The organism is Streptomyces albidicamelliae (assembly GCF_025642175.1).
GTDB classification, from domain to species: domain Bacteria; phylum Actinomycetota; class Actinomycetes; order Streptomycetales; family Streptomycetaceae; genus Streptomyces; species Streptomyces albidocamelliae.
Genome location: NZ_CP106795.1, coordinates 5,764,269 through 5,820,584, shown reverse-complemented (window position 1 = coordinate 5,820,584; position 56,316 = coordinate 5,764,269). Strand labels below are relative to the sequence as shown.

Genomic DNA, 56,316 nt, shown 5'->3' with positions numbered 1-56,316 from the left:
AGCACGTTGCTGATGACGACGTCACAGGTGTCGCGGACGGCCGCGGCCTTCAGGTGCAGTCCGTCGCGGGCGGTCTTGCCGAAGCCCGCCAGGAACTCGTCGCCGTACCGCTGGGAGTCGGACTCGACGCGGACGGTGAGTCCCGAGTCGCCGAGGCGGACGCGGTCGCCGGCGCGGGGGCCGTGGGTGGCGGCGTAGGCCCGCGGGTCGACATGGATCGCCCGGCTGACCTCGCGTCCCTTGGAGCGGCTCATCGCGTCTCGCCTCCTTCGCCCGTGGTTCGCGTGCCGTCCGTGGCCTCGGTGATTCCCAGGTATCCGCAGGCTGCGGCCCTGCGGAGGGCCTCCTGCCGCGCTCCGGGCGCGTCCAGCGGCCCGTCGACCAGCCCGGCGAAGCCGATCGCGATCCGCTCTCCGCCGATCGGGACGAGCCCGACCTCCCCGCTCTCCCCCGGCCCGAAGCGGACCGAGGACCCGGCGGGTACGGCGAGCCGCATGCCGTAGGCGGCGGCGCGGTCGAAGTCGAGGCGCGGGTTGGCCTCGAAGAAGTGGAAGTGGGAGGTGACGGAGACCGGCACGGTGGCGGTGTTGGTGACGCCGAGCCGGATCACCGGCTCGGGGTCGGCGTGCTGGGGGCCGGGCAGCAGGGCGCCCGGCGCGTCCTCGCCGAGGCCGCCGCCGATGGGGTCGGAGACCACCGCGAGGCGGGAGCCGTCGTCGAAGACGGCCTCGACCATCACCTCGGTGACGACGTCGGCGACACCCGGCAGCACGTCCTCGGGGCCGAGCACGGACCGGGCCGCCTCGATGGCCTCCGCGAGCCGTCTGCCGTCCCGGGCCGCCTCGCAGACGGTGTCCGCGATCAGCGCGGTCGCCTCCGGCACGTTCAGCCTCAGGCCACGTGCGCGGCGGGCCCGGGCCAGCTCGGCGGCTCCGAAGAGCAGCAGCCGGTCACGTTCCGTCGGGGTCAGTCTCACGACGCGGCACCTCCTTGCCTTCCACAGGTTAGAACATCACTCTAAACACAGAATTCATGAAACAGAAGCATTGACCGGCGACCGCAGTTCACGCCACATTGAACGTCGCTCAAACACCGCCCAGCTAGCCCGGACCCTCAGGCGGCCGTCGAAGGAGATGCAGCCATGCCGATCGAACAGCGCGGAGTCGACACCATCCCGGACGAGGAGCGGACCAGCGGTCCACGCGACCTCGTCTCGATCCTGCTCGGCTCCAACCTCTGCCTCGGGGTGATCATCTTCGGCTGGCTGCCCCCGTCCTTCGGGCTGGGCTGGTGGGCGTCGGTCGGGGCCATCGTCGCGGGCACGGTGGTCGGCACGCTGTTCACCGCACCGCTGGCGCTCGTCTCGCTGCGCACCGCGACCAACCTCTCCACCTCCTCCGGCGCCCAGTTCGGCGTGCGGGGCCGGCTGGTCGGCTCGGTGGTCGGTCTGCTGCTGGCCCTCGGCTACACCGCCCTGACGGTGTGGATCGGCGGCGACGTGATGCTCGGCGTGCTCGGCCGGCTGTTCGGGGTACCGGCGGACGGGCTGTCGTACGCCCTGGTGTACGCGGTGCTCGCCGGGGCCACCGTCGCGGGCGCCGTCTACGGCTACCGGGTGCTGCTGGCCATGTCCCGGGTGCTGGCCGTCGGCATGACCGCCCTGCTGGTCCTCGGCCTCCTCGCCTACGCCCCGCACTTCACGACGGCGGCGCTGCCGGACGCAGGCGGCTATCTGCTGGGCTCGTTCTGGCCGACCTGGCTGCTGGCCGCGGTGGCGGCGGGCCTGTCCGGGCCGATCGCCTTCATCACGCTGCTCGGCGACTACACCCGCTACATCTCCCCCGCCCGCCACTCCGGCCGCACGGTGCTGCGCTCCACCTGGCTCGGCCTGATCCTCGGGCTGCTGGTGCCGCAGCTGTTCGGCACCTTCACGGCGTACGCGGCGCACGCGGCCACCGACTACGCGGGCCCGCTGGTCGCCGCCTCCCCCGCCTGGTACCTGGTGCCGCTGCTGCTGTCCGCCTCGGCGGGCTCGGTCGGCAACGCGGGCCTGATGCTGTACTCCATGGGTCTGGACCTGGACGCCATCCTGCCGCGCGCCTCCCGGGCCCGTGCCACCTGCACGGTCGCCGTCGTCGCCACGGCCTGCGTCTTCGCCGGTCACTACGCCTGGGACGCGCAGTCGGCGATGACCTCCTTCGTGCTCCTGCTCACCGCCGTCGGCACGCCCTGGGCGGTCATCACCCTCATCGGCTTCGTCCGGTGCCGCGGCGTGTACGACGCCGACGCCCTCCAGGTCTTCAACCGCCGTGCCCGGGGCGGGGTCTACTGGTACCGGGCGGGCTGGAACGTCCGGGCCACCGTCTCCTGGGCGGCCGGCGCGCTGGTCGGCCTGCTGGCCGTCTCCCTGCCGTCGTACGAGGGACCGCTGCTGGCGCTGACCGGCGGGGTGGACTGCAGTTTCCTGCTGTCGGGGGCGGTCGGCGGGCTGGCGTACCTGCTGCTGGGCTCCGGCCGGGAACGGCCGAGGGCCGCCGCGGACGTCGAGGAGTCCGAGGCGGCCCTGAGCCGGTAGCGCCCCGAGAGGCGCGCGGGGAGCGGTCAGCCGATGCGGTGCATCCAGCCGTGCTTGTCCTCCGTCATGCCGCGCTGGACGCCGAGCAGCGCCTCGCGCAGCCGGAGGGTGACCGGGCCGGGCTCACCGTCGCCGTGGGTCCAGGCGTCGGTGCGGGTCTTGACGTGGCCGATCGGGGTGACCACGGCGGCGGTGCCGCAGGCGAAGACCTCGGTGAGGGCGCCGGACGCGGCGTCCGCCCGCCACTGCTCCAGGGTGACGACGCCCTCCTCGGCGGTGTAGCCGAGGTCCCGGGCGACCTGGAGCAGCGAGTCGCGGGTGATGCCCTCCAGGATGGAGCCGGTGAGGGACGGGGTGACGATCCGGTCGCCGTAGACGAAGGCGACGTTCATGCTGCCGCTCTCCTCGACCTTGGTGCGGGTGACCGCGTCGAGGTAGACGACCTGGTCGCAGCCGTGCGCGGCGGCCTCGGCCTGCGGAAGCAGGGAGGCCGCGTAGTTGCCGCCCGTCTTCGCGTCGCCGGTACCGCCGGGCACGGCGCGGACGTGGTCCTCGGAGACCCAGATGGTGACCGGCTTGACGCCGCCGGCGAAGTAGGCGCCGGACGGGGAGGCGATCAGCATGAACAGGTACTCGTTGGCCGGGTGCACGCCGAGCGCGGCCTCGGTGGCGAACATGAACGGGCGCAGGTAGAGCGCCTGCTCGCCGCCGTGCGCCGGGACCCAGTCGGCGTCCTGGCCGAGCAGCGCGTCCAGCGCCGCGATGAACAGCTCCTCGGGCAGCTCGGCCATGGCCATGCGGCGGGCGGAGTTGCGGAAGCGGCGGGCGTTGGCCTCGGGGCGGAACAGCGCGATCGAGCCGTCGGGCTGCCGGTACGCCTTCAGCCCCTCGAAGATCTCCTGGCCGTAGTGCAGCACGTGGGTGGAGGGGTCGAGGGAGATGGGGCCGTACGGGACGAGCTGCGCGTCGTGCCAGCCGCGGCCCTCGGTCCACTTGATCGTCACCATGTGGTCGGTGAAGTGGCGGCCGAATCCGGGGTTGGCCAGGATCGCCTCGCGCTCCGCGGCGGCCAGGGGGTTGGCGGACGGCTTGAGCTCGATCGTGGGCGTCGTCATGAGTGGTTGTCCTTCACCGGTTGTAGTGACGGGCCGCGCTCACGCCCATACTGCCAGTCGTCAGTGCTAGGACGTCCGAGCTTTCCCTCATACCGCGGCTCCGCGTTCGATTATCGCGCGGGGCACCACGGCCGACGGAGTCGGGGTGAAAGCGGCCCAGGGGTCGATGGTGGCACCCGGCGGGGACACGCGGAAGCCGCCGGGTGTGGTGACCCGGCGGCTTCTGGTGGTCGAGCGCCGGGTCAGCCGGCTACTCGGGCGGCGAGCGCGTCGCCGATCTGCGCGGTGCTGCGGGCACCGAGCGCGGCACGCTCGGTCAGGTCGGCGGTGACGGCCGCGTCGATGCGGTCGGCCTCGCCGTCGTGACCCAGGTGGCGCAGCAGCAGGGCGACGGACAGGACCGTGGCGGTCGGGTCGGCCTTGCCCTGGCCGGCGATGTCCGGGGCCGAGCCGTGGACCGGCTCGAACATGGAGGGGAACTCACGGCCGGGGTTGATGTTGCCGGAGGCGGCCACGCCGATGCCGCCGGAGACGGCCGCGGCGAGGTCGGTGATGATGTCGCCGAAGAGGTTGTCGGTGACGATCACGTCGAACCGCTCGGGCTGCGTGACCAGGTAGATGGTCGCCGCGTCGACGTGCATGTACTCGGTGGTGACGTCGGGGAACTCCGCGGCCACCCTGTTGAAGACGTTCGTCCACAGGTGACCGGCGAAGGTCAGCACGTTGTTCTTGTGGATCAGCGCGAGCTTCTTGCGCGGGCGGGCCTGGGCGCGGGCGAACGCGTCGCGGACGACACGCTCGACCCCGTACGCCGTGTTGACGGAGACCTCGGTGGCGACCTCGTGCTCGGTGCCCCGGCGGATGGTGCCGCCGTTGCCCGTGTACGGGCCCTCGGTGCCCTCGCGGACCACGACGAAGTCGATCTCCGGCTGGCCGGCCAGCGGGGTGGCGACACCCGGGAGGAGCTTCGACGGACGCAGGTTGACGTGGTGGTCGAAGGCGAAGCGGAGCTTGAGCAGGAAGCCGCGCTCCAGGACGCCGGACGGCACCGACGGGTCGCCGATCGCGCCGAGCAGGATCGCGTCGTGCTGCTTGAGCGCGGCGAGGTCGGCGTCGGTGAGCGTCTCACCGGTGGCGTGGTACCGCTTGGCGCCGAAGTCGTACTCCTTGGTCTCCAGCTTCACATCCTGCGGCAGGACGGCGGAGAGGACCTTCAGACCCTCGGCCACGACCTCCTGGCCGATGCCGTCACCGGGGATCACTGCGAGATTGATGCTGCGAGACATGCGGGCACCCTACTCCTCGTCCCAGGGGATGACATGCTCTGTCCGCCATGCGGACATCCGCCGTGTCCCGGTGTCGGCCGGTCGACTGCTGTTCACCCCGGCGTGGGACGGGTGTCGCGAGCCGGTGGAAGGTTCACCCGCATGGAGACCCCCGACGTCGGCATTCCGCGCCGCCTCGCCGAGCCGATGAGCATGGCCGAGCAGTACGAGTACCTGCGCGCCCGCGTGGTGGGCCGCCGCACCCTGGTGACGGCCGGGGCGGTGGCGGGCGGCCTGCTGACCGGCTGCTCCTCCCCCACCGCCGCCGACGCCAGGCCCGCCGCGGCGACGTCCCGGGCGCCCGGCTCGGCGGTCGTGCCGTTCGGCCGCCATCTGGCCTTCGGCGCCGACCCGCGGACGCGGATGCGGATCTCCTGGCAGGTGCCGGCCGCGGTACGGCGGCCGTACGTGCGGGTCGGGCTGCGGCCCGACGACCTGGGCCGGCGGATCGAGGCCGAGGTGCGCGCGCTGCACACGCCCGGGGTGCCGGGGGTGCGGCTCGCCCTGGAGCAGTACTACGTGCACGCGGCCCTGGACGGGCTCACACCCGGCACGACGTACTACTACGGGGTCGGCCACGACGGCCGGGACCCCGCGGCACCCGGCCACCGCGCGGCCCTGGCCTCCTTCCGCACGGCGCCGTCGAGCCCGGAGCGGTTCGTGTTCACGGCCTTCGGCGACCAGGGGGTGGGCCGGGCCGCGGATGCCAACGACGACCTGATGCTGCGCCAGAAGCCCGCCTTCCACCTGCACGCCGGCGACATCTGCTACGCGAACGTCAACGGCAGCGGCCGGCCGCAGGACGGGTACGACCCGGGCTTCTGGGACCTGTTCCTGAAGCAGAACGAGCCCGTCGCCCGATCCGTGCCGTGGATGGTGACGACCGGCAACCACGACATGGAGGCCTGGTACTCGCCGGACGGCTACGGCGGCCAGCTGGCCCGCTTCTCCCTGCCGGACAACGGCTTCGACCCGCACGGCACGCCCGGCGCCTACAGCTTCCGGTACGGAAACGTCGGCTTCGTGGCGCTGGACGCGAACGACGTGTCGTACGAGATCCCCGCCAACCTCGGGCACAGCGGCGGCCGGCAGACGGCCTGGCTGGACCGGACGCTGCGCGCGCTGCGCGCCACTGACGGCGTCGACTTCGTGGTCGTCTTCTTCCACCACTGCGCCTACTCGACCTCGCAGCACGCCTCCGACGGCGGGGTCCGCGCGCAGTGGCTGCCGCTGTTCGAGAGGCACCGGGTGGACCTGGTGATCAACGGGCACAACCACGTGTACGAGCGCACCGACGCGATCAGGGGCGGGAAAGTCGGCGGGACGGTGCCGGTCGGCGGCTCCACCGACCCGGCCCGCGACGGCATCGTGTACGTCACCGCGGGCGGCGGGGGCCGGGACCTGTACGCCTTCCCCTCCGGCGTCGAGGACAGCTACGAGGGGCACGTCACCCGGCACGAGGCGGTCGAGACCTTCCACTGGGCGAAGGGCAGGGACCGTGCGGCGGAGACGGTGGAGTGGTCGCGGGTCAGGTACACCGGCTTCTCGCTCCTCGCGGTGGAGGCACGGGCGGGCACGTCACCGCGGCTCCGCGTGTCGGCGCTGGCGCAGGACGGCCGGCGGATCGACCACTTCGAGGTGCGGCACGGCGGGTGAGGGCCGCGCCGCACCGAACGGGTGCGGCTCCCGGGATCGGGTCGCCGCCGGGCGCTGCCCGGCGGCCGGGCTCACGGGCCCGGTGCTCAGTGGCCGGTCTCGCCGCCGTTGTCGCGGCGGTCGAGGGCGCGCTGGAGCGCGGCGGCGGCGTTCTTGCGGTCGGAGTCGCTCGCGTGGGACACGTGGCGGACTCGGCGGCGGACGGTCGTCTCGGCCATGGAAATCGACTCCTTCGGCAAACGTGGAGTACGGCAAGGGGGGTTACGAGACGCCGGAGGGGGCGGGGAGCGCCGGCCGCAGGGGTTGCCTGCACAGGGCCACGGCTCACGACCGCCATTCGCTGGATCGAGCGAGACGTTCGGCTTCTTCCAAGCTAAGGGAGCCGGCCGAGTCTGTCTGCACAATTACTCGGACTTCCTACTATCTGAGACGGCGAACCTCATCACACCGCTCTGAGCTGCGCGTTCGTGCGTTCGAGGGAGGACCGGCCGAGGGACGGCGAGGGCCGCGGCCGGTCGGGCGGAGAAGGTGTGGACGCGGCCGGCCCACGGCCGCCGGCCGCGTGGGATGCGTTTCTAACTCTTAAAACACTCTTGACCGGTTAGCCAGTGGCGTGCTGGACTGCCGCCATGGCTACGCACCGGATCCACCACCGCACCGTCACCGTCCGCGGCCTCGACGTGTACTACCGCGAGGCCGGACCCGCCGACGCCCCCGTCCTGCTGCTCCTGCACGGCTTCCCGAGCAGCTCCCACATGTTCCGCGACCTGATCCCGCTGCTGGCCGACCGGTACCGGGTGATCGCCCCCGACCACATCGGCTTCGGCCGCTCCGCGACGCCGGACCCCGCCGAGTTCCGCTACACCTTCGACGAACTGGCCGGGATCACCGAGGAGTTCACCGACCTGCTCGGGCTGGAGCGCTACGCCCTCTACATCCAGGACTACGGCGCCCCCATCGGCCTGCGGCTCGCCCTCGCCCGCCCCGAGCGGGTCACCGCGATCGTCACGCAGAACGGCAACGCCTACGAGGAGGGGCTCGGCGCCGAGGCCTGGGCGCCGGTGCTGGCGCTGATCGAGAAGCGGACGCCGCAGACCGAGGCGCCGGTGCGGGAGATCTACTCCCCCGAGGGCATCAAGTGGCAGTACCTGCACGGGGTCCCGGACCCGACCCTGGTCAGCCCGGACGCCTACGAGCACGACACCGCCCGGATCGCGCGCCCCGGCCAGGCGGAGATCCAGCTCGACCTGATCTCCGACTACGGCGCCAACTTCGCGCTGTACCCGGCCTTCCACGCCTACTTCCGCGAGAGCCGGGTCCCGCTCCTCGCGGTGTGGGGCGCGCACGACGAGATCTTCGTGCCCGAGGGGGCACTCGCCTTCCGCCGGGACCTGCCGGAGGCGGAGATCCATCTGCTGCCGGCCGGCCACTTCGCGCTGGAGACGCACGCGGACCAGGTGGCCGCACTGATCCGGGACTTCCTCGCACGGACCCTCCGACATGGCAACGGGCCGGGAAGCCTGCTCGTGGCAGACCTCCCGGCCCGGGTTCGCGGGGCGGATCAGCCCATGTGCGGGTACCCGTAGTCGGTCGGTGCGACCAGGGTCTCCTTGATGGCGCGGGTCAGGGTCCAGCGCATCAGGTTCTGCGGGGCGCCGGCCTTGTCGTTGGTGCCGGAGGCCCGGCCGCCGCCGAAGGGCTGCTGGCCGACGACGGCGCCGGTCGACTTGTCGTTGATGTAGAAGTTGCCCGCGGCGTAGCGGAGCTTCTCCATCGTGTACGCGGCGGCCGCACGGTCGTTCGAGATGACCGAACCGGTGAGCGCGTAGTCCGAGACCGACTCCATCTGGGTCAGCATCTCGTCGTACTGGTCGTCCTCGTAGACGTACACGGCGAGGAACGGGCCGAAGTACTCGGTGGTGAAGACCTCGTTCTCCGGGTCGGTGCACTCGACGACGGTCGGTCGGACGAAGTAGCCGACCGAGTCGTCGTAGGTGCCGCCGGCCACGATCGTGCAGGTCGGGTCCTGCTTGGCGCGGTCGATCGCGGCCTTGTTCTTGGCGAACGAACGGTCGTCGATCACGGCGCCGATGAAGTTCGACAGGTCGGTGACGTCACCCATGGTGAGGTAGTCGACCTCGGCCGCGAACTCCTCCTTGAAGCCCGAGTTCCAGATGGAGGCCGGGATGTAGGCGCGGGAGGTGGCCGAGCACTTCTGGCCCTGGTACTCGAAGGCACCGCGGGTCAGGGCGGTCTTCAGCACGGCGCGGTCGGCGCTCGGGTGGGCGACCAGGAAGTCCTTGCCACCGGTCTCGCCGACCAGGCGCGGGTAGGAGCGGTACTTCTCGATGTTGTTGCCGACCGTCTTCCACAGGTGCTGGAAGGTCTTGGTCGAGCCGGTGAAGTGGATGCCCGCGAGGTCGCGGTGCTCCAGGGCGACCTTGGAGACCTCGATGCCGTCGCCGGTGACGAGGTTGATGACGCCCTTGGGCAGGCCCGCCTCCTCCAGCAGCTGCATGAGCAGGACGGCCGCGTGGGTCTGCGTCGGGGACGGCTTCCAGACCACGACGTTGCCCATCAGCGCCGGGGCGGTGGGCAGGTTGGCCGCGATCGCCGAGAAGTTGAACGGCGTGATCGCGTAGACGAAGCCCTCCAGCGGGCGGTGGTCCATGCGGTTCCACACGCCCGGGGAGTTCGCCGGGGGCTGCTCGGCCAGGATCTGGCGGGCGTAGTGGACGTTGAAGCGCCAGAAGTCCACCAGCTCGCAGGGGCTGTCGATCTCCGCCTGCTGGGCCGTCTTGGACTGGCCGAGCATGGTCGAGGCGGCGATGGTCTCGCGCCACGGACCGGACAGCAGCTCGGCGGCGCGCAGGATGATCGCCGCGCGGTCGTCGAAGGACAGGGCGCGCCAGGCCGGGGCGGCGGCGAGAGCCGCGTCGACGGCGTCCTGCGCGTCCTGCTGGGTGGCGTGGCGCAGGGTGCCGAGGACGGCCTTGTGGTTGTGCGGCTGGACCACCTGGAACGGCTCGCCGCCGCCCATGCGCTTCTCGCCGCCGATGGTCATCGGCAGATCGATCGGGTTCTCGGCCAGCTCCTTGAGCTTGGCCTCCAGGCGGGAGCGCTCGGGCGAACCGGGGGCGTAGCCGTGCACCGGCTCGTTGACGGGGGCGGGGACCTGGGTCACAGCGTCCATGAGATCCTTGACTCCTTGTACGTGAGCGGGTGTTCGGGCTCAGCCCTTGCTGACCATCGACCGGAGGAAGAAGCGCAGGTTCGCCGGCTTCTCCGCGAGACGGCGCATGAAATAGCCGTACCAGTCGGTGCCGTACGCCGTGTAGACGCGCATGCGGTGGCCCTCGGCGGCCAGCCGCAGGTGCTCGTCACTGCGGATGCCGTACAGCATCTGGAACTCGTACTCGTCGAGCTTACGACCGGCCTGGTGGGCCAGCTCCTGTCCGATGGCGATCAGGCGCGGGTCGTGGGACCCGATCATCGGGTAGCCCTCGCCCTCCATCAGCGTCCTCAGCACGCGCACGTAGGCCTTGTCGATCTCGTGCTTCTGCTGGTAGGCGACCTCGGCGGGCTCCTTGTAGGCGCCCTTCACCAGGCGCACGCGGCTGCCGGCCTCGGCCAGCCGGCGGGCGTCGGCCTCGGTGCGGAAGAGGTAGGCCTGGATGACACAGCCGGTCTGCGGGAAGTCCTTCCGCAGCTCCTCGTGGATGGCGAACATCGAGTCCAGGGTGGTGTGGTCCTCGGCGTCGAGCGTGACGGTGGTACCGATGGCGGCGGCGGCCTCGACGACCGGGCGGACGTTCGCGAGGGCCAGCTCGTGGCCGCCGTCCAGCGCCTGGCCGAACATCGACAGCTTCACGGACATCTCGACCCGCTCGCCCAGACCCAGCTGCTTGAGGTGGTCGATCAGCGCCAGGTAGGCGTCACGGGCGGCGGCGGCCTGCTCGGGGGTGGTGATGTCCTCGCCGACGACGTCCATCGTCAGCTCGAGGCCCTTGTCCGTCAGCTCCGCGATGATCGGGACGATGTCGTCCACGGTCTCACCGGGGATGAAGCGGTCGACGACCTGCTTGGTGACCGGGGCCGCCGAGATCAGGCGTCGCATCCGGTCGCTGCGCGACGCGGCGAGAATCACGGGACCCAGCACGGGGCACCTCCACAGACAAGCACCGAAACGGCCGCCACCCGACGTTTCGGGTACGGCACGGAGAACCACCGTGAAACCTAAGGATTCCTTTGATCCTCAGCCATCGACAGCTGTCACGCATCCGTGCACGGGATCTCAGACAGATGTATGAAGACGGCCGGGGAATGGGGGAGAATGCCCGGGTGAGCGCCGATTACAAGGGTGACTACCAGGAGCTCGTCGACGAGATCTCGGAGCTGCTGGGCGTGCCGGCGACCCTGGAGAACCGCGACTTCGAGCTGATCGCCTTCGGCGCCTACGACAGCGAGGACGAGCTCGACCCCGCCGCGCTGGACCCGGTCCGCACCCGCTCGATCCTGACCCGGCGCTCGACCGCGACCGTGCGCTCCTGGTTCGAGGGCTTCGGCATCACCCGCGCGACCGGGCCGGTGCGGATCCCGCCCGGACCGCAGGCCGGGGTGTACCGCGGCCGGATCTGCCTGCCGGTACGCCATCGGGGTGTCGTCCTCGGCTACGTCTGGCTGCTGGAGGCCGATCCGGGGCCGACCGACGCCCAGCTGGCCGCGGCCATGCAGGTGGCGGGCCGGATCGGCGCCCTGCTCGCGGACGAGGCGCAGGCCGGGGCCGGGCTGAGCCGGGAGCTGCGGGCGGTGCTCACCGCGGAGCGGGGCTGGCAGCGGGACATGGCGGTGGCCGAACTGCGCACCGCGCTCGGCCCGCGCGCGGACGGCCCGCACACGCTGGTCTGCCTCGCCCCCTGGCCGTCCGCCGACCCGGACGACGCCCCCTCGCCGCGCGCCGTCCCGCACGCCTCGGCCCTGTGCACACTGCCGTGGGGGGCGACGGGCCTGAGCCTCGCGGTGCTGGTGCGGCTGCGCTCCCCGGACGTGCCGACCCCCGCGCTGACGGCGGCCGCCCGGCTGCTGAAGGAGGCGGAGGGAGCGGGTGCCGCGAGAGCGTGGGGGCCGGGGCGCGTACGGCCGCCGCCGTGGCCGCGCGCCCCGGCGGGGCCGGTGGCGCCGCGGGCTTCGCCGCCGGGGTCGGTGAGCCCCGGACGGGGCTCGCCGAGCTGGGCACGGTCTGGCAGGAGGCGCTGTCCGCCGCTCGCGCCGCGCTGGCCGAGCCGCGGTTCGGGCCGGTCGCGGAGTGGGCGCGGATCGGGCCGTACCGGCTGCTGACCGCGTTGCCCCCGAGGCCGCGCACGACCCCGTGGTCGGCCCGCTGCTGGCCCCCGTCCACCGCGAGCTGGCCCGGACAGCCGAGGTCTTCCTCGACTGCGCGGGCCAGGCCGGCCGCGCGGCCGCCGAACTGGGCATCCACCGGCAGACCCTGTACTACCGCCTGTCCCGGGTGGAGCAGCTGACGGGCCTCGACCTGGACGACGGCGAGGACCGGCTGCTGCTGCACATGGCGCTGAAGCGGGCGCGGCTGTAGGCCGCGAGGCCCGGCCGGGTCCTGCGGTCGCGGCCGCGGGACCCGGCCGGTTCAGCCCTTCGTGGCCGACTCGATGATCAGGCGGAGGCCCTCGGTCAGGGCGTCCCCGTCGGGGGCGGTGCCGGGGTCGAACGTCCACTGGGCGATGAGCCCGGTCATGAGGGTCAGGTAGAACCGGCCGAGCGTGTCCGCGGTCTCGTCGGAGACCTCCTCCTCGGGGACGCCCATCAGCATCGCGACCAGCCCGCGCCCGCCCTCCCGCTGGGCGCGGGACAGGTGCTCGCGCACCTCCGGCAGGTCGATGGTCATGACCTCCATGCTCAGCCGCCACACCGAGCCGGGCTCGCGCATGGTGCCGACGATGTTCGTCCACACCCACCGGAAGCGCTCCAGGGATCCGGGCGCGCCCTCGATCACCGAGGCGTCGTCGCCGTCGAAGGCGCCGGACATGTTCTCCACGAGTGCCACGTACGCCTGCGCGAGCAGCGCGTCCTTGGAGCCGTAGTGGTAGCCGATCGACGCCAGGTTGGTGCCCGACGCCTTCACGATGTCCCGCGCGGTGGTCCGCGCGAACCCCTTCTCCAGCAGGCAGCTCTTGGCGCCTTCGAGCAGATCTTCACGGTGTCCCATGCGTTTCACCCTACCCGCGATCCATACAGACGTCCTAGACGCATGAATTATACAAGCGTTCTAGACAAGCGTTTAAGACGTGCGTACATTCCCTGTCATGACCAACCCGACGAGCGCCACCCCGACCGCACCGCCCACCTCCGCCACCCGCGCCGGACGCCGCGAGTGGACCGCCCTCGGCGTGCTGATGCTGCCGCTGCTGCTGGTCTCGATGGACGTCTCCGTGCTCTACTTCGCCACTCCCGCGATCAGCGCGGACCTGCGGCCCAGCGGCACCCAGCAGCTGTGGATCTTCGACATCTACGGCTTCGTGCTGGCCGGCCTGCTGATGACGATGGGCGCGCTCGGCGACCGCATCGGCCGCCGCAAACTCCTCCTCATGGGCGCCGCGGCCTTCGGCGGGGCCTCTCTCCTCGCGGCCTACGCCAACAGCGCGGAGACCCTGATCGCGGCCCGCGCGATCCTCGGCATCGGCGGCGCCACCCTGATGCCGTCGACCATGGCCCTGGTGCGCACGATGTTCACCGACCCCGGCCAGCGGGCGAAGGCGATCGGCCTGTGGTCCGGCGTGATGACCGGCGGCATCGCCCTGGGTTCGGTGATGAGCGGTGTCCTCGTCGAGCACTTCTGGTGGGGCTCGGTCTTCCTGGTCAACCTGCCCGCGATGGTGCTGCTGCTGGTCCTCGGCCCGGTGCTGCTGCCCGAGTCCCGCAACCCCGAGCCGGGGCGGTTCGACTGGGTGAGCGTCCCGCTGTCGATGGCCGCCGTACTGCCCGTGATCTACGGCCTCAAGGAGATCCCGTCCGAGGGCTGGCACCCGCTGTACGTCGTCTCCATCACCGTCGGCCTGCTCTTCGCCGCCCTGTTCGTCCGCCGCCAGCGCACCGGCGCCTCCCCCCTGGTGCCGCCCGCCCTCTTCCGGGGCCACGGCTTCACCCCGTCGCTGGTGCTGACCCTCGTGTCCGCGTTCGGGATGATGGGCTCGGCCATCTTCACCACGCAGTACCTCCAGTCGGTCCTCGGCAAGAGCCCACTGGCGGCCGCGCTGTGGAGTCTGCTCCCGTCGGTGTTCATCGGCGTCGCCGCGCCCCTCACCACCCAGCTCGTCCAGCGGGGCGTCAACCGCGCCTACGTCGTCGCCGGCGGCTTCGCGGTCACGGCGGCCGGATACGCGCTGCTCGCCTTCACCGGCACCGACTCCCTGCTGCTGGTGCTGGCCGCGGCCGGCGTCCTCGCCTGCGGAGTGGTCGCGGTGATGTCCCAGCTGACCGACCTTGCCATGAGCAGCGCCCCGGTGGAGCGGGCCGGCACCGCGTCCTCCCTCATGGAGACCGGCACGGAGTTCGGCGGCGCGCTCGGCATGGCCGTCCTCGGCTCCATCGGCACGGCGCTCTACCGCCACGGGATGCCGGCCACGGCGCCGGCTGAGGCCCGCGAGACCCTGGGCGGCGCCCTGGCCGACGCGGCCCGGCTGCCCGGCGGAGCCGGCGACTCCCTCCTCGCCACCGCCCGCGAGGCGTTCACCGGCGGGATGCACGGCGTGGCGATCGCCGGGGCGGTGCTGCTGGCCCTCGCCGCGGTCGGCGCCGCCGTGAGCCTGCAGAGGATCGAGGTGCGGGCCGACCACTAGGACGGCACAAGAAACGCCGGACGGGCCGACTCGCAGTCGGCCCGTCCGGCGTTGTCGTGACGAACGCGTCCACCCCTGCGGCCCGCCCGGGGACGGGTGGGCCGGGGAGGGACTCAGACCAGGTTCACCGAGCGGGCCGAGTTGGCGCCGATCTCGGAGGCGACCTCGGCCAGCACCGCGGGGCTGACCGTGTCGTCGACCGTCAGCACGGCCAGCGCCTCGCCGCCGACCGTCGCCCGGGCGACCTGCATGCCGGCGATGTTGATGCCGGCCTCGCCGAGGATGCGGCCGACGGTGCCGACGACACCCGGACGGTCCTCGTAGCGCAGCACGACCATGTGGTCGGCGAGCGCGAGGTCGACGTCGTAGTCGCCGACCGCCACGATCTTCTGCACGTGCTTCGGGCCGGCCAGCGTGCCGGAGACCGACACCTCCTCGCCGTCGCCCAGCGTGCCGCGCACGGTCACCACGTTGCGGTGGTCGGCCGACTCGGAGCTGGTGGTCAGGCGGACCTCCACGCCGCGCTCCTGCGCGAACAGCGGGGCGTTGACGTACGACACCGTCTCGTCGACGACGTCCTCGAAGACACCCTTGAGCGCGGACAGCTCCAGCACCTTCACGTCGTGCTGGGTGATCTCGCCGTAGACCTCGACGTCGAGACGGACCGCGACCTCACCGGCGAGCGCGGTGAAGATACGGCCGAGACGCTCGGCGAGCGGCAGACCCGGCTTGACGTCCTCGGCGATGACCCCGCCCTGGACGTTGACGGCGTCCGGCACCAGCTCGCCGGCGAGGGCGAGCCGCACCGAGCGGGCGACCGCGATACCGGCCTTCTCCTGGGCCTCGTCCGTCGAGGCGCCCAGGTGCGGGGTGCACACGACCTGGTCCAGCTCGAACAGCGGGGAGTCGGTGCACGGCTCCTTGGCGTACACGTCGAGGCCGGCGCCGGCGACCCGGCCCTCCTTCAGCGCCGCGTACAGCGCCGCCTCGTCGACGATGCCGCCGCGGGCCGCGTTGACGATGCGCACGCTCGGCTTGACCTTGCGCAGCGCCTCGTCACCGATCAGGCCGAGGGTCTCGGGGGTCTTGGGCAGGTGGACGGTGATGAAGTCGGAGACCTCGAGCAGCTCGTCCAGCGACAGCACCTTGACGCCCATCTGCGCGGCCCGCGCGGGCTGCACGTAGGGGTCGTAGGCCACGACCTTCATGCCGAAGGCGGACATGCGCTGCGCGACCAGGGCGCCGATGCGGCCGAGGCCGACGACACCGAGGGTCTTCTCGGCGAGCTCCACGCCCGTGTACTTGCTGCGCTTCCACTCGGCGTTCTTCAGCGCGGAGTTGGCCTGCGGGATGTTGCGCGCGGTGGCGAGGATCAGACCACAGGCCAGCTCGGCGGCGGTCACGATGTTGGAGGTCGGCGCGTTGACGACCATGACGCCGGCCTTGGTGGAGGCGGAGACGTCGACGTTGTCCAGGCCGACGCCGGCACGCGCGACGACCTTGAGCTTCTTCGCCGCGGCGATGGCCTCGGCGTCCACCTTGGTGGCGGAACGGATCAGGATCGCGTCGACGTCGGCGATGGCGGGGAGCAGCTCGGCTCGGTCCGCTCCGTTGGTGTGCCGGATTTCGAAGTCCGGGCCGAGCGCGTCGACGGTCGCGGGCGACAGCTCTTCAGCGATGAGTACGACGGGTTTCGAGCTCACGTGAGTCCTCACAAGTCCAATGCGGACGGCCGTCCCGACGGCCGCAGGCGGTGGAGGGGGCTAGCCGCGGAAGACGCACGACGCTGTGGGCCTGACGCGTGTTGTGCAGAAGTGTAGTGGCGTCGCGGTGGTCGTTCTGCGCCTCTACGGAAGGATCACCCGTCCGTGGCTGGACGGGGTGGACAACAGGGGCCGGGGTGATCCGCCCCGGCCCCTGCCATGAGGCCTACGCCTCCTCGTCGACCCAGCTCATCAGCTTGCGCAGCTGCTTGCCGGTGGTCTCCAGCAGGTGCTCGGAGTCCTGCTGCTTGTACTCGTTGTACTTCTTCAGACCGCCGTGGTACTCGTCCATCCAGGTCTGGGCGAAGGTGCCGTCCTGGATCTCGGCGAGGACCTGCTTCATCTCGGCCTTGGTGGCGTCGGTGATGATGCGCGGGCCGGTGACGTAGTCGCCCCACTCGGCGGTCTCGGAGACGGACCAGCGCATCTTCTCCAGGCCGCCCTCGTACATGAGGTCGACGATCAGCTTCAGCTCGTGCAGGCACTCGAAGTAGGCGATCTCCGGCTGGTAGCCGGCCTCGACCAGGGTCTCGAAGCCGGCCTTGACCAGGGCGGAGGTGCCACCGCACAGCACGGCCTGCTCGCCGAACAGGTCGGTCTCGGTCTCCTCGGTGAAGGTCGTCTTGATGACGCCGGCGCGGGTGCCGCCGATGGCCTTGGCGTACGACAGCGCGAGCGGGAAGGCGTTGCCGGTGGCGTCCTGCTCGACGGCGGCGATCGCGGGGACGCCGCGGCCCTCCTCGTACTGGCGGCGCACCAGGTGGCCGGGGCCCTTGGGGGCGACGAGGGCGACGTCGACGCCGGCCGGGGGCTTGATGAAGCCGAAGCGGATGTTGAAGCCGTGCGCGAAGAACAGCGCGTCGCCGTCGTTCAGGTTCGGGGCGATGGACTCCTCGTACACCTGGGCCTGGATCGGGTCCGGGATGAGGATCATGATGACGTCGGCCTCGGTGGCGGCCTCGGCCGGGGTCACCACGCGCAGGCCCTGCTCCTCGGCCTTGGCCTTGGACTTGGAGCCCTCGTGCAGACCGACACGCACGTCGACACCCGAGTCACGCAGCGACAGCGCGTGGGCGTGGCCCTGGCTGCCGTATCCGATGACCGCGACCTTGCGGCCCTGGATGATGGACAGGTCGGCGTCGGCGTCGTAGAACAGCTCGGCCACTTTGGGTTCTCTCCTTGGTGTGCAGATGGTGCGTCCCACCGTATGACGGTGAGGGGGAAGGAAGATTCAGGATCTCGGCATACGGGCGGCCGGGGATTCACCGACCGCCCGTATCCAGCCTTACGCGGATCGGTCGAGCGCGCGCAGCGAGCGGTCCGTGATGGAGCGCGCCCCGCGGCCGATCGCGATCGTGCCGGACTGCACCAGCTCCTTGATGCCGTACGGCTCCAGCATCTTGAGCATGGCGGACAGCTTGTCGCTGGACCCGGTGGCCTCGATGGTCACGGCGTCCGGGGAGACGTCGACGGTCTTGGCGCGGAACAGCTGGACGATCTCGACGATCTGGGAACGGGTCTCGTTGTCCGCGCGGACCTTCACCAGAACGAGTTCGCGCTGAACGGCCTGACCGGGCTCCAGCTCGACGATCTTCAGCACGTTGACCAGCTTGTTGAGCTGCTTGGTGACCTGCTCCAGCGGCAGGTCCTCGACGCCCACCACGATGGTGATGCGGGAGATGTCGGGGTGCTCGGTGACGCCGACCGCGAGCGAGTCGATGTTGAAGCCGCGGCGGGAGAAGAGGGCGGCGATCCGGGCCAGGATGCCCGGGGTGTTCTCCACCAGGACGGAGAGCGTGTGCTTGGACATGGTCTTTTACGTCTCTCTCGCTCAGTCGTCTTCGTTGTCGCCGAAGTCGGGGCGGACGTCCCGGGCGGCCATGATCTCGTCGTTGGAGGTGCCGGCGGCGACCATCGGCCACACCATCGCGTCCTCGTGGACGATGAAGTCGATGACGACCGGCCGGTCGTTGATGGAGTTCGCCTCTTCGATGACCTTGTCCAGGTCCTCCGGGCGCTCACAGCGGATCGCGTGGCACCCCATGGCCTCCGACAGCTTCACGAAGTCGGGGACGCGGGTACCGGCGCTCGGCTGCCTGCCGTCCGCCTCGGGGCCGGAGTGCAGCACGGTGTTGGAGTAGCGCTGGTTGTAGAACAGCGTCTGCCACTGGCGGACCATCCCGAGGGCGCCGTTGTTGATGATGGCGACCTTGATCGGGATGTTGTTCAGGGCGCAGGTGGTCAGTTCCTGATTGGTCATCTGGAAGCAGCCGTCGCCGTCGATCGCCCAGACCGTCTGGCCCGGCGCGCCCGCCTTGGCGCCCATGGCGGCCGGGACCGCGTAGCCCATCGTTCCGGCGCCGCCTGAGTTCAGCCAGGTGGCGGGCTTCTCGTACTGGATGAAGTGCGCGGACCACATCTGGTGCTGGCCCACGCCCGCCGCGAAGATCGTGCCCTCCGGCGCGAGCTGCCCGATGCGCTCGATGACGGCTTGCGGGGACAGGGAGCCGTCCGCGGGCTGGTCGTAGCCGAGCGGGTAGGTCTCGCGCCAGCGGTTGAGGTCGCTCCACCATGCGGTGTAGTCGCCCTTGCCGCCCTCGCTGTGCTCCTTCTGCACCGCCTGGACCAGGTCGGCGATGACCTCGCGGGCGTCGCCCACGATCGGCACGTCCGCGGCGCGGTTCTTGCCGATCTCCGCCGGGTCGATGTCGGCGTGGACGATCTTGGCGTAGGGGGCGAAGCTGTCCAGCTTGCCGGTGACGCGGTCGTCGAAGCGGGCTCCGAGGGCGACGATCAGGTCGGCCTTCTGCAGCGCGGTGACGGCGGTGACCGCACCGTGCATGCCCGGCATTCCCACGTGCAGCGGGTGGCTGTCGGGGAACGCGCCGAGCGCCATCAGGGTGGTGGTGACGGGCGCTCCGGTGAGTTCGGCGAGGACCTTCAGCTCGGCGGTGGCGCCGGCCTTGATGACGCCGCCGCCGACGTAGAGGACGGGCCGCTTCGCGGCGGTGATCAGCTTCGCGGCCTCACGGATCTGCTTGGCGTGCGGCTTGGTCACCGGGCGGTAGCCGGGCAGGTCCATCGTGGGCGGCCACGAGAACGTGGTCTTCGCCTGCAGGGCGTCCTTGGCGATGTCCACCAGGACCGGCCCCGGACGGCCCGTGGAGGCGATGTGGAACGCCTGCGCGATCACCCGCGGGATGTCCTCCGCCTTGGTGACCAGGAAGTTGTGCTTGGTGATCGGCATCGTGATGCCGACGATGTCCGCCTCCTGGAAGGCGTCCGTCCCGATCGACTTCGACGCGACCTGGCCCGTGATCGCGACCAGCGGCACCGAGTCCATGTGCGCGTCCGCGATCGGCGTCACCAGGTTCGTCGCGCCCGGACCCGACGTGGCCATGCAGACCCCGACCCTGCCGGTGGCCTGCGCGTACCCCGTTGCCGCGTGACCCGCGCCCTGCTCGTGACGGACCAGCACGTGGCGCACCCGGGTGGAGTCCATCAACGGGTCGTACGCCGGCAGGATCGCGCCTCCGGGAATGCCGAACACCGTGTCCGCGCCGACCTCCTCGAGGGAGCGGATGAGGGACTGCGCACCAGTCACGTGCTCGACGGGGGCGGACATCTGTCCTCCGGAACGGGGCCGCGGCTGCGGATGGTGGGCCCCGGTGGCCTGCTCGGTCATCGGCATTCTCTTCTCGATGCTGAGGGTTTTTGCGAGGTTCGGGCGGAGTTGGAGCGCTGCACGAAAGGCACTCGTGCAACAAAAAACCCCTCGTGCCGCAAGGCAAGCGAGGGGAGCGCGCCGGTGTGGTCGCTGGGGATTCCGGATCGTCCTCCGGTAAGTCCCAGCTCAGCCGACGCGCTTTCCAAGTACGAGAATTCGGGTGCGCATGGCACTGACCCTCCCCCCGGCACGCACCACGTGTCAAGTGGGTGGGACGGGCGTCTCAGCATGTGAGCGAAGGGCACTGCCGCCTCCGAGAACAGCGGGAACACCCCCTGTGTACACCCCTTTGGGCTCCCGCGCGCCGCTCCCCGCGAATGCGGGCTCGGCGGGGGCGTGCGGCACCGGGTAATGGCCGGATCCGAGCGCCCGGCGCAGCCGGTACTCGTCCAGCGGGCCGGCGAACGCCATGCCCTGGCCATGCGTGCAGCCCATGGCGCGCAACGCGACCACCTGCTCGGGCAGGTCCACTCCCTCGGCGACGGACTGCAGCCCGAGATCGCCCGCGATCCGGAGCAGCCCCCCGGTGATCTTGTGCAGGCGCGCGGACTCCACGACACCCTCGACCAGGCCGCGGTCGAGCTTGAGGATGTCCACGGGCAGCCGCCTCAGCGCGGTGATCGCCGCGTAGCCGCTGCCGAAGCCGTCCAGCGCGATCCGCACCCCGAGTCTGCTGAGCGCGTTCAGGCGGCGCTCCAGCTCGTCCAGGGAGACGCGGGGGTCGGTGTCGGACAGCTCGACGACCAGGGCGCCGGGTGGCAGCCCGTGCCGGGTCAGCAGGGCCTCCACGGAGCCGAGGGGGATCGAGCGGTCCAGCAGCCGCCGGGCGCTCATCCGTACCGCCACGGGCACGACGAGGCCGGTCGCGGCCCGTTCGGCGGCCTGCTCCACGGCTTCCTGGAGGACCCAGCGGTCCAGTTCGGCGGTCTTGTCGCCGTCCTCGGTCACCCGCAGGAACTCGGCGGGCGTGAACAGCACGCCCTGCGAGGAGCGCCAGCGGGCCTGCGCGGAGACCGCGGTGATGCGGCCGTCGCCGAGGCACACCACCGGCTGGTGCAGCAGCGCGAACTCGCCGTCGTGCAGTGCGGCACGCAGCCGCGTGGCCAGCTCCGCCTTGCGTACGACGTCCTGCTGCATCTGCGGTTTGTACAGTTCGACCCGGCCTTTTCCGGCCGACTTCGCGCGGTACATCGCGAGGTCGGCGTTGCGCAGCAGTTCGCCCGCGCCGAGCCCGGACTCGGCGAAGGCCACGCCGATGGAGGCGTTGACCCGGACATCGTTGCCGTCGATGGCGTAGGGCTGGGACAGGGTGACCCGCAGCCGGTCGGCCAGCTCCAGGATGTTGCGCTCCCGGGCCGCGCGGTCGCGGGTGCCGTCGCCGACGATCAGGGCCGCGAACTCGTCGCCGCCCAGCCGGGAGGCGGTGTCCCCCTGCCGGACCGCGTCCTGGAGCCGGCGGGCGGCCTGGACGAGCAGCTCGTCCCCGGCCTGGTGGCCGATCGTGTCGTTGACGGCCTTGAAGCCGTCGAGGTCGATGAAGAGTACGGCCGTGCCGCGCAGGGCGGCGCCCCGGTCGGTGGCCCGGCGGCCGGACAGGGCCTGCTGCACCCGCCGGGTGAACAGCGCGCGGTTGGGCAGGTCGGTCAGCGGGTCGTGCTCGGCGTTGTGCTGCAACTGCGCCTGCAGGCGCACTCTCTCGGTCACGTCCCGGCTGTTGAAGATCAGCCCGCCGTGGTGCCGGTTGACGGTGGACTCGACGTTGAGCCAGCCTCCCCCACCGCCGGAGCGGAACCGGCACTCGATCCGCGTGGTGGGCTCGTCCTGGGGGCTCGCGGCGAGGAAGCGGCGCACCTCGTGCACCACGCAGCCGAGGTCCTCCGGGTGGATCAGCGCGGCCAGCTCGCTGCCCACCAGGTCCTCCGCGGGCCGGCCGTAGACGCCCGCGGCGGCCGGGGAGACGTACCGGAGGACGCCGTTGGGCGCGGCGATCATGATCACGTCGCTGGAGCCCTGCACCAGGGAGCGGAAGTGGTTCTCCTTCTGCGCCAGTTCCTGGGTGAGGGTGATGTTGTCCAGCAGCATGATGCCCTGGCGGATGACGAGGGCGAGCACGACGGCACCCGCGGTGATGAGCACCACGTGGTCGGGTCTGCGGCCGTTCAGGACGTTGTACAGGATGCCTAGCGTGCACACGGCCGCGGCGAGGTACGGGGTGAGCGCGGCGAGCGAGCCGGCGATCGGGCGTCCGGCCGGATACCGGCCGTGATCACCTCCCGGCGCGGGTGCCGGCGACGGCGCGGGCGCGGAGGCGTGGTGGTGGCTCGTGCCGCGCTGTCCGGGCACGTGCTCGTGCACCACGCGCGTGTGTCCGTCGGGCACCCGCTTGTCCGCCGCGCCCCGGCGCCGGGGCGCCGCCCAGGGGGCGTAGGCGAGCAGCAGGGAGCCGCCGAACCAGCCCGCGTCCAGCAGCTGCCCGGAGCGGTAACTGCTGTGCAGCAGCGGGGAGGTGAACAGCGCGTCGCACATCACGGTCAGCGCGAGCGCGCCGATCGCGGTGTTCACCGCGGTGCGGTTGCCCGGGGCGCGGCGGAAGTGCAGGGCGAGGACCATGCTGACGAGCGCGATGTCGAGCAGCGGGTAGGCCAGCGACAGCGCGGTGTGCGCCACGCTGGGTCCGTCGAAGCGGGCGGCCTGGGCGAGGGCGAGGCTCCAGGAGAGGGTGAGCAGGGAGCCGCCGATCAGCCAGGCGTCCAGCGCCAGGCAGATCCAGCCCGCTTTCGTCACCGGGCGCTTGGCGAGGACCAGCAGGCCGACGATCGCGGGCGGGGCGAAGCAGAGGAAGAACAGGTCGGCGTAGCTGGGACTGGGCACGGTCCGATCGAGGACGACCTCGTACCAGCCCCAGACCGCGTTGCCCAGGGCGGCCATGGTGGAGGAAAGGGCGAACAGCAGCCAGGCGGACCGGAAGCGCACGCGCGCGCTGCGGGCGTAGAGGAAGCACGAGACGGCGGCGGTGCCCGCCGCGGCGCTCAGCCCGAAGTCGCCCATGATCAGTGCGACTTGGTCGGTCCCCCAGTCGAACGCGGCTCCCACGCCGTAGGCCGCGCAGACCACGGCGAGGACGAGCTGCTCCGTCAGTCGCGTGCCCTCGCGGCAGGCCGGCCGGCGGGGCGGCGGCGTCTCCTGCGGGTGCGGTGCGCGCACCGCTGGTTCGAGCGCGGTGGAGACCGAGAGCGGCGCACTCACCGGGGCCTCCCGGTCCGCGCCGCTCCCGTGTCCTGCCGCTCCCGGTGCGCCGGGTGCGCATGCCTTCTGCGGCCGGTGTGCCTGCGCTGGTGGTGGCTGTGGTGACCGGTGTGATGGCCGCGTCTGCGCGTGGCCGTGCGCCAGGGTCGCCGCCGGCGGCTCCGCCGCGTCGGATCGTTCGTCCATAGGCCGTGCATCGCCCGTCGCCCCCCTCACAAATCTGAAATGTCCGTCCCCAGCGCCACATGGTCGGCGGCGCAGCCCCTGTCGGGACGATACACCAGGATCGTCACTCAGGGACATAGCTTCTCTACGCTCCGTGACGACCAGCGGCGATGCGGGCACGCGCCGCGCCCGAAAGGTAGCGGAGGGTGCCGGAAGCGGACTACTGCCCGTTTGCTCCCGTCGTAAGGATCACGTTCCGCAGGGGTTCCCGGTTCACGAACCGGGTCAACTGGTCGACGAGCAGCCGCTTGGCGCGCGGCAGGAAGGCCGAGGAGGGGCCGCCCACATGAGGGCTGATCAGCACGCCGGGCGCCCGCCACAGGGGGTGCCCGGGCGGCAGCGGCTCCGGGTCCGTCACGTCCAGGGCGGCGGTGAGCCGGCCGCTCTCCAGCTCGGCGAGCAGCGCCTCGGTGTCGACGACGGGGCCCCGCGCCACGTTCACGAGCAGCGCGCCGTCCTTCATCCGCGCGAGGAACCGGGCGTCCACCAGACCCCGGGTGACCTCGGTGAGCGGCGTGGAGAGGATCACGACGTCCGCGTCCGGGAGCAGGGAAAGCACATCGGTGATCGGGTGCACAAGACCGCGCGCCGTGGTGCGCGGGGAGCGCGCGAGGCGCGCCACCCGCGCGACTTCGAAGGGTACGAGCCGGTCCTCGATGGCGGCGCCGATGGAGCCGTAGCCGACGATGAGGACGTTCTTGTCGGCGAGGGAGGGGTGGAACCCGCTCTCCCAGCGCCCCTCCTGCTGGGCCCGGACGAAGCCGGGGATGCCGCGCAGGGCGGCGAGGGTCAGGGTGAGCGCGAGTTCGGCGGTGCTCGCCTCGTGCACTCCGCGCGCGTTGCACAGCTGCACGCCCGGCACGATCGACGACAGCCGGGCGGTGATGTCGTCGACGCCCGCCGTGAGCGTCTGGATGACCTGCACGCCCGTCAGCCGCTCCAGCGGGCGGACCTTGACCGGCCACCGCTTCATGTAGGGCACCACGTACACGGCGCAGTCGGCCGGGTCCCCGGGAAAGGGCTGGTCGCCGTCCTCGCCCCCGTCCCAGAACAGGTACCGGGGCCCGTCGGGCAGCCCCTTGATCTCCTCCGGCGGGATGGGAAGCCATACGTCTGCGCTCATGCGAGGAGGCTATGTCAGGCCCCGCCGAGGCAGAGGTTAGGTTGGTGGCCTGGCTGAGGGAGGTTCACGAGCAGGTGGAGCGCAGGACGATCGGCGCGGGGGCGCTCGCGGTGGGGGCCGTCGGACTCGGGTGCATGCCGATGAGCTGGGCCTACAGCGGCTCCCGGCAACGCGGGGAGGAGTCGGTGAGAACCGTGCACCGAGCGCTGGACCTGGGCACCAGCCTGCTCGACACCGCCGACATGTACGGCCCCTTCACCAATGAGCTGCTGCTGGGCCGGGTGCTCAGGGAGCGGCGCCGGGACGCGTTCGTGTCCACGAAGGCCGGGCTGCTGGTGGGCGAACAGCACATCGTGGCCAACGGCCGCCCGGGATATGTGAAGCGGGCCTGCGACGCCTCGCTGCGCCGGCTGCAGACGGACGTGATCGACCTCTACCAGCTGCACCGCGCCGACCCCGAGGTCCCGGTGGAGGAGACCTGGGGCGCGATGGCGGACCTGGTGCGGGCCGGGAAGGTGCGGGCGCTCGGCCTGTGCGCGGTGGGAGCGCGCGGCGGGCGCCGCTCCGGGGGCCGGCTGCACGACACCACCCTGCGGCAACTCCAGCGGGTGCAGCAGGTGTTCCCGGTGAGCGCGGTGCAGGCGGAGCTGTCGGTGTGGTCGCCCGAGGCGCTGGACGCGCTGCTGCCGTGGTGCGAGACGCGGGGTGTCGGCTTCCTCGCGGCGATGCCGCTGGGCAACGGTTTCCTCACCGGCACCCTGACGCCCGGTGAGGGGTTCGAGCCGGACGACGTGCGCGCCCGCCATCCCCGGTTCACGGGCGAGATGATGGCGGCCAACCAGCCGATCGTCGTGGGACTGCGCCGGATAGCGCGGCGGCACGGCGAGGACGTCACCCCCGCCCAGGTGGCCCTGGCCTGGGTGCTGGCCCAGGGCCGGCACGTGATCGCCCTGCCGGGCACCAAGCGGGAGCGCTGGGCGGCCGAGAACGCGGCCGCGGCCGGGCTCCGGCTGACCGAGGAGGACCTGGCCGAGGTGTCGGGTCTGCCGCCCGCACGGGGGTCGTGGGACTGAGCGGTACACACTGGTTTCTGTGACGGGTTGCCGCGGAACGGGAACCCGAGCGGGACGAGCGGTGTATGAGAGGGAGAACCAGCGCTTGGATCACCGCCGCGAAGGGACCATGATCGTGCATCGTCGAGCTGTGCCGGCCGTTGTGGCCACGGCCGCCCTCCTGCTGACGGCCGGGCTGACGGCCGGCTGCTCCTCCGGCGGAGGGGGATCGCCGGACGGCGCCCGGAGTACGGCCCCGAGGGGTACCGCCTCGGGCACCACCCCGTCGGCCGGACCCACCGAGTCGGCCCCTCCGGCCAAGGGTTCGGTGAAGGTGCTGCGCACGGTGGCCGAGGGCCTGAAGACACCGTGGGGGGTGGCTCCGCTGCCCGGCGGCGGCGGTCTGCTGGTCTCCTCCCGCAACGACGGGACGCTCACCCGGATCGACGAGAAGACGGGGAAGAAGACCGTGCTGGGTACGGTCTCGGGGGTCTCCCCGGCCGGCGAGGGGGGCCTGCTGGGCATCGCCCTCTCCCCCGACTACGCCTCGGACCACATGATCTACGCCTACTTCACCTCGGCCTCGGACAACCGCATCGTGCGCGTGCTGTACGACGAGCAGAGGCCGCCCGGTGATCAGCTGGGCGCGCCGGACACGGTGTTCAAGGGCATCCCCAAGGGCTTCATCCACAACGGCGGCCGGATCGAGTTCGGTCCGGACGGGATGCTCTACGCGGGCACCGGCGAGAGCGGCAGCAAGGGCCTCGCGCAGGACAAGGAGTCCCTGGGCGGCAAGATCCTGCGGATGACCCCGGAGGGCGAACCGGCCCCCGGCAACCCGTTCCCGAACTCCCCCGTGTACTCGTACGGCCACCGCAACGTCCAGGGACTGGCCTGGGACGACAAACAGCGGCTGTTCGCCTCGGAGTTCGGCCAGGACACGTGGGACGAGCTGAACGCGATCAAGCCCGGCGACGACTACGGCTGGCCGAAGGCCGAGGGGAAGTCCTCCGAGGCCGGCTTCCACGACCCGATAGCGCAGTGGCACACCGACGACGCCTCTCCGAGCGGCATCGCCTACGTCGACGGCGTGATCTGGATGGCGGGGCTGAAGGGCCAGCGCCTGTGGCGCGTCCCGCTGCGCGGCACGCAGGCGTCGGCGGCCCCGCAGGCGTTCCTCACGGGCAAGTACGGCCGCCTTCGTACGGTGCTCCCGGCGGACGGCGACAAGGTCTATCTGGTCACGAGCAACACGGACGGCCGCGGGTCACCGAAGAAGGGGGACGACCGGATCCTGGAGCTCCAGGTGAAGTAGCGCCGGCCGCCCCCGCTCACTGCGCTTCCGGTTCCGCCGCCGCTGCCGGCGGCGGCTCCGGCAGCCGTATGACCGCCTTGCCGGAGGCCAGGTCGATGGGGCCGCGCCCGGGGTCGTTGTCCCCGACGTCCTCGCGGGTCAGTTCGAGACGGTTCTCCTCGTCCCGGGTGTGCTTGCGGCCGGGCGCGAACAGTTCCTCGAAGACGTTGAACACGGCTGCTCCCCCTTCGCCGGTTTCCTCCAGCGTAGGTCTCAGTGCGTCGTTCCGGCAGTGAGCGGCCGGGCCGTGAAGAGTTCGAGCCGGTGGGCGACCGCGGCGGCCTCGCCCCGGCCGGAGACACCCAGCTTGCCGAGGATGTTGGACACGTGGACGCTGGCCGTCTTCGGGGAGATGAACAGCTCCTCGGCTATCTGGCGGTTGGTGCGGCCGTCCGCGACCAGGCGCAGCACGTCCCGCTCCCGGCTGGTGAGGCCGAGCTCCGCGGCCGGGTCGGCCGGGACGCCGGCCTGCCGCGGGCCGTGGCCCAGGGTGAGGCGGGCGCGCTGGGCGAGCCGGGCGACGGAGTCGGCGAGGGGGCGGGCGCCGAGATGGCTCGCCACGGCGGCGGACAGCCGGAGCAGTTCCACCGCGCGGTCGCGCTCGTCGTCGCCGCCCTCGGCCAGCAGTGCCGCGGCGAGGCGGTGGCGGACCCGGGCGAGGTCGTAGGGACGGTCCAGGCACTCGAAGGCGCCGACCACGGGTGACCAGGTCTCGGCGGTGTCCGTGCCCTCGGTGCGCCGCAGTTCCGCGCGGGTCCAGTGGTCGTAGGCCGCCCAGAGGGGGGCGCCGGTGGTCAGTTCGCGCACGGCGGCGGCGAGCCGGTCGAGGATCTCGGCGCGGCCCGGCCGGGCGGCGGGCAGGGCACGGGCGTCGGCCTCGGCGGTGGCGGCGGCCAGCAGCAGGGGCCAGCCGTAGCGGTGGGTGCCGGGCGGGAAACCGGCGTCCAGGGCCTTGAGCAGTTCGGTGCGGGCGTCGTCGACGCGGCCCTCGGCGGCGGCGATGCCGAGGGCGATGCGGGCCACCGGGACGGAGTGCTGGGACATGGGGTCGTGGGTGCCGTAGTGGGCGCGGGAGGTGGCCAGTTGCCGGCCGGCCTCGGCGAGGTCGCCGCGGGCCAGGGCGAGGTGGGCGAGCTTCAGGGCGCCCGCGCCGCGGGGCTTGGCGCCGTGGCCGACCCGGGTGGCGTGCGCGGCGGCCTCCGCGGCCTGCGGCCACTGGCCGAGCGAGTAGAGCGCGTCGGACAGGTTGCCCCAGGCCCAGGCCTCGGAGTCGAGCAGTCCGTACCGGCGGGTGAAGGCGATGCCTTCGCGCAGGATCTCGGCGGCCTCCCGGTCGCGGCCGACGCTCTGCATCTCGGAGGGCAGGTTCACATAGGCGCGTGCCGCGACCTGGTGCGCCCCCTCGGCGAGGGTGTCCTCCAGCACCTGGCGCATCTCCGCGAGGCCCGTCTCGGCCTCGCCGGAGTCGACCTTGAGGCCGCTCAGGGTGAGGCGGGCGTGCAGCTCGATGTCCCGGGCGCCCACCATCCGCGCGTACTCCACGGCCCGCTCGGCGGCGGCGACTGCCTCGGGGCCGGGCCGGTGCAGCATGGACCAGTTGGCGGCGAGCGCCAGCACCTCCGCGTGCACTTCGGACGGCGGCAGTCCGCGCACGAGGTCCTGGGCGGTGGCGAGTTCGTGCCAGCCGTCGCCGCGGGCCTGGGCCTGGACCAGCCGGGAGCGCTGCGCCCAGAACCAGGCGGCGCGCAGCGGATCCGGATCCTCGTCGAGCAGGCGCAGGGCCCGCTTGGTGATCTTCAGGGCGCGTTCGCGCTCGCCGCCGAAGCGTCCCGCGACGGCCGCCTCGGCCATCAGGTCCAGGTAGCGCAGCGGGGTGGTGGCGGGATCGCAGCCGCACGGCGGGTAGGCCTCCGTGCAGTCGACCGGGCGCAGTGCTGAGCGCACCTCCTCGGGGGCGGCGTCCCAGAGTTCCATCGCCCGCTCCAGGAGACCGAGTTGCTCGGTGTAGGCGTGCCGGCGGCGGGCCACGACGGAGGCGACCAGGACGGCGGGCAGGGCCTTGGCCGCGTCGTGCGCGTGGTACCAGTAGCTGGCCAGGCGCATCACGCGCGCGTCGGCCGCGACGAGCGTGGGGTCGGCCTCCAGGGCCTCGGCGTAGTGGCGGTTGAGCCGGGAGCGCTCGCCGGGCAGCAGGTCGTCGGCGACGGCCTCGCGGACCAGGGAGTGCCGGAAGCGGTAGCCGTCGCCGTTCGGGGTGACGGTGAGCAGGTTGGCGCCGACGGCGGCCCGCAGGGCTTCGATGAGGTCGTCCTCGGTGAGCCGGGCGACGGCGGCGATCAGCCGGTACTCCACGGTGGAGCCGCCCTCGGCGACGATCCGGGCCACCCGCTGGGCGCTGTCGGGCAGCGCCTCGACGCGCACCAGGAGCAGGTCGCGCAGGGACTCGGTCAGGCCGGTGCAGTTGCCCTGGCAGGCGGCGACGGCGAGTTCCTCCACGAAGAAGGCGTTGCCGTCGGAGCGTTCGAAGATCTCGTCGACCTGGACGGGGTCGGGTTCGGCGCTGAGGATGCCGGCGATCTGGCGGCCGACCTCCTCGCGGGTGAACCGGGCGAGTTCGATCCGGCGGACGGTGCGCAGCCGGTCGAGTTCGGCGAGCAGGGGGCGCAGCGGGTGGCGCCGGTGGATGTCGTCGGAGCGGTAGCTGGCGAGGACGAGGAGCCGGCCGGCGCGCAGGGTGCGGAAGAGGTAGGCCAGCAGGTGGCGGGTGGAGGCGTCGGCCCAGTGCAGGTCCTCCAGGACGAGCACGACCGGGTGGCCGGCGGCGACGCGCTCCAGCAGGCGCACTGTGAGCTCGAACAGACGGGCCATGCCCTGCTCGTCGTGGCGGCCGGAGCCGGCCTCGCCCAGTTCGGGCAGCAGCCGGGCCAGTTCCTCCTCCTGTCCGGCCGCGGCGGCGGCGAACTCCTCGGGCAGGGCCTCGCGCAGGGCGCGCAGGGCCGTGGAGAAAGGGGCGAACGGCAGGCCGTCGGCGCCGATCTCCACACAGCCGCCGAGCGCGACGACCGCGCCGCGGCGGGTCGCGGCCGCGGTGAACTCCTCGACGAGGCGGGTCTTGCCGACACCGGCCTCGCCGCCGAGCAGCAGCGCCTGCGGCTCGCCGCAGGCGCCGGTCGCCGGGGAGGCACCCTGGGCTGCGGCGCGGTCGAGCGCGTCGAGCAGGGTGGTCAACTCGGCGGCGCGGCCGATGAACACGGGGCTGACGGACCTGGTTTCCACAGGCCCGAGCATCGCACGAGGTCCGGCCGTCGGGTCACCGGTTTTCCACAGGTCCGGTGCGATGGTCGTACCGGCAGTCGGAAGGGTCGTACGACCACGCCGAAGGGCCGTACGACTCCGCGGGGAAGTCGTACGGCCCGGGGCCCCGTGGCGGCCGACCCCCGTGCGGCCGCCCTGAGTCCCGTCCGTGCCGGGGCCACCGGGGCCCGGCCGGCCCGCCGTCACGCGGTGCGAGGCAGCCGGTGCCGGCGGGGGCGGTCGGTATGCGACTCGGCGACCGTGTCCCCGTCGCGGCCGGACGCCTCCTGGCGGGCGGTGCGGCGGGCCCGTGCGGCCTCGCGGGCCAGGCGGTCCTGCTGGGCCTCGCGGATCAGCTGGGCCGAGCGGGTCCGGTGGTAGTCCATCTCGAACATGGCGTGTCCTTCGGGAGGTGGTGTGGTGCTTCGCTCTCTGCGATGCCTCCACCTTCGCCGCCCAGGGGGGTGCGCCACATCGGGAGGGTTCCGCATGTTCGGGCCACCGGAGGGCCCTACGCGCGCGTAAGGGGCCTCAGGGCGTCCGTAAGGTGCGCACGGATTCCCTAAGGCCCCTGCAGGCCCGGGGGTTCTCAGCCGGCCGAGGGCAGGCCGATCAGCGCGTCGGAGTACTTCAGGACCGCCAGCAGCAGACCGATGACGCCGAGCGAGACGCCGGCCCAGGCGACCGACTTGATCCAGGGGGCCTGCGGGCGGCCGGGCACGCCGAAGGCGGGCCGCGCGAGCACGACCACACCGGTGATCAGCGCGGTCAGCGCGAACAGGCCGGCCCACAGGGCGGTGGCGTGCCAGGAGTCGCCGTAGACCTCCTTGAGCTGGGTGGCGACGCTCGCACCGGTCGAGGTCCGCAGCTGGCCGACGAGCTGTTCACGGGCGCCGGCGACGGTGCCGATCCAGCCGCCGGTGAGCGAGACCAGGCCGAGCGCGGCGGAGACGACGGCGGCGGCGCCCTGGCCCACCCCGGAGGGGCTCCGGCCCTCCGCCCCGGCGGCCGGGGCGGCCACGTCCCCGGCGCTCTCCTCGGCGCTCTCCTCGCCGGCTTCCCCCTCGGTCCGCGCCGTGGCCTCGGCAGGCGCGTCGGCGGCCCCGGCCGCGGCCGGGCCCTTCGTCCCGGGTGTCCGATCCTCTTCTGCGGTGCCGGCCTCCGCCGGGGTCCCGTCACTGCGCGCCGCGGTGCCGGCCCCGGCGCCTTCCTCTGTCTTCGTTGCCATGCCCGGCACCGTACGGACGCTGTCTGAGAGGTCCCTTAATGATCGCCGCGCGCGCCACGCGCGCGTGCCTCGCGCCACTCGGGCGCCAGCACCGACCAGATCTCGGTGCTGGTCCGCACACCGCGGTGCGGGTAGTTCTCGCGGAGCAGTCCCTCGCGGGTCATGCCGAGCCGGCGGGCCACCCTGATGCTGGGCTCGTTGACCGAGGAGACGTGCCACTCCACCCGGTGCATGCCGCGTTCCTCGAAGGCCCAGTCGAACAGCACCCGCATGCCGCGCGTGACGAGTCCGCGCCCGGCCGCCGACGGCTCCAGCCAGCAGCCCGCCTCGCAGACCCCGCTCGGCGTGTCCCAGACCCGGAACAGCAGCCCGCCGACCAGCTTCCCGTCCAGCCATATCCCGTGCAGGCTGCCCCCGTCGGCGCCGCGTTTCTCGGCGTACGACGCCAGGAAGGCGCGCGCGGACTCCAGGTCGGTCACCACGTCCGGCAGTCCGATGTGCCGGCCGATGAACTCCCGGCCCCGGTCGATGTCGGCCAGCAGTTCCTCGGCGTGCCAGACCTCCAGGGGGCGCAGTTCCGCGCCGTCGTCACCCAGGGATATCGCGTACATCGTGCTGCTGCTCCTCCCGCAGTTCCTCGACCGAGACCCTGCCGAGCCTCTCATGCGCGGCCCGGCACTCGGGCGGCTCGATGCTGATGCGGGGCAGGCGGCGCTCCAGCCAGCCGGGCAGCCACCAGTTGGCGGCACCGAGCAGGTGCATGAGGGCGGGCACGAGCAGGGTGCGCAGCACGAAGGCGTCGAGTGCGACGGCGGAGGCCAGGGCGATGCCGAACATGGCGATCACGCGGTCGCCGCTGAGCACGAAGGCGAGGAAGACCGAGATCATGATGACCGCGGCGGAGTTGATCACCCGGCTGGTCTCGGCGAGGCCCACGCGGACGGCACGCCGGTTGTCGCCGGTCTCCAGCCACTCCTCGTACATCCGGCTGACCAGGAAGACCTGGTAGTCCATGGAGAGCCCGAAGAGCACCGAGACCATGATCACCGGCAGGAAGGGCTCGATGGGTCCGGCGCGGCCGAGGCCGAGCGCCTCGCTGCCCCAGCCCCACTGGAAGACGGCGACGACGACGCCGAACGCGGCGGCCACGGCGGCGATGTTCATCACGGCGGCCTTCAGCGGGATGCCGAGCGACCGGAAGGCGACCAGCAGCAGGAGGCAGCCGAATCCGATGACCACGCCGACGAACAGGGGCAGCTTGCCGACGATCACCTCGGCGAAGTCGTCGTGACCGGCGGTCACTCCGCCCACCTGGACGTCGAGGGAGGTCCCGGCCTCCGCCCGCGGCAGCACCTTCGTGCGCAGCCGGTCCACGAGGTCGCTGGTGGCCTGCGACTGGGGGGCGGTGGTGGGGACCACGGTCAGGTGGGCGATCCGGCCGCCCGAGGCGAAGACGGCCGGCGTGACGGAGGCGACGCCGCGGGTGGCGCGCAGCGTGGTGTCGAGGGTGTCCAGGGCGAACTTGTCGTCGCCGCCGTCCACGCGGGTGACCAGGGTGAGGGGCCCGTTCACCCCGGGTCCGAAGCCCTCGGCGAGCAGGTCGTAGGCCTTGCGCGTGGTGGAGGCGCGCGGGTCGTTGCCCTGGTCGGAGGTGCCGAGGTGGAGGGAGAGCGTCGGCAGGGCGAGCAGTGCGACGACGGCGACGGCCAGCGAGCCGAGCAGCTTGGGGCGGCGCTCGACCAGCGCGGACCAGCGGGCGGCGAGGCCGGTCGGCAGTTCCGGGCGCGGTCCGCGGTCGGCGAGGCGGCGCCGCTCGCGACGGCTGAGGGCCCGCGGTCCGATGTACGACAGCAGGGCGGGCAGCAGGGTCACGGAGGCCGCGACGGTGAGCATTACCGTCAAGGAGGCCGCCACGGCCACCCCGTTGAGGAAGCCCAGCCGCAGGATCAGCATGCCCAGCAGGGCGATGCACACCGTCGCACCCGCGAAGACGACCGCGCGTCCGGTGGTGGCGACGGCGCTCCCGGCCGCCTCGGCGACGCTCAGGCCGCGTTTGAGGCCGCGCCGGTGCCTGGTCACGATGAAGAGCGCGTAGTCGATGCCGACGCCGAGGCCGATCAGCATGGCGAGCATGGGCGCGAAGTCGGCGACCGTCATGGCGTGTCCGAGCAGCCCGATGCCCGCGTAGGCGGTGCCGACGCCGACCAGCGCGGTGGCGATCGGCAGCAGCGAGGCGGCGAGCGAGCCGAAGGCGAGGAGCAGGACGACGGCCGCGACGGCCACGCCGACCACCTCGGCGGTGTGGCCGCGCGGTGACTCGGTGACCTCGACGGCGCTGCCGCCCAGTTCCACCTGGAGCCCGTCGCGCTCGGCGGCCTCGGCGACCCGCACCACGGACCGCGCCTCGGACCTGCGGATGTCCTCGGCCTGCTGTGCGAAGGTGACGGTCGCGTAGGCCGTCCGGCCGTCCTCGCTGATGCGGTGGGTGGCGAGGCGGTGGGTGGCGTGGGCGCTACGGCCCGGGTGCCCGCCGTGACGGCCGTGACCGTGACCAGCGTGACCGGCGTGACCGCCGTAGGGGCCGGACACCGAGGCCACGCCGGGCAGTCCGGCGATCCGGGCCAGGGTGCGGGTCATGGTCCGCTCGACGCCGGCGGCGCGGACGCTGCCGTCCGGGGTGTGCCAGACGACGGTGTCGCTGTCGCCGCCGAGGCCGGGGAAGCCCTCCTGCAGCAGGCGGGCGGCGCGTCCGGACTCGGTGCCGGGGACCCCGTAGTCGTTCGAGTACGACGGACCGGCCACGGCGGCCGCCGCGGTGACCCCGCCGAAGGCGAGGAGCCACAGCAGGACGGCGATGAGCCGGTGGCGGACGCACCAACGCGCGAGGGCTGCCACGGACGTGCTCCCGGAGGACTATGTGTGGATCTTTGGCCGGGAACGATCGTCCGTGAACTGAACAGCCCGCAAAGAACGCATGAGCAATCGCGGGACACTCTTGCAGGCGAAAGTGATCGTTTGCCGTGTTCGTGGGGTTGTTCGCAGGAATGGGAGGGACGTCACAGGACAGTCCGGCGAACTCTGTCGCCCGCACGGGCGCTTCAGTCGAACTGGTCCCCGAGTGCCATGACCATCGTCCCCACGATCAGCAGCCACAGGGCCCTGCGGGTACGGCCCTTGGCACCGAGGAACGCGGCGAGGGCGCAGACGGCGGCACCGAGGGCGTAGGCGGCCGGGACGCGGGCCGGGGCGGTGCCGGTGAGACGCAGCAGGGCGGCGGCGAGCCCGGCGAGGCAGAGGAGCGCTCCGGAGCCGGCCGCCGTCCAGCGGGCCCGGCGGGCGTCCTCGACGTACTCCTCTTCCGCGTCCTCGGCGTACTCCTCTTCCTCACCCTCGGATATCGACGGTTCGGTGCCGGAATCGGTGCGTCCACTCATGGCGGGCGAGCGTAGCGCCCCCGGCCGGGCGAGCCGGGCGCGGGGGCGCGGACGAGCGTGCGGCCCCGCAGGACGTGTCCTGCGGGGCCGCACGGCGGGGTGTTCGGGGCTCAGCCCTCGCTGACGCCCAGCTTCTCCAGGATCAGCTCCTTGACGCGGGCCGCGTCGGCCTGGCCGCGGGTGGCCTTCATGACCGCGCCGACCAGGGCGCCGGCCGCGGCCACCTTGCCGCCGCGGATCTTGTCCGCGACGCCCGGGTTGCCGGCGATGGCCTCCTCGACGGCGGCGGTCAGCGCGCCCTCGTCGGAGACGACCTTCAGACCGCGCTTGTCGACGACCTCGTCCGGGGTGCCCTCGCCCGCGAGGACGCCCTCGATGACCTGGCGGGCCAGCTTGTCGTTCAGGTCACCCTTCACGACCAGCTCGGTGACCCGGGCCACCTGCTGCGGCGTGATCGCCAGCTCGTCCAGCGTGCGGCCGGATTCGTTGGCGCTGCGGGCCAGTTCGCCCATCCACCACTTGCGGGCGGAGGCCGCGTCGGCACCGGCGTCGATCGTGGCGACGATCAGGTCCAGCGCGCCGGCGTTGAGGATCGCCTGCATGTCGGTGGCGGAGATGCCCCACTCGGCGAGCAGCCGGGTGCGGCGGGCCAGCGGCAGTTCGGGCAGCGCGCCGCGGATCTCCTCGACCCACTCGCGGGAGGGCGCCACGGGGACGAGGTCGGGCTCCGGGAAGTACCGGTAGTCCTCGGCCTCCTCCTTCACGCGGCCCGAGGTCGTGGACCCGGTGTCCTCGTGGAAGTGGCGGGTCTCCTGGACGATCGTGCCGCCCGAGGACAGCACGGCCGCGTGCCGCTGGATCTCGAAGCGGGCCGCACGCTCCACGGACCGCAGCGAGTTGACGTTCTTCGTCTCGGAGCGGGTGCCGAACTTCGTGGTGCCGATCGGGCGCAGCGACAGGTTCACGTCGCAGCGCATCTGGCCCATCTCCATGCGGGCCTCGGACACGCCGAGGGCACGGATCAGCTCGCGCAGCTCGCGGACGTACGCCTTCGCCACCTCGGGGGCGCGCTCGCCGGCGCCCTCGATCGGCTTGGTGACGATCTCGATCAGCGGGATGCCCGCGCGGTTGTAGTCGAGGAGGGAGTGCGAGGCGCCGTGGATACGGCCCGTCGCGCCGCCGACGTGCGTCGACTTGCCGGTGTCCTCCTCCATGTGGGCGCGCTCGATCTCCACGCGGAAGGTCTCGCCGTCCTCCAGCTGCACGTCGAGGTAGCCGTTGAAGGCGATCGGCTCGTCGTACTGGGAGGTCTGGAAGTTCTTCGGCATGTCCGGATAGAAGTAGTTCTTCCGGGCGAAGCGGCACCACTCGGCGATCTCGCAGTTCAGCGCGAGACCGATCTTGATCGCGGACTCGACGCCGGTCGCGTTGACGACCGGGAGCGCGCCGGGCAGGCCGAGGCAGACCGGGCAGGTCTGGGAGTTCGGCTCCGCACCGAGCGCGGTCGAACAGCCGCAGAACATCTTGGTCTGGGTGCCGAGTTCGACATGGACCTCAAGGCCCATGACGGGGTCGTACGACGCCAGCGCGTCCTCGTACGACACCAGGTCGGTCGTGGTGGTCACGGTGAAAACTTCCCTCTCAGCCCAGCAGGACGTCGTCGTCGCCCAGCCGCTTCAGCTCGCGGTAGAGGATGGCGAGGCCGGTGACGATGGCGACGGCGGACACGGTGGCGTCGATCAGCCGCAGCGTGTCGTGCTCGGCGCGCGCCTTCTTGATCTGCTTGGCCACACCCAACGCGCCGAAGGCGGTTCCGGCCATCGACAGGTACGTGCCGGACTTCGACTTCTTGAAGCCCTTGGCCTTGTTCAGTGCGCTCACAGCGACGGAGCCTCCTCGATCAGCGGGTGCCCCCACTTTTCCACGAAGGCGGCCTCGACGGCGGCGCCCACCTTGTACAGCCTGTCGTCCTTCATCACCGGGGCGATGATCTGCAGGCCGACCGGGAGGTTGTCCTCCGGGGCGAGACCGCAGGGCAGGGACATGGCCGCGTTGCCCGCCAGGTTGGTGGGGATGGTGCACAGGTCCGCGAGGTACATCGCCATCGGGTCGTCGGCGCGCTCGCCGATCGCGAAGGCGGTGGTCGGGGTCGTCGGGGAGACGATCACGTCGACCTGCTCGAACGCCTTGTCGAAGTCCTGCTTGATCAGCGTACGGACCTTCTGGGCGCTGCCGTAGTACGCGTCGTAGTAGCCGGAGCTCAGGGCGTACGTGCCGAGCATGATGCGGCGCTTGACCTCGGCGCCGAAGCCCGCCTCACGGGTGAGGGAGGTGACCTCCTCGGCCGAGTGGCTGCCGTCGTCGCCGGTGCGGCGGCCGTAGCGCAGGCCGTCGAAGCGGGCGAGGTTGGAGGAGCACTCGGAGGGCGCGATCAGGTAGTACGCCGACAGCGCGAGGTCGAAGGACGGGCAGTCCAGCTCGACGATCTCGGCGCCCAGCCCCTTCAGCAGCTCGACGGACTCGTCGAAGCGCTGGATGACGCCGGCCTGGTAGCCCTCGCCGCGGAACTGCTTGACCACGCCGACCCGCATGCCTGCGACGCTGCCGTTGCGCGCGGCCTCGACGACCGGCGGGACCGGGGCGTCGATGGAGGTGGAGTCGAGCGGGTCGTGCCCGGCGATGACCTCGTGCAGCAGGGCCGCGTCCAGGACCGTACGGGCGCAGGGGCCGCCCTGGTCCAGGGAGGACGAGAAGGCGACCATGCCGTAGCGGGAGACCGCGCCGTACGTCGGCTTCACGCCGACCGTGCCGGTGACGGAGGCCGGCTGGCGGATGGAACCGCCGGTGTCCGTGCCGATGGCGAGCGGCGCCTGGAAGGAGGCGAGCGCGGCGGACGAACCGCCGCCGGAGCCGCCGGGGATCTTGGTGAGGTCCCAGGGGTTGCCGGTCGGTCCGTAGGCGCTGTTCTCGGTGGAGGAGCCCATGGCGAACTCGTCCATGTTGGTCTTGCCGAGGATGACGACGTCGGCGGCCTTCAGCCGCTTGGTGAGCGTCGCGTCGTACGGCGGGATCCAGCCTTCGAGGATCTTCGAGCCGACGGTCGTCGGCACGCCCTCGGTGGTGAAGATGTCCTTCAGCGCGAGCGGGACGCCGGCCAGCGGGCCGAGCTTCTCGCCGCGGGCGCGCTTCTCGTCCACGGCGCGGGCCTGGGCGAGGGCGCCCTCACGGTCGACGTGCAGGAAGGCGTGCACCTTCTCGTCGACGGCCTCGATCCGGGCGAGGTGGGCCTCGGCGACCTCGACGGCCGTCAGCTCACCGGAGGCGATCTTCTCGGCGGTCTGCGCCGCCGTGAGCTTGATGATGTTGCTGTCCGTCATGGTCAGTCCTCCCCCAGGATCTGCGGCACCTTGAAACGCTGCTGCTCCTGGGCCGGGGCGCCGGAGAGCGCCTGCTCGGGGGTGAGCGAGGGACGGACCTCGTCCGCCCGCATGACGTTCGTCAGCGGGAGCGGGTGAGAGGTCGGCGGTACGTCTTGGTCGGCGACCTCGCTGACGCGGGCGACCGCGCCGATGATGTCGTCCAGCTGGCCTGCGAAGTGGTCGAGTTCTTCGGGCTTCAGCTCCAGACGCGCCAGCCGGGCGAGGTGGGCGACCTCCTCGCGCGTGATGCTCGGCATGCAGCGATCCTCTGGGGTGAGTGTGTGTGGTTTGGGGCCAATCCTATGGGGCGGGGCCCGGTGCCCGTGAAACGGTTTGCCCGGGCCCCGTCCCGGGGGGCGCCGCCGGGCTCCTCAGTGGTGCCGCCCGTCCCAGGACTCACTGCGCAGGAAGTGGTTGTCGTACAGCTCCTGGACCTCCAGCAGGCTCTCCGGGGTGGCCTCGCCGAGACGGATGCGCTGCAGGTGGCGGAAGTACTCGAAGCGCTCGACGCCCGGGGTGATGACGATCAGGATGTCGGCCGGGCTGCCGGGCGCGGCGGCGAAGGCGTGCGGCCGGTCGGGCGGCACGACGACCAGGTCGCCGGACCGGGCGGTGACGACGTCGTCGCCGGACAGCACCTCGGCCTCGCCGTCGAGCAGGTAGAACATCTCCGCGGAGTTGCGGTGCAGGTGCGGGCGGGCGCCGTCGGCGCCCTCCGTGAGGGTGACCCGGACGGTGGACAGCGCGCCTCCGCTGGCGCTGCTGTCGGCGAGCAGCTTGACACGGACGGGCGCTCCGCCGATCACCTCGGCCTCCGCGTCCCGGACGAGCACGGTGTCCTCGAACTTCGGGACGAACAGCGACATGGCGGTTCCCCCTCCGGTTGTCGTCCGGGTGTCGTCAGACCGCGAAGAGCAGGCCGGCACTGATCAGTACCACGATCGCGGTGGCGAAGTGGATCCCGAAGGCGACGGCTTTCGTGCCGCCGTTGCGCAGCACTATCAGCGTGTCGCCGAACGGGACGAGCGCCACGGCCAGCATGAACCAGGCCTCGGCGTGCGCCCCGGCGAAGGCCAGCACGGCGAGGCCGGCCACGCCGAAGGTGCCGTCGCGCAGCCCCTTGACCGACAGATAGGCGCCGGCGTCGCCGTGGGGGTCGGCCGGGGCGCCGTATCCGGCGGCGGCGGAGCCCGGCTGGAACAGGAACCGGTAGCCGAGGAACACGCAGAACAGGTCGAGCAGAACGGCGAGGGTGTACGCGGTGACGGTCATGTCTGTTTCTCCTCTTGCCTGTTGCTAGCAGCGCTAGGGACAAGAGCGAAGCTAGCAGAGCGCCGACAGATTGGCTAGCACTGCTAGAATGGAGAGCATGTCGATCCAGACGCGCCGGGAGCGCGAACGAGCGGAACGCGAGCGGCTGATCGTCACGGCCGCGCGGGAGCTGGCCGAGGCCGAGGGCTGGGACGCGGTGACGACCCGCAGGCTGGCGGCCGAGATCGAGTACAGCCAGCCGGTGCTCTACAGCCACTTCAAGGGCAAGGGCGCGATCATGACAGCCGTCGCCCTCGAGGGGTTCGGCGAGCTGGCGGCCGAGCTGCGGACGGCGCGCACGGGCGCGCGGGACACGCGGGGAGCGCTCACGGCGGTCGCGGCGGCGTACACGTCCTTCGCCAGGCGGCGGCCCGCCCTCTACGACGCGATGTTCACCCACCTGGTGGACCTGCCGTTCGCCACGGAGGGGGCACCGGCGCCGCTGTGGGAGGCGTTCAACGAGCTGCTGTGGGCGGTGGAACCGATCGCGGTCGGCGACGACGACCCCGGCCTGCTCACGGAGACCTTCTGGGCGGGCCTGCACGGCCTGGCGACCCTGATGCGCAGCGGCCGCCTCCCCGAGCCCACCCACGAACGCCGCCTGGCCCTGCTGGTCGGCCACTTCGCGGGGAGCGGCTGAGGCTCCGCGGCCCGCACGCACGGCGTCGGCGACGCTTCACGAGGAGCGCCGCGCAGCGCGGGCCGGGAGGCGGCCGGCCGGCACCTCGCCGACGCCGATGACGGTCGGCCGTCCGGCTGAAGGAGCGTTACTCCGCGGCCGGCAGGGCCGCTCTCGGGCGCTGCCAGCCGCGGAGCCGCGGGCCAGCAGCCAGGCCGTCGTCTCCTCCGGCGGCATCGCCGCGGCGACCAGCCAGCCCTGCACCGCGTCGCAGCCGAGGTCCCGCAGCCGCTCCCAGGTCTCGTCGTCCTCCACGCCCTCGGCGACGACGAGCAGGCCCAGCGAATGCGCCAGGTCGACGGTGCAGCGCACGATCTCCGCGTCCTGGGCGTCGACGGCCAGACGGGCCACGAACGAACGGTCGATCTTCAGCTCGCTGACGGGCAGCCGCCGCAGATGGACCAGCGACGAGTACCCGGTGCCGAAGTCGTCCAGGGACATCTTCACGCCGTGCCCGGTGAGCCCGGCCAGCGTGTCGGCGGCCCGCTGCGGGTCCTCCAGCAGGACGTGCTCGGTGATCTCCAGCTGGAGCGCCCCGGCCGGGACCCCGTGCCGGGCCAGCCGCGCGGCGACCGATCCGGCGAAACCGGGCGTGTGGACGTCGCGCGGGGACACGTTGACCGCGACCGGGACGTACAGGCCCTGGGCGCGCCACCGGGCGACCTGCCCGAGCGCGGTCTCCAGGACGTACTCCGTCAGATGGGGCATCAGGCCGGAGGACTCGGCGATCGCGATGAACTCGTCCGGCGGAACCTTCCCCCGCTCCGGGTGCACCCACCGCACCAGCGCCTCCAGACCGGCGACCTGACCGTCGAACCGGACCTTCGGCTGGTAGTGCAGCTGCACCTCGTGCGCGTCCAGCGCCCGGCGCAGATCGCCCAGCAGGCCCAGCCGGTCCGGGGTGTTGGAGTCCCGCTTGGACTCGTACACCTCGACGCCCGTACGGTCCCGCTTCGCCTGGTACATCGCCACATCGGCCCGGCGCAGCAGCCCTTCGGCGTCCAGGGCGTGGTCCGGGAAGACGGCGACTCCGGCGCTGGCCTCCAGCACGAGGGTGAGTCCGTCGAGATCGAGCGGCGAGCTGAGCTCGGTGACGAGACCGCGGGCGACCCGGGTGGCCGAGGTGGTGGAGTCGGCGACGGGCAGTAACACGGCGAACTCGTCGCCGCCGAGGCGCGCGGCCTCCGCCCCGCGCGGCAGGGCGAGCCGCAGCCGGTCGGCGATCTGCAGCAGCAGCCGGTCACCGGCGAGATGGCCCAGGGTGTCGTTCACCGAGCGGAACCGGTCGAGGTCGATGAGCATGAGGGCGGAGCGGGCGCCGATGCGCTCCGCGTCGTCGAGCGCGGTCCAGATCCGCTCCAGCAGCCACTGCCGGTTGGGCAGCCCGGTGAGCGGGTCACGCAGCTGCTCCTCGGCCCGGGCGCGGGCCATCCAGAGGGTGGAGTCGAGGGCGATGAGCGGGATGGCGAACAGCGGCAGCAGGATCGGCTGCGCGTCCGCGACGACACAGAGCAGGGGCGCTATGCCGAGCAGGGCGACGGCGATGAGGCCCTGTCTGACCAGAGCGGTACGGGCGATGGTGGGCACCTTGCCGCGCGGGGCGTTCAGGTACCAGAGCAGACCGCGGCTCACCGCGAGGTAGGCGCCCGCGACGAGCACGAAGGCGGGGGCGGTCGTGAGGCTCCAGCTGTCGGGCCGCCAGGGCTCCTCGACGCTCGGGACCCGGCCGAACGCGCCGAGCAGCAGGGCGCCCGCGGCGATGCCGAGGATGTCCACCGCGCCGTGCAGGACGCCCTGCCGCCAGCGGTGGCGCCGGGCGACGCCGACGAGGACGACGACGGTGAGGCTGACCATGCCGGCGGGCACCCAGCCGTACAGCAGCAGCACGGCCAGGGTGAGGGCGGCGCCGGAGCCGGTGCCGCCCACCCAGCGGGCGCGGCCCAGCATGACGAGGTGTCCGACGATGAGGCCGGTCAGCAGGGCCAGCGACAGGCCGACGGTGTGGCACGGGAAGAGGGCGTGGTGGCCGGTGAAGGCGCGGTAGAAGCCGGCGCCGAGGACGAGCCCGGCAGCGGCCACCGCGACCGAGGGCGGCGTGGGCCAGGACGGGTGCCGTTCGGAGTCGGTGTCGGTCAGGCCGGGGGCGGGCTCGATGGCCAGGGGCAGCGGGGGGTGCGGTTCGGTGGGGGTGCCGGGTGCGGTCGGGCGCGGTGGGCCGCCCGTCCGCCCTTCGTGCCGACCCGTCCACCGGCTCCCCCGCCACGCGTCCGCGCGACGGCGCAGCCATGAGTCCGGGGCGGCGCTCTCGGTCGGTTCCATTCCCGTCCCTCTCACAGCCGGCGGTGCCCACGCCACGCGGTCCGATGTCCGACAGCCATCAGCAGCTCCGCGTCGAAGAAACCTTCCCCGCGCCCTTGCCGGGCGCGGAGATGCCCCAACCGCAGCCGGGCACGGCAGGCGCACAACTCAACAGTAGGCCGCGGAAGGCTTCCTCGGGCACCGGTCGTCGACGGTTGCCCGAATGCGCCCGGGCCACCCGTATGCAACTGATATGCACCGAACGGGTGGCCTTCAACCGCTACTCCCCGCTCGGAAGCGCGACTTCGGCCGCCGCTTCCGGGCCCTGCTCCAAAAGGACCCCGAAACCGTCCTCGTTCAGGACCGGAACCTTGAGTTGCACGGCCTTGTCGTACTTCGATCCGGGGCTGTCACCGACGACGACGAACGCGGTCTTCTTCGAGACCGAGCCGGTCACCTTCGCGCCCCGGCTCTGCAGTGCGTCCTTGGCGCCGTCCCGGGTGAAGTTCTCCAGGGTGCCGGTCACGACGACGGTGAGCCCCTCCAGCGGGCGCGGCCCCTCGTCCTCGCCGGCCGACTGGTCCTCCAGCGGGACTCCGGCGGCCTTCCACTTGCGGACGATCTCCCGGTGCCAGTCCTCGGCGAACCACTCCTTGAGCGCGGCGGCGATGATCGGGCCGACGCCGTCGGTGGTCGCCAGCTCCTGCTCGGTGGCCTGCTCGATGCGGTCGAGGGAACGGAACTCCCGGGCCAGTGCCTGGGCCGCCACCGGTCCCACGTGCCGGATGGACAGGCCGTTGAGGAACCGGGCCAGCGGGCGCTCCTTGGCCGCCTCGATGTTCGCCAGCAGGGCCAGGGTGTTCTTCTTCGGCTCGCCCTTCTGGTTGGCGAAGACCGTGACGACCTTCTCCTCGCCCGTCTTCGGGTCGCGCTTGGGCAGCCCGCTGTCCGGGTCGAGGACGTAGGCCTTGATGGGCAGCAGCTTCTCCACCGTGAGGTCGAAGAGGTCGCCCTCGTCCGCCAGCGGCGGGTCGGCCGGCTCCAGCGGCTGGGTGAGCGCGGCCGCGGCCACGTCGCCGAAGTGCTCGATGTCCAGGCACTCGCGGCCCGCGAGGTAGGACAGGCGTCCCCGCAACTGGGCCGGGCAGGTGCGGGCGTTCGGGCAGCGGAGGTCGATGTCGCCCTCCTTCATGGCCCGCAGCGGGGTGCCGCACTCGGGGCACTCGCCCGGCATCACGAACTCCCGCTCGCTGCCGTCCCGCAGGTCGGCCACCGGGCCGAGGATCTCCGGGATGACGTCACCGGCCTTGCGCAGCACGACGGTGTCCCCGATGAGCACGCCCTTAGCCTTGACGACCTCCTGGTTGTGCAGGGTGGCGAACTCGACCTCGCTGCCCGCGACCGTGACCGGCTCGACCTGGGCGTACGGCGTGACCCGGCCGGTGCGGCCGACGCCCACCTTGATGTCGATCAGCTTGGTGTTGACCTCTTCCGGCGCGTACTTGTACGCGATCGCCCAGCGCGGCGCCCGGGCCGTGGAGCCGAGGCGGCCCTGGAGCCGGATCTCGTCCAGCTTGACGACGACGCCGTCGATCTCGTGCTCGACGGAGTGGCGGTTCTCGCCGTAGTGGGCGATGAACTTCCGTACGCCGTCGAGGTCGTCGACCACGCGGTTGTGCGGGGAGGTGGGCAGGCCCCAGGTCTTCAGCAGGTCGTACGCCTGGGAGAGGCGGGTCATGCCCGAGAAGCCCTCCAGCGCGCCGATGCCGTGCACGACCATGTGCAGCGGGCGGGTGGCGGTGACGCGCGGATCCTTCTGTCGCAGCGAACCGGCCGCTGCGTTGCGGGGGTTGGCGAAGGGCTTGTCGCCGGCCGCGACCAGCCGCTCGTTGAGTTCGAGGAACCTCTCCATCGGGAAGTAGACCTCGCCGCGGATCTCCACGAGGGTGGGGACCTCGTCGCCGGCCAGGCGGTCCGGGATCTCCGTGATCGTGCGGACGTTGGGGGTGATGTCCTCGCCGGTGCGGCCGTCGCCGCGGGTCGCCGCGCGGGTGAGACGGCCGTTCTCGTAGGTGAGGTTGACCGCGAGGCCGTCGACCTTCAACTCGCACAGGAAGTGGTACTCCTGCTCGCCGAGCTCCCTCGCGATGCGGTCGGCCCAGGCGGCCAGTTCGTCGTCGTTGAAGGTGTTGTCGAGCGAGAGCATCCGCTCGCGGTGCTCGACCGCGGTGAACTCCGTCGCGTAGGACCCGGCCACCTTCTGGGTCGGCGAGTCCGGGGTGCGCAGCTCCGGATACTCCTCCTCCAGGGCCTCCAGGGTCTTCAGGAGCCGGTCGAACTCCGCGTCGCTGACGACGGGGGCGTCTTTCACGTAGTACCGGAAGCGGTGCTCCTCGACCTGCTCCGCCAGCTGCGCGTGCTTCTCGCGGGCCTCCGAAGGCACCGCTGTCGTCTCCGCTTGCTTGTCGCCGGCCACCGTGTTGTCCTCCCGTTACTCTGGGTTGTCCGCGAGGGATCTCGCCGCCCGGACGCATTGGGCGAGCGCCTGGCGTGCGTAGGCGGGGGATGCGCCTGCCAGACCGCACGCCGGGGTCACCGTGACCGCCTCCGCGAGCAGCCCCGGATGCAGGCCCAGCCTGCGCCACAGCGTCCTGACACCCATGACGCTACCGGCAGGGTCTGACAATGGGCCGTCCGTGCCCGGTACGACACCGGCGAACAGCCGCGTGCCGCCCTCGACGGCCTCGCCGATCGCGTCGTCGTCACGCTCGGTGAGGAGCGCGAAGTCGAAGGAGACGGCGGCCGCGCCCGCCCGCCGCAGCAGCGCGAAGGGCACGTCGGGTGCGCAGGAGTGCACGACGACGGGGCCGTCGGCGTGCGCGCCGACGGTGTCCCGGAGCGTCGCCTCCACGATTTGCCGGTCCACGGCCCGGTGGGTGCGGTAGCCGCTCGCGGTGCGGACCTGTCCGCGCAGGACGGCGGTGAGCGAGGGCTCGTCGAGCTGGAGCACGACGCGCGCTCCGGGCACCCGCCGGCGGACCTCGGCCAGGTGCAGCCGCAGTCCCTCGCCCAGGGAGGCGGCGAGGTCGCGGCAGGCGCCGGGGTCCGACAGCGCGGACTCGCCGTTGCGCAGTTCCAGGGCGGCGGCCAGGGTCCACGGCCCGACGGCCTGCACCTTCAGGTCGCCCTCGTGGCCCTGGGTGAACTCCTCCAGGGCGTCGAGGTCCTCGCCGAGCCAGGACCGGGCCCGCTTGGTGTCGCGGCCGGGCCGGTCCCCGATCCGCCAGCCGCTGGGCTCCACGCGCGCGTACAGGTCGACGAGCATGCCGGCGGTACGGCCGATCATGTCGGCCCCGGGGCCGCGCGCGGGCAGCTCGGCGAGGAAGGGGAAGTCCTCGAAGGACCCGGTGGCGGTCCTGGCGGCCTCGCGGGCGTCGCCACCGGGCAGGGAGCCGACACCGGTGGCACCACCGAACCTGATCACGCTGTTCTCACTCACCCCGGCAGGGTATGCCGTGACCGCGACGGGAGACCCCGCCCCCGTGGGTCATCGTCCCGGCCGCACCGTCAGGTCGTTGACCTCGGCGTCGCGCGGGAGGTCCAGGGCCATGAGGATCGTCGTGGCCACCGACTCGGGGTCGATCCACCGCCCGGGGTCGTACTCCTTGCCCTCCTGCTGGTGGACCTTGGCCTGCATGGGGCTCGCCGTGCGGCCGGGGTAGACCGAGGTGACCCGGACGCCGGCCGCGTGCTCCTCCTGGCGCAGCGAGTCGGCGAGCGCCTTCAGGCCGTGCTTGGAGGCGGCGTACGCGGCCCAGTCGGCGTGGGCGCTGAGTCCGGCGCCCGAGTTGACGAAGATCACATGGCCGCGGGTGGTGCGGAGCTGGGGCAGGAAGTGGCGGGTGAGTTCGGCGGGGGCGATCAGGTTGACGTTGAGCTGGTGGCGCCAGGACTTGGGCGTCAGGTCGCCGACCGCGCCCAGGTCGACGACGCCGGCGATGTGCAGCAGCGAGTCCACCCGGTCCGGGAGCGTCTGGTGGGAGAACGCCCAGGACAGCTTGTCCGGGTCCGCGAGGTCGCCGACCAGGGTGCTCGCCCCGGGGAACGCGGCGGCCAGTTCCTTCGCCCGCCCCGCGTCGCGCGCGTGCAGCACGATCTCGTCCCCGCGCGCGTGCAGCCGGCGGGCCACGGCCGCGCCGATGCCGGAACCGGCCCCGGTGATCACATGAGTAGCCATGCCCGCCATGCTCGCATCAGTGGCGGCCGAGTCGCTCCTCCAGGTGGGCCAGGGCGCCGGCCGGCTCGTCGGCGAAGAAGACCAGCTCGGACAGCGGGCGCGGCAGGAAGCCCTCGGCCTCCATGCGGCGGAACTGCTTCTCCAGGCCGTCGTAGAAGCCCTCGGTGTTCAGCAGGACGACCGGCTTCTCGGTGCGGCCGTGCTTCTTCAGCTCCAGGATCTCGGTGGCCTCGTCCAGCGTGCCGGTGCCGCCCACCATGACGACCACGGCGTCGGCCTTCTCCAGCAGCAGCTTCTTGCGCTCGGCGAGGTCGGCCGCGACGACCATCTCGTCGGCGCCGGGCCGCGCCTTGTTCGCGAGGAACTCCACCGAGACGCCCAGCAGCCTGCCGCCCGCCTCCTGCACGCCGTCGGCGACCACTTTCATCAGACCGACGTTGGAACCGCCCCAGACCAGGGTGTGACCGGCCTTGCCGAGCAGTTCCGCGAACTCGCGCGCGGGGCGCGTGTATCGCGCGTCGAGGTCGGCGGCGGACAGGAAGACGCAGATGTTCATGCGCCCTACCGTACGGCTCCCGCCGCGGCCGGGAAGAAGTGCGGGCCGTCCGGCGCTCTTGTCCACATGACCCAAGGACACACGATCACCATCGAGCAGGGCGAGCGGCACGTGCGCGTGGTGCACGGCGACCAGGTGCTCGCGGAGAGCGACCGCGCCCTGGTGCTGCGCGAGACGGGCTGTCCGGTGCGGTACTACATCCCCGCCGAGGACGTCCGCCTCGAACTGCTGGCCTCCTCGTCCACCCGGACCGTCTGCCCCTTCAAGGGCACGGCCTCCTACTGGTCGCTGCCCGACGCGCCCGACCTCGTCTGGGCGTATCCGGACCCGAAGCCGGAGGTGGCGGAGATCAAGGACCACCTGTGCTTCTACGAGGTCGAGGTGTCATGAGAGCGGGCCGCGCCGACGTGTCGTGAGCGCTGAGTTCGGTGCGGTGCGGCAGTCTGCACGGCCATGGACAAGAAGACGACTTCCCGTGACGGCACCCGCCTCGCGTACGAAGTGACGGGCCGGGGGCCCACGGTGATCCTGGTGAGCGGCGCGATGTCCACCGGGGGCACCGTGGCGCCCTTGGCGGCGCGGCTCGCGGACCGCTGCACGGCCGTCGTCTACGACCGCCGGGGCCGCGGCGCGAGCGGCGACACCGCGCCGTACGCGGTCGCCCGCGAGGTGGAGGACCTGGCCGCGCTGGTCGAGGCGGTGGGGGGCGAGGCGGCGCTGTTCGGGGTCTCCTCGGGCGGAGCGCTGGCCCTGGAGGCCGCGGCGAGCGGGCTGCCGGTACGTCAGGTGGCGGTCTACGAGACGCCGTTCGCCGATTTCCTGCCGGGCGGCGCCGAGCGCGAGGCGGTGTACAAGGAGCAGCTGAACGAGGCGCTGGCGGCGGGCAGGCGCGGGGACGCGGTGGAGCTGTTCCTGCGGCTGACGGGCCTCGGCGAGGAGATGATCCGGGGCGCGCGCCAGTCGCCGATGTGGGCGGGCATGGAGGCCGTGGCTCCCAGCCTCGCGTACGACGACGCGGTCATGGGCGACGGACTGCTGCCCCGCGCGCGGCTGGCCGCGATCACCGTGCCCGTGCTGTCCGTGGTGGGCGGGGCGAGCCCGGAGTGGATGCGCGAGGCGAGCCGTGTGCTCGCGGACACGGTCCCCGAGGGGACGTACCGCGTGCTGGAGGGCCAGACCCACATGGTCGAACCGGATGTGCTGGGACCGGTGCTGGCCGGGTTCCTCACGGGCTGAGGAACCCGGGCGGCTCACACCGTCGCGGAGGCCGTGCGCGTGGTCGAGGCGATCGTCGCCGAGCCCACCACGCGCGTGCCGTCGTAGAGGACGATCGCCTGACCGGGGGCGACACCCCGGACCGGCTCGCCGAAGGTGACGCGCAGCTCGCCGTCGACGGGCTCCGCGGTGACCTCGGTCTCGCCGCCGTGGGCCCGCAGCTGGGCGGTGTAGGTGCCGGGGCCGGTGGGGGCGGTGCCGCACCAGCGGGGCTTGATCGCGGTCAGGGCGCTGACGTCGAGGGCGTCGGCCGGGCCGACGGTGACGGTGTTGCTGACCGGGGAGATGTCGAGGACGTAGCGCGGCTTGCCGTCGGGGGCCGGGGTGCCGATGCGCAGGCCCTTGCGCTGGCCGATGGTGAAGCCGTAGGCGCCCTCGTGGGTGCCCAGGCGGTTGCCGTCCTCGTCGACGATGTCACCCTCGGCCCGGCCGAGCCGCCGGGCCAGGAAGCCCTGGGTGTCGCCGTCGGCGATGAAGCAGATGTCGTGCGAGTCGGGCTTCTTGGCCACGGCGAGGTTGCGGCGCTCGGCCTCGGCGCGGATCTCCTCCTTGGTGGTGACCGTGTCGCCGAGGGGGAACATCGCGTGGGCGAGCTGCTTCTCGTCGAGCACGCCGAGGACGTACGACTGGTCCTTGGCCATGTCGGAGGCCCGGTGCAGCTCGCGGGAGCCGTCCTCGCGCAGGATCACCTGGGCGTAGTGGCCGGTGCAGACGGCGTCGAAGCCGAGGGCGAGCGCCTTGTCCAGCAGCGCGGCGAACTTGATCTTCTCGTTGCAGCGCAGGCAGGGGTTGGGGGTGCGGCCCGCCTCGTACTCGGCGACGAAGTCCTCGACGACGTCCTCGCGGAAGCGGTCGGCGAGGTCCCAGACGTAGAACGGGATGCCGATGACGTCGGCCGCGCGGCGGGCGTCGCGCGAGTCCTCGATGGTGCAGCAGCCCCGCGCGCCGGTGCGGAAGGACTGCGGGTTCGCGGAGAGCGCGAGGTGCACGCCGGTGACGTCGTGGCCGGCTTCCGCCGCGCGCGCGGCGGCGACGGCGGAGTCGACTCCGCCGGACATGGCGGCGAGGACGCGGAGGGGGCGGGGGCGCTGCGGGGTGTCAGTCATAGCCCTTCCAGGGTACGGGGGCGCGGGAACCGGCTCCGCCGGACATCCGTTGAAGATCGCAGGGGGCCGAGCGGGGCGACGGGGACGACCAGGGTGACGAGAGCGACCGGGTGAGGGCGGGATGAGCGCGGGAGCGTCGAAGGGCGACACCGACCGGCGGCTGGGGCGGCGGGCCCTGCTGGCGGGCGGGGCGGCGGCGGCCGTGGGCGCGGCCGCGCTGGCCCGGGAGGAGCTGTCCCGGCTGTGGTGGCGGCTGCCGGGGGTGGAGAAGTCGCGGGTGGCGGGCGCGGTGGACTTCCGGGGCGCGCGGTGGGTGGCGGCCTCATCCGCGAACTACCGGCGGGCGGACCGTCCGGACGACTATCCGGTCGACCGGGTGGTCGTCCACGTCACCCAGGGCGGCTACGCGTCGGCGGTGAAGGTCTTCCAGGACCCCGGGCACCGGGCGGCCGCGCACTACATCGTGCGCAGGGACGGCCGGGTCACCCAGCTGATCCGGGAGCTGGACGTGGCCTTCCACGCGGGGAACCGGGCGTACAACGAGCGCAGTGTCGGCATCGAGCACGAGGGCTTCGTCGAGCACGCGTCCTCGTTCACGGACGCCATGTACGCGGCGTCGGCGCGGCTGACGGCGGCGGTCTGCGCGCGGTACGGCATACCCGTGGACCGCGAGCACATCGTCGGCCACGCGGAGGTGCCGGGCACCGATCACACCGATCCGGGTCCGCACTGGGACTGGGAGCGGTACCTGCGGCTGGTGCGGAAGGCGCGCGGGGCCGGGGCGGTGTGAGGACCGCGCAAAAAAATCAAGGAGTAGGGGCTTTTTGTCCGGTATGAGGAGTTCTATTCTGGGAGCAAGACCTGCGAGACGAGTGAGGGAGTTCAAGCGGAGTAGCCGACTTCAGCGAGAGGCGTACGGTCTCCGCTGGTGCCGACATCGACGCTCGGACTGAGAGGCCGGAAAGGTTGCTTCGACAGGACCCGACGGCGACCCCCAGCACCTGATCCGGACAATACCGGCGAAGGGAACCCGCCTCGTAGGTCGTTTCGCGTCCGGCGGCTTTCGGGACTCAGCTGAGGCCGGCCGCCCGTGCGCGCTCCACGGCCGGGCCGATGGCCTTGGCGACCGCCTCGACGTCCGCCTCGGTGGAGGTGTGGCCGAGCGAGAAGCGCAGGGTGCCGCGGGCCAGGTCCGGGTCGGTGCCGGTGGCGAGCAGGACGTGGCTGGGCTGGGCCACGCCGGCGGTGCAGGCGGAGCCGGTGGAGCACTCGATGCCCTGGGCGTCCAGCAGGAGCAGCAGGGAGTCGCCCTCGCAGCCGGGGAAGCTGAAGTGCGCGTTGGCCGGGAGGCGGCCCTCGGGCGCCGGGTCCCCGCCGAGGATCGCGTCCGGTACGGCGCCCCGGACGGCGTCGACCAGCCGGTCGCGCAGGGCGCCGATCTCCCGTGCGAACCACTCGCGCCGCGCGGCGGCGAGCCGGCCGGCGACGGCGAAGGAGGCGATGGCCGGCACGTCGAGGGTGCCGGAGCGCACGTGCCGTTCCTGGCCGCCGCCGTGCAGGACGGGGACGGGGGTGTACTCGCGGCCGAGGAGCAGGGCGCCGATGCCGTACGGGCCGCCGACCTTGTGGCCGGAGACGGTCATCGCGGCGAGGCCGGAGGCGGCGAAGTCGACGGGGACCTGCCCGAAGGCCTGGACCGCGTCTGCGTGCAGCGGTACGTCGAACTCGGCGGCCGCTTCCGCCAGTTCGCGGACCGGCATGACCGTGCCGATCTCGTTGTTGGCCCACATCACGGTGGCCAGGGCCACGTCCTCGGGAGCGCGGGCGATCGCCTCGCGCAACACATCGGGGTGGACGCGGCCGTGGGGGTCGACGGGGAGGTACTCGACCGTGGCGCCCTCGTGTTCGCCGAGCCAGTGGACGGCGTCGAGGACGGCGTGGTGCTCGACGGGGCTGGCGAGGATGCGGGTGCGGGCCGGGTCCGCGTCGCGCCGGGACCAGTACAGGCCCTTCACGGCGAGGTTGTCGGCCTCGGTGCCGCCGGAGGTGAGGACGACCTCGCTGGGGCGGGCGCCCAGCGCTTCCGCGAGGGTCTCGCGGGACTCCTCGACCGTACGGCGGGCCCGGCGGCCGGAGGCGTGCAGGGAGGACGCGTTGCCGGCGATGCTCAGCTGGGCGGTCAGTGCCTCTGCCGCCTCCGGGAGCATCGGGGTCGTGGCGGCGTGGTCGAGGTAAGCCATGGTGTGGCCGATTCTACGGGGCCGCGGCGGCCGGCTCAGGCGGCACCTGGGGCCGCGCCCGGCTCGGCGGTGGAGTCCCGTCGGCGGACGCCCCGGCCGGAGTGCGCCCGGCTCACGGAAGGAGTGCCCACGGCGGGCGGGGGCGGTGGGGTGCCCCGTCGTCCTCGGGGCCGCCTCCTGCGCGTGGGTGTCGGGCCGGGGTCACAGGCTCCAGGAGACCGTGTGGGAGATCTGCATCGCCGTCAGCAGGACGGCCAGGTCGGCGATGCCCAGGGCCAGGCCCAGGTAGGCGCGGCCGCGGCGGCTCGTGCCGCGCCAGAGGGCGACGACGGCCAGGGCGATGGCGATGGGGCCGAGGAAGACGTTGAGGACGAGCAGGCCGAGGAGGCCCAGGATGAAGGACGCGACGGCCATGCCGTCGGCGTCGCGCGTGCGCGGGCGGGTGTCGGTGCGGCCGGCGGCCGGTGCGGTGAGTTGCATGATGCTCAGCTCCTGAAGTCCTTTCGTGACGGTCAGTTGGCCGATGTCCGGCGACGGCGGCCGTGACGCTCGCGGATCGCGAAGACGCCGAGCCAGACGGCGATGACGGCGGCCAGCAGGCCGGTGACGGTCAGCGGTGCGTGGGCCACGGTGCCCAGCACCACGCCGAGCAGCATGAGTGCGGCGACGAGGAACAGCATGGGATCTAATCCCCCCTCCGGAATGCCTCGTGTCGAGCCGTTGTGAAGTTTGGGTGAACAGTTGTAGTAACAGTTGTTCACTGACTTCGAGTCTAGCGCGTCCCACGGCTTTCCAATTCCAGAGAACAGTTGTTAACTGGATGACATGAGTCACACCCTCGGCATCCGGCAGGCCCAGAAGCAGAAGACCCGGCAGGCGTTCCTCGACGCGGCACTCGCGCTGCTGGAGGAGCAGAGCCTGAGCAGCCTGGGCCTGCGCGAGGTCACCCGGGCGGTCGGAGTCGCCCCGACCGCCTTCTACCGGCACTTCCGCTCGACCGCGGACCTCGGCGTGGCCCTGGTCGACGAGGCGCTGGGCAGCCTGCATCCGATGGTGCGCACGACCGTGTCCACCACCGGCGACAGTGAGGAACGCATCGCGCGCGCCATCGAGTTGATCGCCCACCACGTGGACGCGTATCCGGCGCACGTCCGGTTCATCGCCCGGGAGCGGCACGGCGGGGTGCAGCCGGTGCGCGCGGCCATCCGGGAGCAACTCGCCCGCTTCGCCGAGGAGGTGAAGGCCGAGCTGGCCAAGGACTCCGAGGCGGCGAGCTGGAACGACGACGACCTGCTGATGCTCGCGCACCTCTACGTCGACCAGATGCTCATCACCGCCTCCCTGTTCCTGGAGGCGCTGGAGGCCCCGGCGGAGGAGCGGGAGCGGGTGACCCAGCTGGCCGCCCGCCAGCTGCGGCTCATCAGCATCGGCCGCAACCACTGGCTGGACTGAGCCCCGGCGCCCGAAGCGGCCGCCCTGCCGGCCCTGCGTCACCCGGGGTCCGCCTCGCCGTCCGGGTGCGCGCCCTGGTAGAGGGCCGTCACGGAGCGGGCCCCCGCCAGCAGCTCCGCGCGGGCCTCGGGCGGGTCCAGGACCTCCAGCCGGTCGGAGAAGGCGAGGAGTTGCCGCACCGCGCGCAGGACCGGGTACGACAGCCGGGCGGTCACCCACTCGCTCTCGCCGTCGTCGCCGCAGAGGGCGGTGAGCTGGGCGGCGGCCATCCGATGGAACATGTCGAGGTGCTCGCGCCGCAGGCGGACGGTGACCTCGACCCCGTTCTCCCGGTCCTCCACCTGGCGGCGCAGCACCTCCCAGACGTCGGCCAGTTCGACGCCCTTGCGGCGCCGTACCGGGTCGTCCAGCAGCCGGGCCGAGCGCACCCGGTCGGCCCGGAACAGGCGCGGGGCGCCGCGCCGGTCGGCGACCAGGTACCAGACCCCCGCCTTGGCCACCAGCCCGTAGGGGTCCACGGTGTACGCCCGCGGCTCCCGCTCCCCGCTGTGCCGGTAGCGCAGCCTGAGGCGCCGGTCGGAGAAGACCGCGTCCTGCAGCACCTCCAGGTCGACGGCCTGTTGCGGCCCGCTCCGCCAGCGGGTGGCGTCGACCAGGATGCGGCGGCTGGTCACCTCGGCGGCGGGCCGGTACGGCGCCGGGAGCGCCGCCATCACCTTGCGCAGCGCGGAACCGAGGGCCGCGTCGAGCCCGAGCGCGGCATGGGCGCCCTGGGCCGCCAGGATGAACAGGGCGCGGGACTCGTCGGCGGTCAGGCCGGTGACGTCCGTACGGAAGCCGGCGAGGAGTTCGATCCCGCCGTGCCGGCCGCGCTCGGCGTAGACGGGGACGCCAGAGGCCGACAGCGCCTCGACGTCCCGGTAGATGGTGCGGACCGTGACCTCCAGCCGGCCGGCGAGTTCGTGCGCCGGCACCCGGCCCCTGGTCTGGAGGAGCAGCAGGATCGACAGCAGGCGGTCGGACTTCACGCCCCCAGCCTCCCGCCTCCGCGAAGGCCCGCGCAAATGCTGACGGAAGTTGTCAGGTTATCCGGGGATGCTCCTCCCATCGACAACGAGGGAGACACCACGATGACCACCACCGGCTTCACCGATCCGCGCCCCGTCTACACCCGTGCCACCGAGCAGGCGGCGGAGATCATCAAGACGGTGCGCCCCGAGCACCTCGACGCCCCCACGCCGTGCACCGAGTTCGACGTACGGTCCCTGCTGAGCCACGTCGTCGGCGGTACCCGGCGGATCGCGGTCGTCGGCGAGGGCGGCGACGGGCTCGCCGTGCACCCGAGCGCCGACGGCGTCGCCGACGACGGCTGGGCGGCGGCGTACGACGAGGTACGGGTGCGCGCCCTGAAGGCCTGGGAGGGCGACGAGCGGATGACGACCGCGGTGCGCGTGCCCTGGGGCGAGGTGCCCGGCCACGCGGCGCTGTCGGGCTACGTCATGGAGATCGTCACCCACACCTGGGACCTCTGCGAGGCCATCGGGCACCCGCGGGAACTGGATCCCGAACTGGCCGAGTTCGCCCTGGCCAACGCCCGCAGGGTGCTGCCCGACTCCCGGCCCCGCGACGCGCAGACGCCCTTCGCCGAGCGCCGGGAGGCGTCCGAGGGGGCCGGCCCCTACGAGCGGCTGGCGGCCTGGCTGGGGCGTGCGCCGCTCGGCCGGAGCTGAGGCCCGGGGATCGGCTAGCCGAGCCGCGCGCGGGCCAGCTGGCGGGACTGGGCGACCAGGCGGTCCTCGGAGTCCCAGACCTCGGCGTCCTCCTCCAGGAAGCCGCCGGCCAGGTTGCGGGTGGTGATCGACACCCGCAGCGGGCCGGGGGCCGGACGGTGGCGCACGTGGACGGTGAGTTCCACGGTGGGCACCCAGCCCTTGAGGCCGATCTCGAAGGCGGTGGGCGGCAGGGCGTCCACCGCCAGGAGCAGGGAGAGGGGGTCGGGGTCCCGGCCGTCGGCGAGGCCGAACCAGGCGCGCATCTCCCCCTTGCCGGACGGTGCCCCGAGGGCCCAGCCGAGGGTCGCGGGATCGAGCTTGAGCATCAGGCGGTCGGTGATCGCGGAGCTGCCCTCGACCGGGGTGGGGCCGTCCTCGGGGCCGAAGCACTGGTCCATGGGCGGGATCGCCGGCGGCTTCGCGGTCGTACGGACGTCGTCCGGCAGGGTGCCGAGGTCGCCGTAGGAGGCGAGGACGCGGATGCGTTCGACCTCGTTGCCCTCCTCGTCGTACTGGAGGAGCGAGGCCTGGCCGGTGGAGAGGGTGCGGCCGGTGCGGACCGTCTCCGTGCGGACGACCGCCGGGCCCGGCTGGGAGGCGGTCAGGTAGTGCGCGGAGATGGTGAAGGGGTCCGGGTGCGGGAGGGTGTCCGCGAGGGCCCTGCCGAGCACGGCCAGCAGGTAGCCGCCGTTGACGGCGCTGATGATGGTCCAGCCGGCCGAGAGGTCGATGTCGTAGACGCCGGGCTCGCGCCGGGTCACCGCGGTGTCGCGGTCGAACTCGCCGGCACCGATCACGGCCCGCGAAGGAGCGGGGGCGGAAGCTGCTTCTGGCATGGATGAACGGTACAACAGCTAACTACTAAGCGGTAGCTTTTTGGGCTCGCGGCCTCGCCGCCAAGGTGAGGATCCGGCAATTTCCCGGTAAGTGTCCGGACACGTCCACAACCCGGAGGCGGGAATTCCCCTCTATGGGGTCATGAGCCTCACCGGGACTCCGTT

General features: G+C 72.3%; 51 protein-coding genes and 1 pseudogene (2 of these 52 running past the window's edge). 14 read left to right on the top strand and 38 right to left on the bottom strand.

Annotated elements, in window-relative coordinates:
* Window positions 1–254, bottom strand: the start of a protein-coding gene (locus tag N8I86_RS26705; RefSeq protein WP_123436572.1) for an urease subunit alpha. It extends 1,471 nt beyond the left edge of the window; only the first 254 of its 1,725 coding nucleotides appear in the window; its start codon is at window positions 252–254; the stop codon falls past the left edge of the window.
* Window positions 251–976 (bottom strand): urease subunit gamma, encoded by a 726-nt coding sequence (gene ureA, locus N8I86_RS26700; protein WP_263278886.1) that lies wholly within the window; start codon window positions 974–976, stop codon window positions 251–253. The genes N8I86_RS26705 and ureA overlap by 4 nt, the downstream gene beginning before the upstream one ends.
* Window positions 977–1,141: 165 nt before the next feature.
* Between ureA and N8I86_RS26695 the strand changes: the two genes are divergently transcribed.
* On the top strand, window positions 1,142–2,575 hold the full coding sequence (locus N8I86_RS26695; protein WP_263278885.1) for a cytosine permease: 1,434 nt from the start codon (window positions 1,142–1,144) through the stop codon (window positions 2,573–2,575).
* 26 nt (window positions 2,576–2,601) lie between these two features.
* Here N8I86_RS26695 and N8I86_RS26690 read toward each other — a convergent pair whose 3' ends face one another.
* Together N8I86_RS26690 and N8I86_RS26685 are read right to left on the bottom strand one after the other, a co-directional pair.
* Complete coding sequence (locus tag N8I86_RS26690; protein WP_263278884.1) at window positions 2,602–3,690, bottom strand: branched-chain amino acid aminotransferase; 1,089 nt, start codon at window positions 3,688–3,690, stop codon at window positions 2,602–2,604.
* A 242-nt stretch (window positions 3,691–3,932) separates the two neighbouring features.
* A complete protein-coding gene (locus tag N8I86_RS26685) occupies window positions 3,933–4,976 on the bottom strand; it encodes a 3-isopropylmalate dehydrogenase (protein WP_073889828.1) in 1,044 nt (347 codons plus the stop codon).
* A gap of 141 nt (window positions 4,977–5,117) precedes the next feature.
* Here N8I86_RS26685 and N8I86_RS26680 point away from each other — a divergent pair, with 141 nt between their 5' ends.
* Window positions 5,118–6,671 (top strand): purple acid phosphatase family protein, encoded by a 1,554-nt coding sequence (locus tag N8I86_RS26680; RefSeq protein WP_263278883.1) that lies wholly within the window; start codon window positions 5,118–5,120, stop codon window positions 6,669–6,671.
* 86 nt (window positions 6,672–6,757) lie between these two features.
* On the opposite strand, the gene N8I86_RS26675 is transcribed toward N8I86_RS26680, so the two are convergent.
* Window positions 6,758–6,889, bottom strand: a complete 132-nt coding sequence (locus N8I86_RS26675) for a hypothetical protein (protein WP_107423614.1) — start codon at window positions 6,887–6,889, stop codon at window positions 6,758–6,760.
* Window positions 6,890–7,300: 411 nt separating this feature from the next.
* Here N8I86_RS26675 and N8I86_RS26670 point away from each other — a divergent pair, with 411 nt between their 5' ends.
* Window positions 7,301–8,257 carry an alpha/beta fold hydrolase gene (locus tag N8I86_RS26670; RefSeq protein WP_263278882.1) on the top strand — a complete coding sequence of 319 codons (957 nt, stop codon included), beginning with the start codon at window positions 7,301–7,303 and terminating at the stop codon, window positions 8,255–8,257.
* Here the strand turns inward: N8I86_RS26670 and pruA are convergent.
* Complete coding sequence (pruA, locus tag N8I86_RS26665; RefSeq protein ID WP_123436579.1) at window positions 8,233–9,864, bottom strand: L-glutamate gamma-semialdehyde dehydrogenase; 1,632 nt, start codon at window positions 9,862–9,864, stop codon at window positions 8,233–8,235. The genes N8I86_RS26670 and pruA overlap by 25 nt on opposite strands.
* Window positions 9,865–9,903: 39 nt before the next feature.
* Window positions 9,904–10,830, bottom strand: a complete 927-nt coding sequence (locus tag N8I86_RS26660; protein WP_073889821.1) for a proline dehydrogenase family protein — start codon at window positions 10,828–10,830, stop codon at window positions 9,904–9,906.
* Window positions 10,831–10,994: 164 nt separating this feature from the next.
* On the opposite strand from N8I86_RS26660, the pseudogene N8I86_RS26655 reads away from it, so the two are divergent.
* Window positions 10,995–12,264 (top strand): annotated as a pseudogene (locus N8I86_RS26655) (PucR family transcriptional regulator).
* A 51-nt stretch (window positions 12,265–12,315) separates the two neighbouring features.
* On the opposite strand, the gene N8I86_RS26645 reads toward N8I86_RS26655, so the two are convergent.
* A complete protein-coding gene (locus N8I86_RS26645) occupies window positions 12,316–12,894 on the bottom strand; it encodes a TetR/AcrR family transcriptional regulator (protein ID WP_073889818.1) in 579 nt (192 codons plus the stop codon).
* A gap of 97 nt (window positions 12,895–12,991) precedes the next feature.
* Here N8I86_RS26645 and N8I86_RS26640 point away from each other — a divergent pair, with 97 nt between their 5' ends.
* Window positions 12,992–14,524: an MFS transporter gene (locus N8I86_RS26640; protein WP_263278880.1), complete on the top strand. Its 1,533-nt coding sequence runs from the start codon at window positions 12,992–12,994 to the stop codon at window positions 14,522–14,524.
* Between the two features lie 113 nt (window positions 14,525–14,637).
* On the opposite strand, the gene serA is transcribed toward N8I86_RS26640, so the two are convergent.
* The 6 genes from serA to N8I86_RS26610 all read right to left on the bottom strand — a co-directional run bounded on the left by serA (window position 14,638) and on the right by N8I86_RS26610 (window position 24,608).
* Entirely contained in the window at window positions 14,638–16,227 is a 1,590-nt protein-coding gene (serA, locus tag N8I86_RS26635; protein WP_073889815.1) for a phosphoglycerate dehydrogenase, read from the bottom strand.
* Window positions 16,228–16,453: 226 nt separating this feature from the next.
* A complete protein-coding gene (gene ilvC, locus N8I86_RS26630) occupies window positions 16,454–17,452 on the bottom strand; it encodes a ketol-acid reductoisomerase (protein ID WP_073889814.1) in 999 nt (332 codons plus the stop codon).
* A 120-nt stretch (window positions 17,453–17,572) separates the two neighbouring features.
* Window positions 17,573–18,097, bottom strand: coding sequence for an acetolactate synthase small subunit (gene ilvN / locus N8I86_RS26625; RefSeq protein ID WP_073889812.1), 525 nt, complete (start codon window positions 18,095–18,097; stop codon window positions 17,573–17,575).
* Window positions 18,098–18,118: 21 nt separating this feature from the next.
* A complete protein-coding gene (locus N8I86_RS26620; protein WP_185091225.1) occupies window positions 18,119–19,972 on the bottom strand; it encodes an acetolactate synthase large subunit in 1,854 nt (617 codons plus the stop codon).
* A 243-nt stretch (window positions 19,973–20,215) separates the two neighbouring features.
* Window positions 20,216–23,446 carry a putative bifunctional diguanylate cyclase/phosphodiesterase gene (locus tag N8I86_RS26615; RefSeq protein WP_404830834.1) on the bottom strand — a complete coding sequence of 1,077 codons (3,231 nt, stop codon included), beginning with the start codon at window positions 23,444–23,446 and terminating at the stop codon, window positions 20,216–20,218.
* A gap of 199 nt (window positions 23,447–23,645) precedes the next feature.
* Window positions 23,646–24,608, bottom strand: a complete 963-nt coding sequence (locus N8I86_RS26610) for a 2-hydroxyacid dehydrogenase (RefSeq protein ID WP_073889808.1) — start codon at window positions 24,606–24,608, stop codon at window positions 23,646–23,648.
* Window positions 24,609–24,682: 74 nt separating this feature from the next.
* On the opposite strand from N8I86_RS26610, the gene N8I86_RS26605 reads away from it, so the two are divergent.
* Together N8I86_RS26605 and N8I86_RS26600 are read left to right on the top strand one after the other, a co-directional pair.
* Window positions 24,683–25,681 (top strand): aldo/keto reductase, encoded by a 999-nt coding sequence (locus tag N8I86_RS26605; protein WP_263280157.1) that lies wholly within the window; start codon window positions 24,683–24,685, stop codon window positions 25,679–25,681.
* A gap of 109 nt (window positions 25,682–25,790) precedes the next feature.
* Window positions 25,791–26,975 (top strand): PQQ-dependent sugar dehydrogenase, encoded by a 1,185-nt coding sequence (locus tag N8I86_RS26600; RefSeq protein ID WP_185091227.1) that lies wholly within the window; start codon window positions 25,791–25,793, stop codon window positions 26,973–26,975.
* A 16-nt stretch (window positions 26,976–26,991) separates the two neighbouring features.
* Here the strand turns inward: N8I86_RS26600 and N8I86_RS26595 are convergent, their stop codons facing one another.
* From N8I86_RS26595 to N8I86_RS26535, 13 genes are all read right to left on the bottom strand, one after another.
* Window positions 26,992–27,189: a DUF6191 domain-containing protein gene (locus N8I86_RS26595; RefSeq protein WP_073889805.1), complete on the bottom strand. Its 198-nt coding sequence runs from the start codon at window positions 27,187–27,189 to the stop codon at window positions 26,992–26,994.
* A 38-nt stretch (window positions 27,190–27,227) separates the two neighbouring features.
* Window positions 27,228–30,302 carry a helix-turn-helix transcriptional regulator gene (locus tag N8I86_RS26590; RefSeq protein WP_107423612.1) on the bottom strand — a complete coding sequence of 1,025 codons (3,075 nt, stop codon included), beginning with the start codon at window positions 30,300–30,302 and terminating at the stop codon, window positions 27,228–27,230.
* A gap of 209 nt (window positions 30,303–30,511) precedes the next feature.
* Window positions 30,512–30,703, bottom strand: a complete 192-nt coding sequence (locus tag N8I86_RS26585; RefSeq protein WP_073889802.1) for a hypothetical protein — start codon at window positions 30,701–30,703, stop codon at window positions 30,512–30,514.
* A 194-nt stretch (window positions 30,704–30,897) separates the two neighbouring features.
* Window positions 30,898–31,536 (bottom strand): hypothetical protein, encoded by a 639-nt coding sequence (locus tag N8I86_RS26580; protein WP_263278878.1) that lies wholly within the window; start codon window positions 31,534–31,536, stop codon window positions 30,898–30,900.
* 35 nt (window positions 31,537–31,571) lie between these two features.
* Entirely contained in the window at window positions 31,572–32,147 is a 576-nt protein-coding gene (locus N8I86_RS26575) for a GNAT family N-acetyltransferase (protein ID WP_123436587.1), read from the bottom strand.
* Window positions 32,125–34,431: an MMPL family transporter gene (locus tag N8I86_RS26570; protein WP_263278877.1), complete on the bottom strand. Its 2,307-nt coding sequence runs from the start codon at window positions 34,429–34,431 to the stop codon at window positions 32,125–32,127. The genes N8I86_RS26575 and N8I86_RS26570 overlap by 23 nt, the downstream gene beginning before the upstream one ends.
* 203 nt (window positions 34,432–34,634) lie before the next feature.
* Complete coding sequence (locus N8I86_RS26565; RefSeq protein WP_073889795.1) at window positions 34,635–34,970, bottom strand: hypothetical protein; 336 nt, start codon at window positions 34,968–34,970, stop codon at window positions 34,635–34,637.
* A gap of 110 nt (window positions 34,971–35,080) precedes the next feature.
* Complete coding sequence (gene gatB, locus N8I86_RS26560) at window positions 35,081–36,595, bottom strand: Asp-tRNA(Asn)/Glu-tRNA(Gln) amidotransferase subunit GatB (protein ID WP_073889794.1); 1,515 nt, start codon at window positions 36,593–36,595, stop codon at window positions 35,081–35,083.
* Between the two features lie 16 nt (window positions 36,596–36,611).
* Window positions 36,612–36,851, bottom strand: a complete 240-nt coding sequence (locus tag N8I86_RS26555) for a hypothetical protein (protein WP_073889792.1) — start codon at window positions 36,849–36,851, stop codon at window positions 36,612–36,614.
* Window positions 36,848–38,353 carry an Asp-tRNA(Asn)/Glu-tRNA(Gln) amidotransferase subunit GatA gene (gene gatA / locus N8I86_RS26550; RefSeq protein WP_185091549.1) on the bottom strand — a complete coding sequence of 502 codons (1,506 nt, stop codon included), beginning with the start codon at window positions 38,351–38,353 and terminating at the stop codon, window positions 36,848–36,850. The genes N8I86_RS26555 and gatA overlap by 4 nt, the downstream gene beginning before the upstream one ends.
* Window positions 38,350–38,646, bottom strand: a complete 297-nt coding sequence (gene gatC / locus N8I86_RS26545; RefSeq protein WP_073889789.1) for an Asp-tRNA(Asn)/Glu-tRNA(Gln) amidotransferase subunit GatC — start codon at window positions 38,644–38,646, stop codon at window positions 38,350–38,352. The genes gatA and gatC overlap by 4 nt, the downstream gene beginning before the upstream one ends.
* A gap of 114 nt (window positions 38,647–38,760) precedes the next feature.
* Window positions 38,761–39,255: a cupin domain-containing protein gene (locus tag N8I86_RS26540; protein WP_073889787.1), complete on the bottom strand. Its 495-nt coding sequence runs from the start codon at window positions 39,253–39,255 to the stop codon at window positions 38,761–38,763.
* 34 nt (window positions 39,256–39,289) lie between these two features.
* Window positions 39,290–39,661 carry a DUF4267 domain-containing protein gene (locus N8I86_RS26535; protein ID WP_073889785.1) on the bottom strand — a complete coding sequence of 124 codons (372 nt, stop codon included), beginning with the start codon at window positions 39,659–39,661 and terminating at the stop codon, window positions 39,290–39,292.
* Between the two features lie 97 nt (window positions 39,662–39,758).
* Between N8I86_RS26535 and N8I86_RS26530 the strand changes: the two genes are divergently transcribed.
* Window positions 39,759–40,340, top strand: a complete 582-nt coding sequence (locus tag N8I86_RS26530) for a TetR/AcrR family transcriptional regulator (RefSeq protein WP_073889783.1) — start codon at window positions 39,759–39,761, stop codon at window positions 40,338–40,340.
* Between the two features lie 36 nt (window positions 40,341–40,376).
* On the opposite strand, the gene N8I86_RS26525 is transcribed toward N8I86_RS26530, so the two are convergent.
* From N8I86_RS26525 to N8I86_RS26505, 5 genes are all read right to left on the bottom strand, one after another.
* Window positions 40,377–42,698, bottom strand: a complete 2,322-nt coding sequence (locus N8I86_RS26525; protein WP_404830833.1) for a putative bifunctional diguanylate cyclase/phosphodiesterase — start codon at window positions 42,696–42,698, stop codon at window positions 40,377–40,379.
* 259 nt (window positions 42,699–42,957) lie between these two features.
* Complete coding sequence (ligA, locus tag N8I86_RS26520) at window positions 42,958–45,153, bottom strand: NAD-dependent DNA ligase LigA (protein WP_263278876.1); 2,196 nt, start codon at window positions 45,151–45,153, stop codon at window positions 42,958–42,960.
* Between the two features lie 15 nt (window positions 45,154–45,168).
* On the bottom strand, window positions 45,169–46,176 hold the full coding sequence (locus N8I86_RS26515; RefSeq protein WP_263278875.1) for a methionine synthase: 1,008 nt from the start codon (window positions 46,174–46,176) through the stop codon (window positions 45,169–45,171).
* Window positions 46,177–46,224: 48 nt separating this feature from the next.
* Window positions 46,225–46,923 carry an SDR family oxidoreductase gene (locus tag N8I86_RS26510; RefSeq protein ID WP_073889776.1) on the bottom strand — a complete coding sequence of 233 codons (699 nt, stop codon included), beginning with the start codon at window positions 46,921–46,923 and terminating at the stop codon, window positions 46,225–46,227.
* Window positions 46,924–46,930: 7 nt separating this feature from the next.
* Complete coding sequence (locus N8I86_RS26505) at window positions 46,931–47,470, bottom strand: LOG family protein (protein ID WP_073889774.1); 540 nt, start codon at window positions 47,468–47,470, stop codon at window positions 46,931–46,933.
* A gap of 66 nt (window positions 47,471–47,536) precedes the next feature.
* On the opposite strand from N8I86_RS26505, the gene N8I86_RS26500 reads away from it, so the two are divergent.
* Window positions 47,537–47,860, top strand: coding sequence for a DUF427 domain-containing protein (locus N8I86_RS26500; protein ID WP_263278874.1), 324 nt, complete (start codon window positions 47,537–47,539; stop codon window positions 47,858–47,860).
* A 63-nt stretch (window positions 47,861–47,923) separates the two neighbouring features.
* Window positions 47,924–48,706, top strand: a complete 783-nt coding sequence (locus N8I86_RS26495; protein WP_123436592.1) for an alpha/beta fold hydrolase — start codon at window positions 47,924–47,926, stop codon at window positions 48,704–48,706.
* Window positions 48,707–48,720: 14 nt separating this feature from the next.
* Here the strand turns inward: N8I86_RS26495 and mnmA are convergent, their stop codons facing one another.
* Complete coding sequence (mnmA, locus tag N8I86_RS26490) at window positions 48,721–49,851, bottom strand: tRNA 2-thiouridine(34) synthase MnmA (RefSeq protein ID WP_093474508.1); 1,131 nt, start codon at window positions 49,849–49,851, stop codon at window positions 48,721–48,723.
* Window positions 49,852–49,972: 121 nt separating this feature from the next.
* Here mnmA and N8I86_RS26485 point away from each other — a divergent pair, with 121 nt between their 5' ends.
* Window positions 49,973–50,641, top strand: a complete 669-nt coding sequence (locus N8I86_RS26485; RefSeq protein WP_073889767.1) for an N-acetylmuramoyl-L-alanine amidase — start codon at window positions 49,973–49,975, stop codon at window positions 50,639–50,641.
* Between the two features lie 280 nt (window positions 50,642–50,921).
* On the opposite strand, the gene N8I86_RS26480 is transcribed toward N8I86_RS26485, so the two are convergent.
* From N8I86_RS26480 to N8I86_RS26470, 3 genes are all read right to left on the bottom strand, one after another.
* Window positions 50,922–52,091 (bottom strand): cysteine desulfurase family protein, encoded by a 1,170-nt coding sequence (locus N8I86_RS26480; RefSeq protein WP_263278873.1) that lies wholly within the window; start codon window positions 52,089–52,091, stop codon window positions 50,922–50,924.
* A 201-nt stretch (window positions 52,092–52,292) separates the two neighbouring features.
* Entirely contained in the window at window positions 52,293–52,571 is a 279-nt protein-coding gene (locus tag N8I86_RS26475) for a DUF4190 domain-containing protein (protein WP_073889764.1), read from the bottom strand.
* Window positions 52,572–52,603: 32 nt separating this feature from the next.
* Window positions 52,604–52,771 carry a hypothetical protein gene (locus N8I86_RS26470; protein WP_185091229.1) on the bottom strand — a complete coding sequence of 56 codons (168 nt, stop codon included), beginning with the start codon at window positions 52,769–52,771 and terminating at the stop codon, window positions 52,604–52,606.
* Window positions 52,772–52,916: 145 nt separating this feature from the next.
* Here N8I86_RS26470 and N8I86_RS26465 point away from each other — a divergent pair, with 145 nt between their 5' ends.
* Window positions 52,917–53,543 (top strand): TetR family transcriptional regulator, encoded by a 627-nt coding sequence (locus N8I86_RS26465; RefSeq protein ID WP_263278872.1) that lies wholly within the window; start codon window positions 52,917–52,919, stop codon window positions 53,541–53,543.
* Between the two features lie 38 nt (window positions 53,544–53,581).
* Here the strand turns inward: N8I86_RS26465 and N8I86_RS26460 are convergent, their stop codons facing one another.
* The gene (locus N8I86_RS26460) at window positions 53,582–54,571 is read right to left on the bottom strand and encodes a helix-turn-helix transcriptional regulator (protein WP_263278871.1); all 990 of its coding nucleotides are present in this window, start codon (window positions 54,569–54,571) and stop codon (window positions 53,582–53,584) included.
* A 102-nt stretch (window positions 54,572–54,673) separates the two neighbouring features.
* On the opposite strand from N8I86_RS26460, the gene N8I86_RS26455 reads away from it, so the two are divergent.
* Window positions 54,674–55,273: a TIGR03086 family metal-binding protein gene (locus N8I86_RS26455; RefSeq protein ID WP_123436595.1), complete on the top strand. Its 600-nt coding sequence runs from the start codon at window positions 54,674–54,676 to the stop codon at window positions 55,271–55,273.
* 14 nt (window positions 55,274–55,287) lie between these two features.
* On the opposite strand, the gene N8I86_RS26450 is transcribed toward N8I86_RS26455, so the two are convergent.
* Entirely contained in the window at window positions 55,288–56,151 is an 864-nt protein-coding gene (locus tag N8I86_RS26450; RefSeq protein WP_123436596.1) for a thioesterase family protein, read from the bottom strand.
* Between the two features lie 142 nt (window positions 56,152–56,293).
* Here N8I86_RS26450 and N8I86_RS26445 point away from each other — a divergent pair, with 142 nt between their 5' ends.
* Window positions 56,294–56,316, top strand: the 5' portion of a protein-coding gene (locus tag N8I86_RS26445; RefSeq protein WP_263278870.1) for an alpha/beta hydrolase. The gene runs 1,297 nt beyond the window's last position; 23 of the gene's 1,320 nt are visible here — the first part of the coding sequence; its start codon is at window positions 56,294–56,296; the stop codon falls past the right edge of the window.

Coding starts and splice junctions, on each gene's coding strand:
- N8I86_RS26480 (WP_263278873.1), bottom strand. CDS start 52,091: ATGGCTTACCTCGACCACGCCGCCACGACCCCGATGCTCCCGGAGGCG.
- N8I86_RS26510 (WP_073889776.1), bottom strand. CDS start 46,923: ATGGCGGGCATGGCTACTCATGTGATCACCGGGGCCGGTTCCGGCATC.
- N8I86_RS26525 (WP_404830833.1), bottom strand. CDS start 42,698: ATGGAACCGACCGAGAGCGCCGCCCCGGACTCATGGCTGCGCCGTCGC.
- N8I86_RS26610 (WP_073889808.1), bottom strand. CDS start 24,608: ATGAGCGCAGACGTATGGCTTCCCATCCCGCCGGAGGAGATCAAGGGG.
- N8I86_RS26465 (WP_263278872.1), top strand. CDS start 52,917: ATGAGTCACACCCTCGGCATCCGGCAGGCCCAGAAGCAGAAGACCCGG.
- pruA (WP_123436579.1), bottom strand. CDS start 9,864: ATGGACGCTGTGACCCAGGTCCCCGCCCCCGTCAACGAGCCGGTGCAC.
- N8I86_RS26615 (WP_404830834.1), bottom strand. CDS start 23,446: ATGGACGAACGATCCGACGCGGCGGAGCCGCCGGCGGCGACCCTGGCG.
- N8I86_RS26670 (WP_263278882.1), top strand. CDS start 7,301: ATGGCTACGCACCGGATCCACCACCGCACCGTCACCGTCCGCGGCCTC.
- N8I86_RS26475 (WP_073889764.1), bottom strand. CDS start 52,571: ATGCAACTCACCGCACCGGCCGCCGGCCGCACCGACACCCGCCCGCGC.
- N8I86_RS26455 (WP_123436595.1), top strand. CDS start 54,674: ATGACCACCACCGGCTTCACCGATCCGCGCCCCGTCTACACCCGTGCC.
- N8I86_RS26600 (WP_185091227.1), top strand. CDS start 25,791: ATGATCGTGCATCGTCGAGCTGTGCCGGCCGTTGTGGCCACGGCCGCC.
- N8I86_RS26690 (WP_263278884.1), bottom strand. CDS start 3,690: ATGACGACGCCCACGATCGAGCTCAAGCCGTCCGCCAACCCCCTGGCC.
- N8I86_RS26575 (WP_123436587.1), bottom strand. CDS start 32,147: ATGTACGCGATATCCCTGGGTGACGACGGCGCGGAACTGCGCCCCCTG.
- N8I86_RS26485 (WP_073889767.1), top strand. CDS start 49,973: ATGAGCGCGGGAGCGTCGAAGGGCGACACCGACCGGCGGCTGGGGCGG.
- N8I86_RS26540 (WP_073889787.1), bottom strand. CDS start 39,255: ATGTCGCTGTTCGTCCCGAAGTTCGAGGACACCGTGCTCGTCCGGGAC.
- N8I86_RS26585 (WP_073889802.1), bottom strand. CDS start 30,703: ATGTTCGAGATGGACTACCACCGGACCCGCTCGGCCCAGCTGATCCGC.
- N8I86_RS26590 (WP_107423612.1), bottom strand. CDS start 30,302: ATGCTCGGGCCTGTGGAAACCAGGTCCGTCAGCCCCGTGTTCATCGGC.
- N8I86_RS26505 (WP_073889774.1), bottom strand. CDS start 47,470: ATGAACATCTGCGTCTTCCTGTCCGCCGCCGACCTCGACGCGCGATAC.
- N8I86_RS26695 (WP_263278885.1), top strand. CDS start 1,142: ATGCCGATCGAACAGCGCGGAGTCGACACCATCCCGGACGAGGAGCGG.
- N8I86_RS26645 (WP_073889818.1), bottom strand. CDS start 12,894: ATGGGACACCGTGAAGATCTGCTCGAAGGCGCCAAGAGCTGCCTGCTG.
- N8I86_RS26680 (WP_263278883.1), top strand. CDS start 5,118: ATGGAGACCCCCGACGTCGGCATTCCGCGCCGCCTCGCCGAGCCGATG.
- N8I86_RS26535 (WP_073889785.1), bottom strand. CDS start 39,661: ATGACCGTCACCGCGTACACCCTCGCCGTTCTGCTCGACCTGTTCTGC.
- N8I86_RS26580 (WP_263278878.1), bottom strand. CDS start 31,536: ATGGCAACGAAGACAGAGGAAGGCGCCGGGGCCGGCACCGCGGCGCGC.
- N8I86_RS26640 (WP_263278880.1), top strand. CDS start 12,992: ATGACCAACCCGACGAGCGCCACCCCGACCGCACCGCCCACCTCCGCC.
- N8I86_RS26565 (WP_073889795.1), bottom strand. CDS start 34,970: ATGAGTGGACGCACCGATTCCGGCACCGAACCGTCGATATCCGAGGGT.
- N8I86_RS26495 (WP_123436592.1), top strand. CDS start 47,924: ATGGACAAGAAGACGACTTCCCGTGACGGCACCCGCCTCGCGTACGAA.
- N8I86_RS26530 (WP_073889783.1), top strand. CDS start 39,759: ATGTCGATCCAGACGCGCCGGGAGCGCGAACGAGCGGAACGCGAGCGG.
- N8I86_RS26500 (WP_263278874.1), top strand. CDS start 47,537: ATGACCCAAGGACACACGATCACCATCGAGCAGGGCGAGCGGCACGTG.
- N8I86_RS26450 (WP_123436596.1), bottom strand. CDS start 56,151: ATGCCAGAAGCAGCTTCCGCCCCCGCTCCTTCGCGGGCCGTGATCGGT.
- mnmA (WP_093474508.1), bottom strand. CDS start 49,851: ATGACTGACACCCCGCAGCGCCCCCGCCCCCTCCGCGTCCTCGCCGCC.
- ilvN (WP_073889812.1), bottom strand. CDS start 18,097: ATGTCCAAGCACACGCTCTCCGTCCTGGTGGAGAACACCCCGGGCATC.
- N8I86_RS26620 (WP_185091225.1), bottom strand. CDS start 19,972: ATGACCGAGCAGGCCACCGGGGCCCACCATCCGCAGCCGCGGCCCCGT.
- N8I86_RS26470 (WP_185091229.1), bottom strand. CDS start 52,771: ATGCTGTTCCTCGTCGCCGCACTCATGCTGCTCGGCGTGGTGCTGGGC.
- N8I86_RS26675 (WP_107423614.1), bottom strand. CDS start 6,889: ATGGCCGAGACGACCGTCCGCCGCCGAGTCCGCCACGTGTCCCACGCG.
- gatC (WP_073889789.1), bottom strand. CDS start 38,646: ATGCCGAGCATCACGCGCGAGGAGGTCGCCCACCTCGCCCGGCTGGCG.
- N8I86_RS26685 (WP_073889828.1), bottom strand. CDS start 4,976: ATGTCTCGCAGCATCAATCTCGCAGTGATCCCCGGTGACGGCATCGGC.